The following is a 55734-nucleotide window of genomic DNA, read 5'->3' as shown; positions in this document are numbered from 1 at the left end:
CGGGGTCAGTGGTTGAGGATCTTGGACAGAAAGTCCTTGGCCCGATCGGTCTGCGGATCACCGAAGAACCGGTCGGGGGTGTTGGTCTCCACGATGCGCCCGCCGTCCATGAAGACCACCCGCCGCGCGGCCCGCCGTGCGAAGCCCATCTCGTGGGTCACGACGACCATCGTCGTGCCCTCCTCGGCGAGCTCGAGCATCACGTCGAGGACCTCGGAGATCATCTCCGGGTCGAGCGCCGAGGTCGGCTCGTCGAAGAGCATGACCTTGGGCTCCATCGCCAGGGCCCGCGCGATCGCGGCACGCTGCTGCTGTCCCCCGGACAGCTGCGCCGGCATCTTCGACGCCTGGTTGGCGATGCCGACCCGCTCGAGCAGCTCCATGGCCCGCGCCTCGGCTTCCTGCTTGCCCTTGCCCCGGACCTTGACCGGTCCGATGGTCACGTTCTGCAGGATCGTCTTGTGCGCGAACAGGTTGAACGACTGGAACACCATCCCGACGTCGGCGCGCAGACCGGCGAGGGCCTTGCCCTCGGCCGGCAGCGGCTGTCCGTCGATGAGGATGCGCCCGGAGTCGATCGGCTCGAGACGGTTGATCGTGCGACACAGGGTCGACTTGCCGGAACCCGACGGCCCGATGACCACCACGACCTCGCGGCGGTCCACGGTGAGATCGATGTCCTGCAGCACGTGCAGGTCACCGAACCACTTGTTCACGCCGTCGACGACGACGAGCGGTTCGCTCATCCCGGCTGCCTCCAACGGAGCATCGTTCAACGTCCGAGTGGGCAGACGCTACCACCGCGGTCGTAGGAAACGTCTCATCGGTCGAGCGATCAGCGAAACAACCTCGGCCGAAGGGACGTCACGCGCGCGCGGCGGCGCCCTCAGGTCCCGCGCGCGAGTTCCTCACCACGCAGTTTGGCCGCCTCGATCGCGTCCAGGAACGCCGCTCGGACACGGGCCGTCTCGAGTTGCCGGATCGCGGCGATGGTGGTGCCGCCCGGCGAGGTCACCATCTCGCGTAGCTCGACGGGGTGCATCCCCGTGTCCCGGAGCATCTTCGCGCTGCCGACCATGGTCTGGATGATGAGCTCCGTCGAGACGTCCCGTGGCAGTCCGAGCAGGATGCCGGCGTCGATCATCGCCTCGGCCAGCAGGAAGAAGTAGGCCGGGCCCGAACCCGACAGCGCCGTGACGGAGTCGAGGTGCTCCTCCGACATCCGCACGACCCGGCCGACGTGCGACAGGATCTCCTCGGCCACCTCGAGGTCGCGCTCGCCGGCGTGCGTCCCGGCGCTCACCACGGACATGGCCTCGTCGACCTGCACCGGCGTGTTCGTCATCACCCGCACGAACGGGATGCCGTCGGGCGTCGCGTCCTGCAGCGCCGACGTGGGGGTACCGGCGGCGACGCTGATGACGGTCTGGTCCGGCCGGAACGCGTCGGCGACCTCCGCCACCACCGTGAGGATGGTCTGCGGTTTGAGGGCGAGCAGCACCACGTCGGCGGCCTCGATCGCCGCCCGGTTGTCGGTGGTCGCCTTGACGCCGTGGGTCTCGGCCAGCTCGGCGCAGCGCTCGTCGCGGCGCGCGGTGGCCACCACCTGGGCGGGCTCGACCCACCCCGAGCGGAGCAGGCCGCGCAGCAGGGCCTCGCCGATGCGGCCGGTGCCGATGATCGCCAGCGTGCCGTCCAACGTGCCTCGGATCCTCGTACGGGGACCGTGACAGGCTACGCGCTGGTGGCGTCGCCGGAATCCGCCGGGGACCGGCGCGGTTCACCGACCGGGTTGGGGGGCATGCCGTTCTTCGCCCGCCAGCGCTGTTCGACCTCGAGGTAGCCGGCGAAGCCGGTGCGCAGGACCTGGTTGAAGGTCTCGTCGCTGAGCGCCAGCACCGCGCCGAGCAGTTCGTCGACCCCGCGCTCGTCCAGTGCGACCAGCGGCACCCGCCCGGTCAGGATCAGGTCGCCCTCGTCGTCGAGGGCGAAGTGGACCGGCAGCGGCCGCTGGTTCTTCTGCAGCAGGATCCGGTAGACCTCGGCGTGGCCCTCGTCGGGCACCCCCGCCAGCAGCGAGGTGACCTTGAGGTGGCGTTCCTCGAGGTCGAGCAGCAGCGGGATGGTGCGCTTCCACTCCCCCGACAGCATCGTCAGCCAGCGCTCCTCGCCGACGTGGTCCACGGCCAGTCCCGCCGCGGTCATGGTGTCCAGCAGGGCCTGCCTCGCCCGGTCCCGGGTGGCCGTCGCGGTGTCGCTCGATTCGGTGCCGGACACGTCGTCGCCTCCTCGCCCGTCGCCCCGCCGTGACGTCGCGCCGTCAGACCGCGAGCTCCTCGCGGTCGTCGGCCACCTCACCGTAGACGGTCAGGAGCCGGTCGACGGTGTGCTCCCAGGAGGCCGAACGGGCGGTGTCGGTCCCGGCCGTGGCCGCAGCCGCACGCCGGTCGGCGTCGGCGAGGTAGGCGGTCACGGCCCGGGCGTGGTCGGCCGGCTCGTGGCCGGCGACCAGGGTGCCGCCGGCGCCCACGACCGCTAACAGGCCCGGGACATCGGCCGCCACGACCGGCACCCCACACGCCTGCGCCTCCAGGGCCACCAGCCCGAAGGTCTCCGAGCGCGACGGGACCAGGACGACGTCGGCCGCCCGGTATCGCCGCGCGAGCGTGTCCTGGTCGACCGCGGGTTCGAGATCGACCGCGTCGGCGACGCCGAGGTCCGCGGCGAGGTCGCGCAACTGCTGCGGACCGAGCGCGCCGTGGCCGTTGCCCGAGGTGCCGCCGATGATGCGCAGCCGGGCGGTCGGGAAGGTGCGGCGCACCTCGGCCAGCGTGCGCACCGCCACGTCCGGGCCCTTCAGGGGTTGCAGCCGCCCCACGAACAGCAGCTGCGGTGACCGGGCGCCGGCCGCGGCGAAGTCGGGGAACACCTGCGGATCGGGATCCGGGCGGAACCGGTCGAGATCCACGCCGGCCGGCACCACCGTCAGCCGCGCGCCGGACAGCCCGTAGGTGCGGTGCAGCAGCCGCGCCTCGCCGCAGGTGAGGACCAGTACCCGGTCGGCGTCGCGGGCGACACGTTCCTCGGCGACCAGGCGCAGCGCCGGCTCCGGCCGGTCACCGGGCGCCAGGGTGGCGTTCTTGAGCACCCCGAGCGTGTGGAACATCTGCACGAGCGGGACGTCCCAGCGCTCGGCCAGGCGCCGCCCGACCCACCCCGACAGCCAGTAGTGGGCGTGCAGGACGTCGTGCGTGCCCGCGGTCGGGTGGCGCTGGGCGGCCAGCACGAAGGCGCAGAGGTGGTTGGCCACCTCGTTCTTGTCGACGGGCGCGACCGGTCCGGCCCGCACGTGGTGCACGCGCACACCGTCGGCCAGTTCCACCGTCGGCGGCCGCTCCGGGTCGCACCACCGGGTGAAGACGTCCACCTCGACGCCGCGGCGGGCCAGGCGCAGCGCCTGCTCGCGGACCGTGACGTTGAGGCCGCCGCCGTCGCCCGTGCCGGGCTGGTCCAGCGGCGAGGTGTGGACGCTGAGCATCGCGACGCGGCGCACGGTGACCTCCGGTGCGGCGTCGCGCCCCACCGTCGGCAGCCCCGTGACCGGCGTGGCCATGTCAGCGACGCACGTAGGTCAGCCGCCGCAGCCTGCGGTCCTCGGCGCCGAAGCGGTACTTGTACGGCTCGTCGCCGCGCAGCAGGTCGAAGGTCGTGCAGCCCTCGTCGGCCGCCACCTCCAGGAGCTGCCCGATCAGCACGATCCCGGGTGCGAGGTTGGCCAGCGCGGGGTCGAACGCCGAGTTGTACAGGCCCCACGTGCCCCGGTGGACCAGCGACACGGTGGACGCGCCCGGCATGCCGCCGACCTGCAGCTGGTGCAGGCGGAACACGCCGTCGCCGACGAACTCCTTCGCCAGCGCCTTGAACCACTCGTGCATCTCCGGGCGCGAGAAGAACCCGGCCTTCTCCGGCTGGGCCTCGGCAGCCAGGTCGAGGAAGGCGTCGAGGTTGCCGTCGACCTCCTCGGCGGCGATCTCCACCAGCTCGAGCTCGCCGGCGTCGCGGGCGAGCTTGCGGGTCTTGCGTTGCAGCTCGTGGCGCAGCTTGCCGGGCAGCCGGTCGAGGTAGGCGCCGTAGCCGCCGGTGAGGTCGACCCGCGGGCAGACGTCCTCGAGATCCTCCTCGAACAGCTGCAGGCCGACCTCGTCGGCGGCGGTGCGGATCGCGTCGACCCAGCCGCTGTCCTCGGCGAGGCCGCCAGCGACGAACTCGTCCCAGTCGACGTCCTTGGCGAGGTCGGTCAGGTAGGCCAGGGCGATGTCGCCGCGATCCTCGGGCCGGCTGACGGGGCCGAGGTAGTCGGTGACCTCCGTGCCGCCGAGAAAGCGGCGGACCTCCACCGGGCCGCTGGCGGTGCCGATCCGCTCGTGGCCCTCGGGCACGACACCGATCAACCGACCGTCGCGGTGCAGGGTGCGCACGCGCGCGGTCACCCGGTGCCCGAGCACGTCGTGCCAGGTCTGCAGGTAGCGCGGTCCCTGGAACAGGGTGGCGGCGGGGTCCTCGTCGACGAGCAGCTCCCATTCGGCACGCAACGTGCCCTGGAGCAGCCCGTCATGGGTGCGCAACTCGGTCACCGGCGGAGTCCTTGACGCGAGGGGGAAGAGGTCGGGGGACCGTCTGAATTCGTGGCGGGGGGTCCGGCCGACGGGGGGATGGTAGTGCCTGCAACCAGACCGGCCACCGTCGGGCGGCCCAGACCCGGCCCGGCGCGGTGTCGTCGCCCGGTCCGGAGCGCGGTCAGGCGTCCTCGGGTTCCTCGCGAGGCGCGGCCGCCCGCACGGCGGCGTCGTCGACGCCACCCGTGGTGACCACGTCGAGCAGTCCCCGGCGCCGCTGGCGAGGTTCGGCCTGCAGCTCCGACAGGCGCCGGAAGGACCGGTACATCTCGATCAGTGCCTGCCGCTGCGGGTCGGTCAGGTGCGGATCACGCTGCACGACCGCCTCGACGTCCTCGGCGCCCTCGCGCTCCTCCAGGATGCCGGCCTTGACGTAGAGGGTCTCCGACGAGATTTCCAGGGCCTTGGCGATCGCCTGCAGGATCTCCGCGGACGGCTTGCGCAGCCCACGCTCGATCTGCGACAGGTACGGGTTGGAGACTCCGGCGAGGGTCGCGAGCTTGCGCAGGGACAGGCGCGCCGACTCGCGCTGGTGGCGGATGTAGCCGCCCAGCTCCTCCAGCGGCGAGGCATGAGCACGCGACTCCGCGGCCGTGCGCAGCTCGTCGGCCGTCGACATCGGGCGCTGCGCCTCGTCGCTCACGACCCGATCGTCCTCTCGCTCCCGCCGCCCCGTGCTGCGCCGTTCGAAGGTAGCACCGGGTCAGCGGGAACCCGCGGTCAGGCGGTCGACCGCCGCCGTCGGCCGTACGACGCCGACCGGGTTGCCACCGCCCAGCGGTGGCGGCGGCGACCACACACCGGCGTCGACCACGCCCAACTGCGCCAGCAGGTGGATCGTCAACGCGGCGACGCCGCGGGTGGCCCCGTCGGTCGCCTTCACCGCGAAGCCGCGCGGTCCGCCGTCCGGGCCGGTCCAGCCGACGCCGTAGACACCCTCGGCACCGACCTTGGCGACCACGCCGGCCGCCAGCAGCGCCGACTCCAGCCGTCCCTGGCCGCCGACGAGCTCCGGGTGGGTGAAGCCGGCCTCGCGCACCGCCTCGAACCGGTCGTCGGTGGCCACGCGCCCGAATGCGCGGGCCAGCGCGGACAGCTGCACGGCCACCGCGGGCGCACCGCAGCCGTCGACCGCGACGCCGAGCACCGGCCCGAAGGCGTCGGCGAGGTGCGCCAGCACGATGCGCTGCAGCGGGCCCTCGCGGTCCAACAGTCGGCGGCGGTCGGTGCCCTGCCGGGCGCCCGCCAGCGCGAACAACGCGTGCTTGCCGGAGCAGTTGTGCAGGATACGGGCCGGCGTCGCACCCGGATCGGCCTCCGGGCTGGCCGGCGGACACGTCAGCTGCTCGGGCGCGGTCCCCGAGCGGTGCAGCAGCCGGCGCACCGCGTCGACGTGCTGGGGCTCCCCGCGGTGGGACGCCCAGGCGACCGCCAGCTCCGGTGGGCTGGGCACCTCGGCGTCCCCGAGGATCTCCAGGCACGCGGTGGCCTGGACCGGCTTCGCCGCCGAGCGGACGTAGACCGGCAGGTCGGCCTCGCCCACCGCGGCCAAGACCTCGCCCTCCGGACCGGTGAGCACGGCGTGACCGAGGTGGACCGACTCCACGAGGTGGCGTCCACCGGCCTCGTCGCGTCGTGTCACCTCGGCGAGCGGCTCACCGACCAGCACCCCCGCGGGGGCCGTCGCGCTCATGTGTCGCCGAACAGGTCGCGGACGGCCGCCGAGCCGTCCTTGTAGCGGCGCGCGAGCTCGTCACGGAGCCGGTCGATGCGCTCGAACAGGCGCCGGCGGGCCGTCGACAGCTCGTGCTCGTAGGCGGCCAGCCGCTCGACCGCGTCCGCCACCTCGTCGGTCGACCGCCCGGGCAGGTCGCCGAGGAAGCCCTCGCCGACCAGGGCCTCGATCTCCGCCTCGTAGGCCTCGGCGCCGGCCGGGACGCGCAGGCGGGTGGCGCGGGCGCGGGCCGGGTCGCTGGGCGGCTGGTCGGCCGCGAGGATCGCCGGCAGCCGCGCCAGGACGTCACCGGCCCGGTGGTCGCCGCCGCGGCCGTCGCCGTCGCCGGCGTGCCGTCGCTCGAGCTCGTCGCGCAGGATGTCGAGGCGGCCCTGCGTGAGCCGGCGCGCGTACGAGACGGCTTCCTCCTCGGCCTCGCAGGCGGCGCGGGCGGCGCGGACGTCGGCCGTGGGCCAGGCGTCGAGCCCGTCGAGGTAGTCGTCCGCGAGGACGCGTTGCAGCTGTGGCCGTTCCACGCGCGCCACCTCCCGGGCGTCGGCACCTGACGGCCACGAACCGTAGCCGCCGCGCGGCCGGCCGGCCCCCTCCTCGGGCCGCCGCGCGACGGGGTGGCCCCACTCCTCGGGCCACCGCGGCCGCGGTCAGAGCGGGTAGCGGACCACCTCGGCGGGCCCGGGGAACCGTTCCCGCGCCTCGGCGATCACCTGCAGGGCGGCCTGGCGGTCGCGCCAGCCACGGACGTCGACGAGCTTCTGCTCCAGATCCTTGTAGATCTCGAAGAAGTGGGCGATCTCGTCCAACAGGTGCTGCGGCACGTCCTCCAACTCGCGCAGGTCGCGCCAGCGCGGGTCGTGGTCGGCGACGGCGAGGATCTTCTCGTCCGGGCCCTTGTCGTCGCTCATGTCGAGCATCCCCAGCACCCGGGCGTGGACCGTGCAGCCGGGGAAGGTTGGCTCGCCGAGGATGCAGACCACGTCGAGGTGGTCGCCGTCGAGCGCCAGCGTCTGCGGGATGAAGCCGTAGTCGCCGGGGTAGCGCACCGCCGTGAACAGCATCCGGTCGAGGACGAAGGTCTGGCGGGCGAAGTCCCATTCGTACTTGTTGCGGGACCCCATGGGGACCTCGACGAAGAACTCGATGGTGTCGGCGTCCACGCGGGGCGCTCCTGTTCGCGTCCGGAGGTGCTCGTCGCGACGAACGTAGTCAGGCACACCCGCGGTAGCGTCGGCCTCCCGACCGGGTCGTCACACGGTCCGCCACCGCCCGGCCGGCCCGACCGCAGGTCCCACGCGGACGCGTCGCGTGGACCCGACCGCCCATCGCCACGAGGAGCCCGAAGGCCGATGCTCGAGCCCGGACAGCCCGCCCCCGACTTCACCCTCCCGGACCAGGACGGCAACGAGGTGTCGCTGTCGGACTACCGCGGCAAGCCCGTCGTCGTCTACTTCTACCCGCGTGACAACACCCCTGGCTGCACGACCCAGGCCTGCGACATCCGCGACCAGTGGTCGGAGTTCGAGTCCGCCGGCGCGGCCGTGGTCGGCATCTCGCCCGACTCCGTGGCGTCCCACGCGAAGTTCCAGGGCAAGTACGACCTGCCGCACACGCTGCTGTCCGACCCGGACAAGACGGTCATGGAGCCGTGGGGCGCCTACGGCGAGAAGACCCTGTACGGCAAGGTGACGCGTGGCGTGATCCGCAGCACCGTGCTGGTCGACGCGCAGGGCAACGTCGCCAAGGTCTGGAAGCGCGTGCAGGCGAAGAAGCACGCCGACCAGGTCCTGAAGGCCCTCGCCGACCTCCAGGGCTGACACGCGGACGCCGCGGCACGCCTCCCGGCTGCCCCGGACACGACGAAGCCCGCCGACCCGGTTGCCGGGCGGCGGGCTTCCTCGTGGGGTGCGTGACCTCAACCGATGCCGACGATCAGCGGCACGGCCAGCAGGGCCACCACGTTGACGACCTTGATGACCGGGTTGATGGCCGGACCGGCCGTGTCCTTCAGCGGGTCACCGACGGTGTCACCGGTGACGGCCGCGGCGTGGGCCTCGGAGCCCTTGCCGCCGTGGTTGCCGTCCTCGATGTACTTCTTCGCGTTGTCCCAGGCGCCACCGCCGTTGTTCTGCAGGATGGCCATGCCGATCCCGACCACGATGACGCCGATCAGCAGGCCACCCAGCGCCTGGACGCCCAGGAGGAAGCCGACCAGCAGGGTGACGACGACCGGGATGAGGCCGGGCACGACCATCTCGCGCAGCGCCCGCTTGGTGACGATGTCCACGCAGGTGCCGTACTCGGGCTTCGCGGTGCCGTCCATGATCCCGGGGATCTCGCGGAACTGACGGCGGACCTCCTCGACGACCGCGCCGGACGCGCGGCCGACGGCGCCGTTGGCGAGCGAGGAGAAGATCATCACGACGGCCGCGCCGAGCAGCAGGCCGGCGAGCACGCGCGGGTCGGCCAGCGAGAAGCCGAGGTCGGCGGCGGCGACGCCCTCCTCTTCCAGCGCGTGGGTGTAGTCGGCGAACAGCACGACGGCGGCCAGCGCGGCCGAGCCGATCGCGTAGCCCTTCGTGGTGGCCTTGGTGGTGTTGCCGACGGCGTCGAGGCGGTCGGTGACCTCGCGGACCTCCGGCGGCAGCTCGGCCATCTCCGCGACGCCGCCGGCGTTGTCGGTGACGGGACCGTAGGAGTCCAGCGCGACGATGACGCCCGTCATGGACAGCATCGCGGTGGACGCGATGCCGATGGCGTACAGGCCCTCGTTGCCGCCGCCGACGACGTTGTATGCGCCGAGGATGCCGGCCACGATCGCGAGGATCGGCAGGACCACGGACTCCATGCCGACCGACAGGCCGGTGATGAGGTTGGTGGCGTGCCCGGACTCGGAAGCGGCCGCGATCGAGCGCACCGGCCGGAACTTCGTCGAGGTGTAGTAGTCGGTGAGGTACATGATCGCGACCGTGACGATCACACCGATCAGGGCGGCCCAGAAGTAGCCGGTGTTGTCGACCATCCAGGTCGTGACCGGGAAGAAGCCGATCAGTGCCAGCCCGGCCGCGGTCCAGACGCCGAGGTACAGCGCCCGCATGATCTCGTCGGAGCCGCCGAAGCGGATCACGTACAGGCCGATGATCGAGGCGACGATCGCGACCGCACCCAGCATCAGCGGGTAGACGACGAACTCGAGCCCGTCGAAGAACAGCGTGCCGAGCAGCATCGTGCCGATGATGGTGACGGCGTAGGTCTCGAACAGGTCGGCGGCCATGCCGGCGCAGTCGCCGACGTTGTCGCCCACGTTGTCGGCGATGGTGGCGGGGTTGCGCGGGTCGTCCTCGGGGATGCCGGCCTCGACCTTGCCGACCAGGTCGGCGCCGACATCGGCGGACTTGGTGAAGATGCCGCCGCCGATGCGGGCGAACAGCGCGATGAGGCTGGCGCCGAAGCCGAGCCCGATCAGGACGCGCAGGTCGTCCCGCCCGAAGGCGAGGTAGGTCGCCGTGACACCCAGCAGCGCGAGCCCGACGCAGACCAGGCCCGTCACGGCGCCGGCGCGGACGGCCACGTCCAGGCCCTTGTCGGCGGAGGTGCGACTGGCCTCGGCGACACGGGCGTTGGAGCGCGTGGAGACGAACATTCCGATGAAGCCGCACAGGCCGGAGAACACCGCACCGACGACGAACGCCACGGCGGTCTGCCAGCCCAGCGCGACGGCCAGCACGACCGCGACGACGACGCCGACGATCGTGATGGTCCGGTACTGGCGCGACAGGTAGGCCGTGGCGCCCTCCTGGATGGCGCGCGAGATCTCCTGCATGCGTTCGGTGCCCGCCGGCAGGCGCAGCACCGAGGAGGTCAGCAGCCCGGCGACCGCGACGGCCAGCACGGCCGCCGCGATGGCCACGAGGGGCACGAGCTCGAAGTCCATGGGGTTCTCCTGCGAACGCCGCGCCGAGGCCGCGCGCGGCAGGGCGGCATGACCCGCCGGTCACAAAATGGAGACACGGGTGACGGGGTCGTGCCCGCGCCCGGTCCGAGGAATCGCGCGGAAGCTACCAATTCCTGGGACCTCACCGCACTCCGGGGCCGCCGGTGAGCGCGCAGACCGGCGCGGAGCGTCACCGCGGACGGCCTGCAGGGCGCGGCTCAGCGCTTGTCGCGGCGGCGGGTGACGGCCGGGTCGGCACCGGGCGGATAGGCGGTGTCACCGACGAGGTCGAGCACCTCGACCGCCGCCTCGGACGCGTCCGCCGACGCCGGGAAGACGGCGCCGACCTGCGCGTCGCCGGGCACAAACGCCAAGGCGAGGTCACCGTCGGGCGACACCGAGGTCACGGTGACCTTGTGGCGGCCCTCGCCGGTCTGCCAGCCCGGTTCGACCGGGCCGCGCACGGCGACCTTGGCCAGGCGGCGGCGCGGTCGGCCGAGCATCCACATGCGCGCGACGGCCTCCTGCCCCGGGTAGCAGCCCTTGGCGAGGTGGACGTGCGTGGGTAGCAGGCCCAGTTCCTCGGGCAGGTGCGGGGCCGCCACCTCGACGCTCCAGGCCGGCTGACCGGCCGCGATGCGCCAACGTTCGGCGTCCGTGGCATCGCCCGGCTTCGCGCCGGCGTCGACCAGCGCCTGCACGGCCGCGTCGACCGCCCCGGCCGGGCCGACGACGTCGACGCCACCATCGCGTCCGATCACCAGCACGTCACCGCCGGGGTGGCAGCGGCCCTCGCGGGCATGCAGGCCGGCGGCGCCGGCGACCGCGCCGTCCGGGTCGTCGCGCAGGGCCGCGACGACGTGGTCGGTGGCCGTGAAGCGAGCGTCGAGCAGGAACGTGCGCATGCCCAGTTGCTCGACGACGGTCTGCTCGAGCTCGGCCGGCGCCAGCAGCGCGAGCCGGTCCGGCAGCACGGCCACGTCGAACATCGCGACCGGCGCGCCGTGGACGTCGAGGTACAGCGCGCCGTGCACCGTTCCGGGCTGGGCGGACGCCAGCGCCTGGGACGTGACGTCCTCGAGATAACGCACGCGGTCGTCGCCGGTCACCTCGATGCGTCGCAGGTTCAGCGGGAACACGACTGCCACGTCACGGCCTCGATGCTCGGGTGTGGGGAACGGGGTGGAAGGCCCAACGCCTCCGAGGCTACGCCCCTTCCCGCGCGACCGATCCGTGGAGCGACATGGGGCATGAAACCCCCCGTCCGACTCCACACATCCCGGCCAGAGTCGCCGAGGCGTCAGCCGAGGAGCATGCGGTCGCCGGTGGCGCGCAGGCGCAGCCGAGCACGCACGGCGCCTCCGAGGCGTCAGCCGAGGAGCATCCGACTGATCAGCAGCTCCTGGATCTCGGTGGTGCCGCCGCCGATGGAGGCGAGCTTGGCGTCGCGGAGGGAACGCTCGACGTGGAACTCGTCGACGTAGCCCCAGCCGCCGTGGAGCTGGACGGCGTCCAGGGCGGACTCCACGGCCGCTTCGCCGACGTAGGCCTTGGCCATCGACGCCTCGAGCTGGTGCTCCTCGCCGCGGTCCTTGAGCCAGGCCGCCTGGCGCTGCAGGAAGCGGGCGTTCTCCAGGCGGATACGCATCTGGGCGAGCTTGTGCTGGATGGCGCCGTAGTGGCCGATCGGCTTGCCGAACGCCTCGCGTTCCTTGGCGTAGCGGACGCACTCGTCGAGGTCGCGGTGCATGCCGCCGACGGCGCTGGCGATCATGCAGCAGCGCTCCCAGTCGAAGCACTCGAACCCGACCGCCCACAGCGCGGTGCCGGGCTGGCCGAGGACGGCGGACTCGGGCACCTCGACGTCGGTGAACGACAGCTCGACGGTCGGCGAGGTGCGGTTGCCGAGCTTCCTGAGCTCCTTGGACACCTTGAAGCCGGGCCGGTCGGTCTCCACGAGGAAGGCCGTGAACGCCTGGCCGGCGGGGGCGTCGGGGTCGGTGCGGGCGACCACCGTGACGACGTCGGCCAGCCCCCCGTTGGTGATGAACGTCTTCGTGCCGTTGAGCACGTAGACGTCGCCCTCGCGCCGGGCCGAGGTCTTCATGCTGGCGGTGTCGGCCCCCGCCTCCGGCTCGGTGATCGCGAACGCGCCGATCGACTCGCCGCGGGCCATGCGCGGCAGCCAGTGCTGCTTCTGCTCCTCGGTGCCGTGCAGCGCGATCGGCATGCACCCGATGGTGAGGTGCGCGCCCAAAGAGAGATTGAGGCCGGCGTCGCGGCCCGCGTAGGCGAGCGCCTCGAGCGCGAGCCCGGTGGTGAGCACGTCCGCGCCGGAGCCGCCGTACGCCTCGGGCACGGGCAGGCCGGCCAGGCCGAACCGGGCCACCTCGGCCCAGACGTCGGGGTCCCAGCGGCCTTCGCGGTCGCGCTCGAGCACGCCGGGTTCGACGTGCTCGTGCGCGAAGGCGCGCACGCTGGCGACGAAGGCCTCCTGCTCCTCGCTCAACCGCAGGTCCACGACGCCTCCCGACGCGATCGGCTCCCGCCACGGAGCCTGCCACGCCCCCGACCGGAACGCCAAGACCGGATTCGTTCCACTCGCCGACCCGCCGGGCCCCGTTGCGTGCATGCCGACCCGGTGTCCGTGCGCGCCAGGATGACACGCATGCGCAGCGCACGGCGGACGGTGCTCCGCGTCAGGCGGCCGGCGCCTCGGCCAGCGGGCCGCCGTCGTCGAGGACGCGGCGCAGGTCGTCGGCGTCGGGCACACCGCTGGTGCGGGCCAGCAGCCGCCCCTCGGCGTCCACCACCAGGAGCGTGGGCACGCGCAGGACCCGGTGCGCCTGTGCGAGGTCGAGGTGGTCGGCCGCGTCGGCGTACACCCACGTGAAGTCCTGCCGCTCGGCCTGCAGGTCGCCGAGGACCCGCTTCACGGCCGTGCACGGGGCACAGGTCGGCGAGCCGAGCAGGACGGCACCGGCCGACGCGGCGCGCAGGTCCAGGCCGACGGCGGCGAGGTGCTCGCCGGCGACCGTCACCGCGCCGTCGCCGCCGCGCACCCGGCCGTCCCGGCGCTGCCACCACGCGCCGGCCAGACCGACGACGGCGAGCAGGCCGACCACGAGCAGCAGACGCAGCAGGACGGGCTCCATCAGGCGACGCTCCCGCGCGTGGAGGCGTCGTCGCCGGTGGTCTTGCGCCCCGGCCGCAGGCGCTGCGCCAGCACGTACACCTCGCAACCGACGCAGATGCCGGTCAGGGCCAGCAGCGCCGACAGCGCGAGCACCACGCCGACCGCGACCCAGCCGACCGTCACCGCGCCCACCGCGAACGACACCAGGGCCACGGTCGCGACGGCCAGCCCGCAGGCCTGGGCGAAGCGCGGCGGCCCTTCGGGCTCGGTCGCCGGCGGCGGGCCGAGGTCGAGGCGACGCTTGAGCAACCGGAACAGGTTGCCGTAGGGCGACCAGGCCAGACCGGCGAGCGTCGAGATGGCGAATGCGACCCACTGCCAGGCGACCAGCGCGATGCCGAACCCGCCCTGTACGACCAGCGCGGTCGCCAGCACCAGGGTCGTGATCGCCGCGCCGAAACGGGGTCCGCGAACGTCGATCAGCAGACCACCGTCGGCGTCCCGCGCCAGCTGTCGTGCCATGAAGCGTTTCCTCGTCGTGCTCGGGATGGTCGTCGCGTGGTTTGCAAGCGGTTCAGGGCCAGATCGGTCCGGTGGCCTTGCGCAGCAGCAGGCGCACGGCGGGGCGGCCCTTGACGTCGCGGATACGGGCGACGTCGACCAGCTGGTGGCCCGCGCGGTCGGCCCAGCGGGCGTACGCGGCCGGCGAGCCCTGCCCGTCGGTCAGAACCTCGAGGTGGTCGCCGGGACGCAGCGGCACGATCGCCCGCATGGCCGCCACGACGCCCCGCTGGTAGGTCTGCCCGCGGTTGTCGACGGTGGCGACGGGGCTCGGCTGGGCGCCCAGGCCCGCCTCGTCGAGTTCTGCCTCGACCCGCCCACCCCTGGCGGTCACCCGGGCCGGCGCGCCGGCCGCGGCCAGCGCGCCGCGCAGGAAGCCGGTGGCCAGCGCGTCGCCGACCTGGCCGTCCACCTCGCCGATCAGGCGCAGGCCGACCTCGAGGCCCTGGACGGTGACGCGGTCACCGTCGACCTCGGCCAGTCGCGCCTCCGGGAACGCGGCGCGCAGCGCCTCGATCGCGATGACGGCGGCGGCCTCGAAGTCGCGGGTGTCGGCACGTCCGCCGGTGGCGGCGACGAGCTTGCGCCCCTGTTCCTCGGCCAGCAGCGCGAGCTTGGCGCGGTGCTCGGCGAGGCCGGCGATCAGCTGCACGATGGTGTGGACGGCCAGCTGGCTGCCCGGGGGCACCTGCACGTCGCGGCCGGGCGCGGCCTGTTCGCGGGCGACGTACACCTTGGCCGGGCGCCCGCCGCCGGGGTGCTTGCGGCGGCCGGTGACGACCAGCCCGACGTCGGCGAGGTGGTCGAGGTGGTTGCGCGCCACGTTGGGGTGCAGCCCGAACATGTCGGCCACCTCGCGGGCCGCCAGCGGCTGGCCCTCGGTGCGCAGCCGGCGGTAGATGCCGGCGCGGGTGGGCACGGACAGGGCCCGGGCGATCGCGGCGTCGTCGACCTCCGCCGGCACGGGTTCACCCTCGCCCGAGGGCGACGGAACGGCGGCGAGCGCAGGGGGCAACGGACACGCTTCCAGGCAGAGGGGTGACGGTGAGCGGGACGACACATGGTGGGTCGCGCGACGATCAACAGCGTGCCAAGCCGGGGGAAACCGTGCAAACCATGCCGGCCCCCGGTCTGGCGCGGGTCGACCCACACCGCGGCGACGTCAGTCGCGGGCGACCGGCGCGGCCAGGAACCGCTCGGTGCGCAGGACCTGGTCCAGCGCGACGGTCAGGGCGTCGACGACGTCGTTGGTGAAGCCCTCCTCGGCGTGCCCGAAGCCGGCCGGCTGCTGCCACAGCGTCGCGGGACCGCCCGCGGCCGCGACCAACGCGGTGGCGTCGTCCAGGGGGAAGTAGTCGTCGTCCTCACCATGGACCACCAGCAGCGGCACCCGCACGTCAGCGACCATCTCCGCAGGGTGGCGCGGGTCGCTCCACGCGGCCGGGCCGGCCAGCCGCACGCCAACCAGGGCGCGCAGGCCGGCGCGCTGGACCGGGCTGCCCCACAGCGCATGGAGGCGCTGCAGCGGGGCCGTCCGCGGCGGGTCGTGGAAGTAGCCGGGCGCGGAGACGGTCGCGACCGCGTCCACCTCGACGCCGGACGCCGCGGCGTGCAGCGCGGCGGTCCCACCCATCGAGACCCCCAGCAGGGCGACGCGCCGGTAGCCGTAGCCGCGGAGCCAGCGCACCCCTGCCGCGACGTCGTCCACCTCGCGGTCCCCGAAGGTGCAGTGTCCGGCCGAGCCACCGTGGCCGCGCAGGTCCAGTGCCAGGACGCCGCTCGCGCGCGCCAGGCCGTCGGCCAGACGGGCATAGGCGGGCTTGCGACGGTTGGCGGCGAAGCCGTGCAGGAGCAGCACCGCGCCGGGCGCATCGGGCGGGCCGGGCAGGTGCGTGCCGGCCAGCCGGGTGCCATCGGCCGCCACCAGCCGCGTGTGCACGTGCGGCGTGGCGTGGCGCCCGACGAGGCCGCGGGTCTCCAGGTAGCGCCGCACCGGACCCCGGCGCGGCGCCCGGCCCATGGCGGGACGACCGGCGTGCGGGGCGCGGGCCGGCGGGCGGGAGGGATGGACGGGTGGGTTCACGGTCTGGCATCCTGCCAGGCGAATCGCCCCGGCAACGACGCCGAACCACCGCTGTTCGTCGTGCGCCGGGGCGCACGTGTTTCGCGAGGAGAACGCCGATGCACCTGCTGGTGCTGACCGACCGCCCCGGCGGCGGGAAGTCGCTCCTCCCGGCCCTGGAGTACCTCGACCACACGCTGCAGGACGCCCCGCTGGACAGCTCGTCGCTGTTCGGGCTGACCAGCTGTGAGGTCGTGCTCGTCGACGCCACCCAGGACCTGCGCGGCGCGACCGGCGCCTGCCGGGCCGCCTCGGTCCATGAGCTGCGAAAGCCGGTCGTGGTCGTGATGGGCGAGGGTGGCCTGGCCGCGCTGAAGGTGACGTGGGGGTTCGACGACTGGCTGCTCCCCCACGCCTCGCCGGCGGAGATCGAGACCCGCCTGCGTGTCGCCCGCGAGCGCATGGTCGCCGAGCGGCCCGCCCGCGCCGCCAGCGTCGGCGACCTGGTGGTCGACGAGGACAGCTACCAGGTGCGGCTGCGTGGCGTCCCGCTGGACCTCACCTTCAAGGAGTTCGAACTGCTGAAGGCACTCGCGAGCGCGCCCAACCGCGTGTTCACCCGCGACCTGCTGCTGCAGGACGTGTGGGGCTACGACTACTACGGCGGCTCGCGCACGGTCGACGTCCACGTCCGGCGGCTGCGCGCCAAGCTCGGGCCCGAGTACGAGTCGATGATCGTGACCGTGCGCGGCGTCGGCTACAAGCTCGTCCCGCCCGGCCAGCGCCACGAGGAGCGCGCGGCAGCCGCCGAAGCCGCCCAGCGCTGAGCGCCGGCACGAGCCATCTCCCAGCGGTTTCCCGCGCATGCGACGGAAACCCCGTGCGTCACCGCGCGCAGACGCGTCACCCGGGCCGGTTTCCGTCGCAGACGACGGAAAGCTCGAGCGTCATAGCCCGCGGACACGCCACCCGGGACGGTTTCCGTCGCATATGACGGGAAGTGCCGAGCGTGGTGTCAGCCGCCGAGTGGGCGGCCGAAGGCGATGTCGTCCCAGCGCGTGGTGAAGCCGTACCGCTCGTACAGCCGCACGGCACGCTCGTTGGCGCGGTCGACCCACAGCACGACGTCGAGGCAGCCGACGTCGCGCAGGTGCGCGAGCCCGGCCGTGAGCAGCGCGCCACCCAGGCCGGCGCCCTGGGCGCTGGGTGCGATGGCGAGGTTGTAGACCTCACCCTCGGCGTCAGTGCGGCGCTTGAGCCAGTGCAGGCCGCCGAGGTGGCCGGTGGCGTCCTCCGCGAGCAGCAGGTCCTCGGGACGGAACCAGTCGTAGGCGCGCCGCTCCTGGAACTGCTGCAGCGTCCAGCCGGCCTCGTCGGTCCCTTCGTAGGCGCCGGCGAGGACGGCGACGACCGCCTCGTCGTCGACGTCGGGCCGGTAGGGACGGATGGTCCAGTGCTCGGGCGGTGGCACGACCTCGACGTCGTCCAGGGAGGTGCCGAGCACACCGAGCCGGCGGGCCACCGTGAACCCGGCGGCGTGGGCGGCGTCGATCTCCGGGGCGCCGGCCAGGCGCACCCACATCTGCAGGTGGACGGCGGCCGCCGCCTCGGCGCGCTCGGCCAGCGCCGCCAGCAGGCGCTTCAGGGTCTCCGTTGCGGGATGGGCGGGCGTGCCGGCGAGCACCGCGACGTCGCCCGAGGCCACACCGGCGTCGGTGAGGACGACCGCGGCGTAACCGACGAGGGCCTCGTCCGGTCCCGGCCGCCGGGCGGCCAGGGCCTGCCAGCCCTCGGCCCGCTCCCCCGTGTCGACGAAGCGGCGGAGTCGGACGTGCTCGGCCTCGTCGACCAGTGACGCGCCCCGGGCCGCCTCCTGCGCATCCAGCGCCGCCAGCACCTCGGCGGCGGTGCTGGCACCGGCCTCCTCGACGACCACCGGGGCGTCCGCCGACTGGTGCTCGGGCGGCTCGGAAGGCGGGCGATCCGCCGGGTCGAGAGGCGCGTTGTCGGCCGGGTCGTCGGTCATCGATCACCTCGTGCAGGGTGGCGCCGGTCGGTGTGCGCGCGCACGCTAGGCTCGTTGTTCGCCGGTTGGCACCCGCGCGAGGGCCGGGGTATCGTTCCCGCGCGCTGCACGGTCGCCACCTGCCAGCCGGGGCCGCTAGCTCAACTGGCAGAGCATCGGACTTTTAATCCGCTGGTTGCAGGTTCGAGTCCTGCGCGGCCCACGTGCAACGTCCACAGGGACCTGTGGAGCAGTTAGGAGTGCTCGCCACCCTGTCAAGGTGGAGGTCGCGGGTTCAAATCCCGTCAGGTCCGCTCACGGCCGGTCTCAGGACCGGCCGTGCGTGCATCCGAGGCCGTGCCGAGGATGCGCGGCGTGCCGTCAGGCTCTAGCCTCGTGCGGCACCTGGTCAGGTAGCTCAGTTGGTAGAGCACACGACTGAAAATCGTGGTGTCGGCGGTTCGACCCCGCCCCTGACCACCCCACGAATCGGGCTCCCTGGACACTTCCGGGAGCCCGATTTCGCGTTTTCCGGGTCGACGGCCAGCCAGGCCCGCGCGGCCACGTCGGGGCCTTCGCCACGGCCGCGGTGCGTCCGACCCCGGCGCGTCGCCGCCCTCAGGTCAGCGCCGGGAACCCGGTCTCGAAGCGTGCGAACACCAGGTCGAGGGCGTCCGGCAACGACGTCGTGAAATCGCTCGCGTACCAGTGCTCGATCGCGCCGAGCAGTGCCCCGACCAGCGCGTGCGCGAACACCTGGATCTCGAGGTCGTCGACCTCGCCGCCACGCGCGGCCGCGAGCATGGCGGCGATCTGGTCCCCGAGCTGGTGCGTCTGCAGCACCGAGGCCGCCTTCACCGCGGGCTCGCGCATCGTCAGCCGCACGCGTCGCTGCAGGTGTTCGGCGTCGCGCTCGACCGCCTCGACGACCAGCGTGCGGAACACCTCGCGGATGGCGTCGAGCGGTGGCTCGTCGGCCATGCGCTGCGCCGCCTGTTGCAGCCCCACCGGGTCGTACTCGTCCCAGAGCAGCACGCCCTCCTTCGAACCGAAGTAGCGGTAGACCGACGAGGGCGACACCTCGGCCTGGGCAGCGATGCGCTCGATCGTGACGGCGTCGTAGCCGTCGACCTCGAACAGGTCGATGGCGACCTCCTGGATGCGCCGCATGGCGGCCAGGCGCTTGCGCTCACGCAGGCCGAGACCGGCGACGTGGGGCGGCAGGTCGGCAGCGGCGTCGCTCGGCACGTGGCGTTCCTGATGGTGTCGTGTCGACGGGTTCGGCCAGGGCGCTTCGCCCCTGGCCCGGGCGGGCGGGGCCGTCGAGAGTGAGGGCGAGCGTAGCGGCCATCTGCGAGTGACAACCACTTGACCGCGACTGTCAGTGCGAGTTACCGTCTCTTGACAGTCACTATCAGCACACCGCTCGACGACGACGGGACCGGCATGGATGCCATCACCACCCGAGACCTGGTCAAGACCTTCGGCCCCACCCGTGCCCTCGACGGCGTCGACCTCGACGTGGCGACCGGCGAGGTCCACGGCTTCCTCGGCCCCAACGGCGCCGGCAAGTCCACGACGATCCGCATCCTGCTCGGCCTGCTACGAAAGGACGCGGGCGACGTGACGCTGCTCGGCGGCGACCCATGGCGCGACGCGGTCGCACTGCACCGCCGCCTCGCGTACGTCCCCGGTGACGTGCACCTGTGGCCGAACCTGTCGGGTGGCGAGGCCATCGACCTGCTCGCCGACCTGCGCGGCCACAGCGACCGCCGCCGCCGCGACGAGCTGGTCGAGCGGTTCCAGCTCGACCCGACCAAACGCTGTAGCACCTACTCGAAGGGCAACCGGCAGAAGGTCGCCATCGTGGCCGGGTTCGCCTCCGACGTGGAACTGTTCGTCCTCGACGAGCCGACCTCCGGACTCGACCCGTTGATGGAGTCGGTGTTCCAGGACGTCGTGCGCGAGGTCAAGGCCGAGGGCCGCACCGTGCTGCTGTCGAGCCACATCCTGGCCGAGGCCGAGGCGCTGTGCGACCGCATCTCGATCATTCGCGAGGGCCGCATCGTGGAGTCGGGCACGCTCGCCGAGCTGCGCCACCTGACCCGTACCTCGGTGATCGCGGAGACCGCCCGGCCCGCAGAGGGCCTCGAGCGCATCGCCGGCATCCACGCCCTGGAGCGGCTCGACGAGGTCGGCCGGCACGTGCGCTTCGAGGTGGAGTCCGACGACCTCGACGACGCCGTCGCCCGACTGGCGGCCGCGGGAGTGCAGGCGCTGGTCAGCCACCCGCCGACCCTGGAGGAGCTGTTCCTGCGCCACTACGGCGACGACCTCGATGGCGTGCAGGTCGAGGCAGGTGGTGCGTCGTGAGCACGACCCGTGCCGTCGACCGGCCGGCCACGACGACGTCGCCCGAACGCGGTCGTCGCGGCGGCGCCGGGCGCTGGTCCGCCCTGGTCGGCACACCCCGGCTGTTCCGCCTCGCGCTCCGGCGCGACCGGATCCTGCTGCCGGTCTGGATCGGTGTGCTGGTCGCGCTGCTCGCCGGCATCGCCTCGACCATCACCGCCCTGTACGCCTCCCAGCAGGACCGCATCGCCGCCGCGATGTTCGGCGCCGCCACGCCCGCCACCCGCGTTTTCGACGGGCCGGCGTCGGGCACCTCGCTCGGTGCGATGACCATGGTGGAGTCGTTCGGGATCCTCGCGATCCTGATCGGCCTGATGAGCGGGCAGGCGGTCGTCCGCCACACCCGGCACGACGAGGAGACCGGCCGGGCGGAGCTGCTCGGCTCCGCCGTGGTCGGCCACCACGCCCGGCTCACCGCGGCGCTGTCGGTGGTGCTCCTCGCCAACCTGGTGCTCGCCGCCGGGATGACGGGGGTGCTGCTCGCCTACGACCTGCCGGTGCGCGGGTCGGTGGCCAGCGGGCTCGCGTTCGCCGGCGTCGGGATGACCTTCGCGGCGATCGCGGCGGTGGCGGCGCAGGTCGCCAGCACGCAACGGGCCGCCAACGGCATCGTCGGCGCGGCCATCGGTGCGGCGTTCCTGCTCCGCGCGATCGGCGACCTGTTCGGCGAGGTCGCCGCCAGCGAGGTCGAACTCGTCAGCGCCTGGCCGTCGTGGCTGTCGCCGATCGGCTGGGGCCAACAGGTGCGGCCCTTCCATCAGGACAACCTCGAGGTGTTCGCGCTGTTCGCCGGGCTGACGGTCGTGCTGGTGGCGGTCGCGTTCGTGCTGACCGAGCACCGCGACGTCGGGCACGGGATGCTGCCCGTGCCGACCGGCCCTGCCCGCGCCGACGGCCTCGACAGTCCGATGGCGCTGGCGTGGCGGCTGCACCGCGGGTCGCTGCTGGCGTGGGCGGTCGGGATCGCCGTCGTCGCGGTCGCCTTCGGGTCCGTCGGCGACGCCGCCGACGACATCCTCACCGAGAACGAGCAGCTGCAGGAGGCGCTGGCGTCCCTGACGTCCGACGGGGGGCTGCGCGACGCGTTCTTCGCCTTCATGATGGCGTTCGTCGGGGTCGGCGCCGCCGGGTTCACGGTGCAGACGTTGTTGCGTGCCCGCAACGAGGAGATCGCCGGCCGGCTCGAGCCGTTGCTGGCGACACCCGTGTCCCGCTCGCGCTGGCTCGGTGGGCACGTGGTGTTCGCCGCGGCCGGCACCGTCGCCATCTTCGTGCTGGCGGGACTGTCGGCGGCGGTGACCTACGGATTCGTGACCGGCGACTTCGCCGTGGGCGTCCGCGGGTTGGGCTCCGCCGCCCTCGTCCAGCTGCCGGCGGCGCTGGCGCTCGGCGGCGGGGTGGTGCTGGCGTTCGCGCTGGCACCGCGCTGGGCCGTCACGATCGGCTGGGGGGCGCTCACGCTCAGCCTGGTGCTCGGACAGCTCGGCGCGGTCCTCGACCTGCCGCAGTGGGTGCTCAACGTCTCACCGTTCACGCACGTCCCGCTCGTGCCGGCCGCGCCGATGGCATGGCTGCCGGTGGGCGTGCTGCTCGCGGTGGCGGCGGCGCTGAGCGCAGCCGGGTTCGCGCTGTTCCGCCGCCGGGACCTCGCCATCGGCGCCTGACGAGCGGCGTCCGCCGTCGCGCACGACCGCCGGTCAGGCGCCGACGACGGGTACTCGCTGCATGGCCTCCGCGACCTTGTCCGCCGGATAGTCGAAGTCGCGCAGCTTCCCGGCGAAGTAGGCGTCGTAGGCGGCCATGTCGAAGTGCCCGTGGCCGCACAGTGCGGTCAGGATGACCTTCTCCTCGCCGGTTTCGCGGCACACCTCGGCCTCGCGGATCGCCGCCGCGATCGCATGGGTCGGCTCCGGTGCGGGCACGATGCCCTGGGTACGGGCGAAGGTGACCGCCGCATCGAAGCACGCGATCTGGTCGATCGCGTCTGCCTCGAACATGCCGAGCTCGTACATGTGCGACAGCAGCGGCGACATGCCGTGGTAGCGCAGCCCACCGGCGTGGATCGGGTCGGGCACGAAGTCGTGACCGAGCGTGTGCATCTTCATGAGCGGGGTCATGCCCGCGACGTCACCGAAGTCGTAGCGGTACTCGCCCTTGGTGAACGACGGACAGGCGGCCGGCTCGACCGCGAGGATGCGTGGCTCCATGTTGCCGGCCAGCTTCTCCCGCAGGAACGGGAAGAACAGGCCCGCGAAGTTCGAGCCGCCGCCGGTGCAGCCGACGATCAGGTCCGGCGTCTCGCCGACCTTCGCGAGCTGCAGCAGTGCCTCCTCGCCGATCACGGTCTGGTGCAGCAGCACGTGGTTGAGCACGCTGCCGAGGGCGTACTTGGTGTCCTCGCGCCCGGCCGCCACCTCGACGGCCTCGGAGATCGCGATGCCGAGCGAGCCGGGCGAGTCCGGGTCGCTCGCGAGGATGGCACGTCCCGCCTCGGTGAGCTCCGACGGGGAGCTGTGCACGGTCGCGCCCCAGGTCCGCATCATCGATGCGCGGTAGGGCTTCTGCTGGAACGACGCCGCGACCTGCCAGACCTCGCACTGGAGGCCGAACTGGGCGGTGGCGAAGGCGAGCGCGGAGCCCCACTGGCCGGCACCGGTCTCCGTGGCGAGGCGGGTCACGCCTTCCTGCGCGTTGTAGTAGGCCTGCGGGACGGCGGTGTTGGGCTTGTGCGACCCGGCCGGCGACACGCCCTCGTACTTGAAGTAGATGCGCGCCGGAGTGTCGAGGTGCGCCTCGAGCCGCTTGGCGCGGTACAGCGGCGCGGGTCGCCACAGGGCGTAGACGTCGCGCACCGCCTGCGGGATCGCCACGTACCGCTCGGTCGTCACCTCCTGCTGGATGAGCGCCATCGGGAACAGGGGCGCGAGCGCTTCCGGACCGATCGGCTCGTGGGTACCGGGGTGCAGCGGCGGTGGCGGCGGCTCAGGGAGGTCGGCGACGACGTTGTACCAGTGGGTCGGCAGCTCGCTCTCGTCCAGGAGAATCTTGGTCGGCGCTGCCGTACGGTCGGTCGGGGGCACGGTCACGGTCGGTTCTCCTCGTCGTGCTCCGCGGCGATACCCGATGTTCGCCGGCTGAAGACGCTAGCGACGGGCATGGGCTCGGGGGCCGTGCGCGGCACCGTGGGCGTCGTTCGCGCGGAACCGCGAGCCGTCGTTCGCCCGTAGCGCGAGCCGCCCCGGCCCAGGGGGCGAACCGGGGTCCGGACCGTGACAGAGTCGGCTCAGCCGACGGCCACGCCGAGCAGGTGACCGATCGCGAAGGTCACCGCCATCGCCAGCGCCCCGCCCACCAGCAGGCGGACCACCGCCACACCCTTGGCAGCTCCGCCGAGGTGGGCACTCAGCAGGCCGGTCAGCGCCAACGCCACGATGACCGCGACGAACGCGACGGGGATCCGGACGGCCGCGGGCGGGAGCAGGATCGCCACCAGCGGCAGGACCGCGCCGACGGCGAACGCCGCGGCGGACGACCCGGCGGCGGCCCATGGGTTGGCGAGGTGCTCCTGGTCGATCCCGAGCTCGAAGGTCAGGTGCGCCCCGAGCGCGTCGCTCCGGGTGAGCTCGTCCGCGACCAGCAACGCGGTGCCAGACGACAGTCCGCGTGCCTCGAGCAGCCCGACGAGCTCCGTGAGCTCCTCGTCGGGTAGGGACGACAGCTCGTCCCGCTCCTTGGCGATCAGCGCCCGCTCGGTGTCCCGCTGGCTGCTGACCGAGACGTACTCCCCGAGCGCCATGGACACGGCACCAGCCGTGAGGCCGGCGATGCCGGCGGTGGCGATCGCGCCGGCGTCGGTGGTCGCAGCCGCGACACCGACCACCAGCCCGGCCGTCGAGATGATTCCGTCGTTCGCGCCCAGCACCGCGGCACGCAGCCAGTTGAGACGCGAGGCGACCGACCCCGCGTGCGCCTCGCCGCGGTGCGGCCCACGCTGCTCGTCCGGGATGCGCATGCTCGCCTCCTGTCACGCGACGTGCCGTGACCACGACCCTCCGGATCATCCCACCGGGTCGGACCCCCACCAGAGCCGACGGTCACGTCGAGCGAGGGGCCAAGGGAAGGCACGCGGCTCGCGCGGCTACCCGGACGGGTGTCATCGCCTGGCCGCGACGGTTCGCGCATCCTCGGCAGCAGGCCCGAGGGAGTGGGATGTCCGTCCAGCGCGGTGTCGAGATCGCCGGAGCCGCCGTCGACGCGCTCGGCGTCGCGGTCCTCCACCTCGGGGTCATCGGGGTCCGGGGATCTGGCGGGGGCGTGAGGAGGTGAGGGCCGGCGACACCCCTGGCGAGCCCGGAGCCTGAGCGGCGTCGGCGCGCGGCGGAGCTCAGCCAGCCACGTAGACGGTGTTGGCCGACTCGCCACCCGTGAGCGGGTTGGGGAAGCGCACGACGTGCGCGTCGGCCTGATCGAACACGCTGCGGAGTTCCGCCACGAACGCCTCGTCGACCGGGTCGTCGGACCAGAGCGCGAAGGTCCCGCCGGGATGCAGGTGACGGCGCAGCGACTGCAGGCCAGACGCGCCGTAGAACGGCGCGTGGCTGGGGTGCAGCACGTGCCGCGGTGAGTGGTCGATGTCGAGCAGGATCGCGTGGAACCGGCGACCGGGCACGGCCGGGTCGAGACCGCCCGCGTCGGCAGCCAGCGCGAAGAAGTCCCCGTGGACCAGCCGCACGCGCGGGTCGGTGGCCAGACCCGCGACGTCGGGCAGCAGCTGCCGTTCGTGCCAGTCGATGACCTCGGGCAGGGCCTCGACGACCACCAGCGACCGCACCCGCGCATCGTCGAGCGCGGCCCGGGCGGTGTAGCCGAGCCCCAGGCCACCGACCGCAACCTCGAGGTCGTCCCCGGCCGTGGCGGCCAGCCCGAGGCGGGCGAGCTCGACCTCGGCGACGGTGAAGAGGCTCGACATGAGGTACTCGTGGTCGAGCTTGACCTCGTAGACGTCCACGTCGAGGGTGAGCTCGCGACGGCGCCGCAGCGCGATCGTGCCGATCGGCGTCTCGTTCGACGCCAGCTCCTCGAACAGCGCGCTCACATCGGACCTTCCGTGGCCCCGAGCCTACTGCCGGCGCTCTCTAGGCTGTCACCCCTGTCCCCTGCCACCCCTGGCGCCCTCCGCCGAGGCAATCGAGGTCACGTGCGCCGCGACGTGCAACTGATCACCTACGTGGACCGGCTGGCGGGCGACCTCGCCGGCCTCCGCGACCTGCTGAGCGGTCCCCTGAAGGGCCTGTTCGGCGGCGTGCACCTGCTGCCGTTCTACGACCCGATCGACGGCGCCGACGCGGGCTTCGACCCGGTCGACCACCGCGAGGTGGACCCGCGGCTCGGGAGCTGGGCAGACGTGGAGGCGGTCGGCACGCTCGCGCCGATCATGGCCGACCTGATCGTCAACCACGTGTCCTCGGACTCGCCGCAGTTCCGTGACGTGCTGGCCAACGGCGCCGCCTCGCCGCACGCGTCGATGTTCCTGACGATGGACCGCGTCTTCCCCGACGGGGTCACCGAGGCCGAGCTGCTCCGGCTCTACCGCCCCCGCCCGGGGTTGCCGTTCACGACCGTCACGCTGGCCGACCGCACCAAGCGCCTGTTCTGGACCACGTTCACGTCCGCGCAGATGGACGTGGACGTCTCGGCGCCGACCACGCGGGCCTACCACGACGAGATCCTCGACCGGTTCGCGGCCCACGGCATCACGATGCTGCGACTGGACGCGGTCGGCTACGCGGTCAAGACCCCGGGAACCTCCTCGTTCATGACGCCGGAGACGTTCGCGTTCATCGACGACCTGGCCGCCCGTGCCCGCCAGCGGGGCCTCGAGGTGTTGGTCGAGATCCACTCGTACTGGCGCACACAGGTGCAGATCGCCCAGCACGTCGACTGGGTCTACGACTTCGCGCTGCCGCCCCTGGTGCTGCACGCGCTCTACACCGGCGACGCCGACCGACTGCGCCGCTGGTGCCGCGAGCGGCCCCGCAACGCCGTCACGGTGTTGGACACCCACGACGGCATCGGCGTCATCGACGTCGGCCCGGACCAGCAGGACCCGACCCGGGCAGGGCTACTCACCCCGGCCGAGCTCGACGAACTGGTCGAGGGCATCCACGACCACAGCGGCGGTGCCAGCCGGCAGGCGACCGGCGCGGCGGCCTCCAACGTCGACCTCTACCAGGTGAACTGCACGTTCTACGACGCGCTCGGCCGCGACGACGACGCCTACCTCGTGGCCCGGCTGGTGCAGTTCTTCCTGCCCGGCGTGCCGCAGGTCTACTACGTCGGCCTCCTGGCCGGGCACAACGACCTCGACCTGCTGCACCGCACCGGGGTCGGCCGGGACATCAACCGCCACCACTACACCCGCGACGAGGTCGAGCGGGACCTGCAGCGGCCCGTCGTGGCCGCACTGTGCCAGGCCATCCGTCTGCGCAACTCCCACCCCGCGTTCGGCGGCACGTGGGAGCTGCTCGACGGTGGCGGCGCGGAACTGGCCATGCGGTGGCGTCACGGCGACGACCTCGCCGAACTCACCGTCGACGTCGCGAACCGGACCTTCGCGCTGCGCTGGAGCGACGACAGCGCCACCCGCACGGCCGACACCCTCGCCGAGCTCACGGCGGGCTGAACAGCCCAGCGATCGCTGCGGGCTGGATCGACCCCTGCGGCTGGGCCGGCCGATGCCCGCACTCGCCTCAACGGGTTTCGCGGAACAGGGCCTTGCGCCGCAGCTTCGGGTCGTACTTCCACAGTTCCAGCCGTTCGCGCTGGTTCTGCCGATTCTTCGTGGTCGTGTAGGTGCTGCCCGTGCCCTCGGTCGAGCGCAGGGTGATGACCGGGCGCTTGACGTCTCGCTTCGCCATCAGACGTCCTCCCCGCGGGCCCGGATGCGCGCCACCGCCGCCTCCACACCGATGCGGTCGATCGTCTTTATCGCCTTCGTCGACAGCTGCAGCTTGACGTAGCGCCCCTCGGAGGCGAGCCAGTACCGCTTGGACTGGATGTTCGGGTCGAATCTGCGGGCGGAACGACGGTGGGAGTGAGAGACCTGCTTGCCGAATCGCGGTTGGGCGCCGGTGAGCATGCAACGTCGGGACATACGGCCTCCTGATTTGAGAATGATTCCCAGAAAGGTTACCGTTGGCCGCATGCTGCTTCCAACCGTCACCCTGCTCGCCTCGCTCGATCCGCTGCTGCGGGAGCGCGCCATCGCCGCCGCCCACGCCGGCGACGACACGCTGGTCGTCGTGCGCCACGAGCTGACGACCCTTCACCTCGACGGACGCATGCGTCGACGGAGCGAGCACCGGTCGGGCGCCGAGGAGATCAGTCGGTCGGTCGACGAGCGCTGCTGCCTGTCGTGTCTGCTGCGTGACGACGCCGAGGAGGCGCTGCGCGGTCTCGCGGGACGGCGGGTCCTGCTGGCCCTGCCTCCGCCGGTGGAACCGGCCAACGTGGCCACCGCGCTCGTCGACGCGGGCGCCGCTCACGTCTCGGCGATCGCGGCGGCCCTGGACGTCCGGCTGTTGGAGGCTCGCCTGCACGCGCCGGAGCTGTTGTCGAGCATCGAGGACCTCGGCGACGACCCACGCACCGTCGCCGAGGTCGCCGCTCGCCACCTCGCGCACGCCGACGTGGTGCTCCACGACGGTGCCGACGACCGGGCCCTCGCGCTGGTCGACGCCCTCTCGGGTGGGGTGCCGCAGCGCGCGGTCGACGATCCCATCTGGCCAGGCGTAGCCCGGCACGACCACGCCACCTTCCTGGCCCGGTTGCAGGCGGGCGTGCCCGGCTGCCGCGGATCCGTACGTCGCGACGGGGTCGAACAGCGCTGCTGGCACCGTCGTCGACCACTGCACCCACAGCGGCTGCTCGCCCTGCTCGAGAGCGACGACCTGGACGGCCTGGCCCGGGCGTGCGGGTGGCTGTGGGTCGCGACGAGGCCCGGCACCGTGCTGGAGCTCGACGCCTGCGGCGGCAGCTACGAGCTCGGCGCCGTCGACGCCTGGCTGGACGCCGTCGACGACCACGGCCCCGCCCACCCGGCGCGGCGCGAGGTGGCCGACCGGCGCTGGGACCCCTACTACGGCGACCGCGCGCAGGATCTCGTGCTCACCACGCTCGACCGCGACCTCGACGAAGTCGTCCCGCTGCTCGACGCCTGCCTGTTGACCGACGCCGAGCTTGCCGACGGACCGGACGTGTGGCGGACCTGGTCCGACCCGCTGTCCCCCTGGCTCGGTGACGAGACCGAGCTGCTACGCACCGTCTCGGAGGAACCTTCATGAAGCGAGACATCCACCCCCGCTATGAGCCGGTCGTGTTCCGCGACCGCGGCGCCGACTTCGCCTTCCTGACCCGTTCGACGATGACCAGCGACCAGACGATCGAGTGGGAGGACGGCAACACCTACCCGGTGGTCGACGTCGAGATCTCCTCGGCCAGCCACCCCTTCTACACCGGCAAGCAGCTGATCGTGGACACCGCAGGACGGGTCGAACGCTTCAACCGCCGCTACGACCGTGGCTGAGCTGCCTCCCGGCAGCACACCACCCGGCCGCCTGCCGGTGACCGTGCTGTCCGGGTTCCTGGGCGCGGGCAAGACCTCGCTGCTGACCCACCTGTTGCACAACCGGGCGGGCATGAAGGTCGCCGTGATCGTCAACGACATGAGCGAGCTCAACATCGACGTCGAGCTGGTCCGCGGCGAGGTCCAGTTGGACCGGGTCGACGAGCAGCTCGTCGAGATGTCGAACGGCTGCATCTGCTGCACCCTGCGCGAGGACCTGCTCGTCGAGGTCGCCGAGCTCGCCCGCGAGGGACGCTTCGACTATCTGCTGATCGAGTCGACGGGCATCTCCGAGCCTCTGCCGGTCGCCGTCACCTTCGCGTTCGAGGACGTCGACGGGACCAGCCTCGCGCACCTGGCCGAACTGGACACCATGGTCTCCGTCGTCGACGCCTCGACCTTCCTCGATGAGGTCGGCCAGGAGGACCTGCTCGGCGACCGCGAGCTGGCGGCCGCACCGGGGGACGACCGTGCGCTGTCCAACCTGCTCATCGACCAGGTCGAATTCGCCGACGTGCTGGTCGTCAACAAGACCGACCTGGCCGGCGAGGACCGCACCCGCCAGGTGGAGGCGGCCCTGCGCGTCCTGAACCCGCAGGCACGGCAGCTGCGGGCCGTCCACGGCCGGGTCGATCCCCACGAGGTGGTCGGCACCGGCCGCTTCGACATCGAGGCGGCGGCGCTGCTGCCCGGCTGGTTGCGTGAGCTCGAGGGCTTCGACCACGTGCCCGAAACCGAGGAGTACGGCATCTCGAGCTTCGTCTACCGGGCCCGGCGCCCGTTCCATCCGCAGCGCCTGGCGGCTGCGACGGACGGACTCGACGGTGTCCTGCGCTCCAAGGGTGCCGTGTGGCTGGCCAGCCGCCCGGACGTCTGCGGCACGTGGTCGCAGGCCGGACCGTGGTTGCGGCTGGAGCCGGCCGGCTGGTGGCTGGCCGACACCCCGCGTGACGAGTGGGACCTCGACGCGGACGAGGAACGATCCCTGGCCAGGATCTGGGACGAGACGGTAGGTGACCGCCGCCAGGAACTCGTCTTCATCGGGCAGGATCTCGACCCGCACGCGGTCCACGCCGCCCTGGACCCCGCGCTGCTGGACGACCGGGAGTTCGCCGCCGGGCCCGACGCCTGGCGGCAGCTTCCCGACCCGCTGCCCGCGTGGAACGTCGCGTCCGACGGCTACGTGCATGATCACTCCGGGGACGTCCACGATCATGCCGTGCATGCCTGAGAGCCACCGACCCCCGACCGCGGACGGCTGACCGCCGGGGTCTGGCACGCCTCGGCGGCCGTGGATGCCGCTCGAAGGCCGGCCCGCCCTCGTCGACGTCACCATCGGCTCAGGAGCGATACGCATGTCACCCGACGAACGGACCGAGGCGCTGCGGCAACTGTGGACCGAGGGCGACTACGCGAGCATCGGCGAGCGGTTCGCGCCGGCCGCGCAGCGGTCGTCGACGATGCGGCTCGCCGGCCGACGGGTGCTGGACGCCGGGACGGGCACCGGGAACGCCGCGCTCGCCGCCGCGCGAGCGGGCGCGCAGGTCAGCGCCTTCGACCTGACGCCGGCCCTGCTCGCGCAGGCGCGGCAGCGCGCGAAGGACGCCGGCGTCCGCGTCGAGTTCCGCGAGGCCGATCTCCTCGCCATCCCATGGCCGGATGCGTCCTTCGACGACGTGCTGTCCGTCTTCGCGGCATTCCTCGCCGACGACCCGGCCCGTGCTCTCGCCGAACTCGTGCGGGTGTGCCGACCCGGCGGTCGCGTGGCCACGACCGCGTGGAGCGAGCGGTCGATCTTCTTCCGCATGATGCAGGTGGTGAATGCGCACGACGCCGACGTCGCACCCCTGCGCGATCCCAGTCCGTTCGCCGACCGGGGCCAGCTCACCGCACTCGCCTAGGGCCTCCCGGTCCGGCGCGTCGAGGTTCACGAGCAGCAGCTGCCGCTGGCCTTCCCCTCCGCCGGCCGCCTTCACGTTCTTCGAGGCGACATCGGGCCCCGTCCAACGCCTCGCGCGCGCGTTCGGTGACCGCTGGCCACGTGTCCGCCTCGACGTCGTGGAGGACTGGGCACGCGCCGCAACGATGGACGCGTCCGGGACGCCGCTGCCCGCGACCTATCTCGTCGCCGTCCTCCACTTCGCGTCGCGCGCGGCTTCCGAGCGACATCGTGACATCGGTTTCCGGGCAGGCTCCCGGCATGCTCCTCGGATAGCGTCCGGCGTCGCTCCGCAGCTCTCTCGCCGTGCGCTGTGGTGCTGGCCACCATGCCGCCCCTCGTGGCCTCCATCGCCACAGCGGGGCGTCACGGCCTCCTGCTGCGCGGTGCCGTCGCGGTCGAGGCACTGGCCGGCGTGGACACCGTCGCCCTCGACGAGACGGGCACGCTGACCGCGGGCCCCCCGCGCCGTCGACGACCGGCGGCCGGCGGAGACGCTGCGGCCGGCGGCCGCCGCGGAGGTTCTTGCGAGCGTCGTCGGCGAGACCCCGACCTGGCCCTGGGGCCGCTCAGGGCTCGGCGATGGCTGACAGCTGCGTCGGCTGGCCGAGGTGGACCTGGCGGTCGGCCACGGCTGTCGCCAGCGATGCGTCGTGGGTGACCAGCAGCAGTGCGCAACCGGACCCGTCGATCTGCGACATCAGCGCCCGGACCGTCTGCTGCTGGCTGACCAGGTCGAGGCGCGACGTCGGCTCGTCCGCGAACAGCAGGCGCGGGTCGACGAGCATGGCCCGGATGATGGCCAGCCGCTGCAGTTCACCGCCCGAGACCTGCCCAGGACGGCGCGCGAGCAGTCCTTCGTCCAGGCCCAGCTCCTGAACCAGCTCGCTCAGCCGTGCCGGTCGGAGGCGGTGGCGGCGCAGGACGTCGCCGAGGGAGACGGCGAGCGGGACGCGGGCGGGAAAGGCGAGCGCCGGGTCCTGGTACAGCTTCTGCACGGCCCCGGTCGGCAGGTGCTCGGTGTGGCGGACCGCGCCGTCGTCGGCCGGCAGCAGGCGCAGCAGCACGTTGCCGAGGGTGGTCTTGCCGACGCCGCTCGGGCCGGCGATCGCCACCCGCTGCCCGGCCTGCAGGGTCACCGCGAGATCCTCGAAGAGCGTCCGCGTGCCGTAGGCCTTGGTGATCCCCTCGGCCACGACCAGCGCCTCACCCTCTCGCGGGGCCGACGAGCCGGCACGCATCCACGGCTCGTCCCAGTGGCGCGGCTCCGCTGCCAGCAGCGCGCGTGTGTAGGCATGGTCCGGAGCGGACAGCACCTCCTCGACCGGCCCCCGCTCGACGATCTCGGCCCGACGCATCACGAGCACCTCGCCGCCCAGGGCCCGCGCGAGGTCGAGGTCGTGGGTGATCGTCAGCAGCATCCCACCACGTGTGACGTGCCCACGCAGGAGCGCCGCCAGGTTGACGCGCGCGCGCTCGTCGAGCCCCTTGGACGGTTCGTCCGCCAGGAGCACCGGCGCGCCACCGACCGTCGCGGCGGCGTAGGCGACGCGCTGCGCCATGCCGCCCGAGAGCCGATGCGGATACGTGTCACCGACCGCGGGCAGTCCCACGCCGGCCAGCGCCGTCGCGGCACGTGCACGTGCACCGCCACGGTCACGCCGGAACCCGGGCACGCCCTCGGCGACCTGCCGGCCCACGCGCATGGTGGGGTCCAGCGCCAGCATCGGCTCCTGCGGCAGCAACGCGAGCGTGCGCCCCCACAGCCGCCGACGGCCACGTCCGTCGTCGGCGTCATGACGAACACCCTCGATCTGCAGCGTCCCAGACGGGCGCAGCTCGGGCGGCAACGTGCCCATGAGCGCGTGAGCCAGCAGCGACTTGCCCGACCCGCTCTCGCCGACGATCGTGACGGCGCGACCGGCGTGGAGCCGCACGTCGGCGACGTCGACCAGTCGGTGACGGCCGTGGTCCACCCGCAGTTGGTGCACGTGCAGGGTCATCGAGGGGCTCCGGTCATCGACGGGCTCCGGTGGGTCGCAGGCCGAGCAGACCGAGCACGAGCAGGGCGAGGACGGCGACCGGCGCCGCGGACAACCACGGCGCCTCGTCGTAGAGCGGGAACGCCTCGGTGATCATCAGCCCGAGCTCCGGGGTCGGCGGGCGGACGCCGACGCCGACGAATCCCAGGGTCGACAGCGCCAGGATCGAGGTTCCGAGCCCGAAGGTGGCCATGGTGACCAGCACGGGCCGCAGGTCCGGCCACAGGTGGCGCGCCAGGACGTGGCCGGCCCCGAGACGCAGCAGGTCCGCGGCCTCCACGGCCGGCCCGGCCAGGACGAGCCCCGCGCGCGCACGAACCACCCGGAAGTACTCGACCCACTGGGCCAGCGCCAGCCCGAGGTAGAGGGTCCACAGGCCGCCGTCGGCCATGGCGGCGAAGACGAGGACGAGCAGCAGGGCCGGAAGGGCGACCATGGCCTCGGAGAGCCCGTGCAGCACCCCGTCGACCCAGCCACCGCGCCAGGCGGCCAGCACCCCGGTCAGCCCGCCCACCACCAGTGCCGTCGTCACGCACGCCAGCGCCAGGACGACCGACAACCTGGTGGCGGCGGCGAGGCGGGCGGTCACGCTGCGGCCGAGGTGGTCGTGCCCGAGCGGCTCGGCGAGGCTCGGCGCCTGCAGGAACCTGGACAGGTCCTGGCCGATGGGGTCGCCCCACACGACCGGCCCGAGCAACGCGAACAGGGCCAGCAGGCCGAGCAAGGCGAGTGCCCACCGGGTACGCGGCGCGTCCAGGCCCGGCACGACGGCCTCGCCGTCGGCAACCCGTGCGCGAAGCAGGCGCGCCATCACGCCACCACCTCGCGGGTGCGGGGGCGCGGGTCCAGGGCGAGCGCCGCGAGGTCGACGACGAGATTGATCGCGACCACGACCAGCCCGAGCGCCATCGTGGTGCCCTGGATCATGGGGATGTCCCGCCAGAACACGGCGTGGACCAGCGCGTGCCCGAGACCGGGCCAGGCGAACACCAACTCCACCACCAGCACACCCTCGATCAGGACGAGCGCCTGCGCGCCGAGGTAGGCGACCAGCGTGACGCCGGCGTTTCGCGCGACATGGCGGGACAGGACCGTGCCGTCGGACAGCCCCTTGGTGCGGGCGAAGGCGACGAAGGCTGCGTCCTGCAGTTGCGCCACGGTGTCGCGTGTGACCCGCGCGAACAAGCCGGACAGGCCGACCGCCAGGGTGGCGGCGGGCAATACGACGTTTCGCACCTGGCCGTGGCCGGTCGCGGGCAGCCAGCCGAGCTGCACGGAGAAGACGATGATGAGCAGCAGACCGAGCAGGAACGGCGGCATGGCCCGGCTGAGCGCGATCCACAGCGTGGTCGCTCGATCCAGCAGACCGCCGGACCGCAGTTGCGCGGCCGCCCCCAGCCCGGCGCCGACGACGAACGCGAGCGCGAGCGCCACGGCCGTCAACTGCAGGGTCGCGCCGAGATACAGCGACAGCTCGTCGGTGACGGGGCGGGCGGTCACCAGCGACGAGCCCAGGTCCAGCCGCAGCACGTCGCCCCACCATTGCAGCAGCTGACGCCAGACGGGCTGGTCGAGGCCGAGCTCGGCCCGCAGGGCGTCCGCGGTGGCGGCCGTCACCTGGTCGTAGCCGTAGCGGCCGGCCGCGATCCGGAACGCGATGTCACCGGGCAGGGTCTGCACGATCACGAAGCTCAGCGTGGCGACGAACGCGACCACCGAAACGGCCTGCACCAGCCGCCGTCGCACGATCCGCAGTGCGGCCAGCAGGGTCGGATGGCCAGCCACGTCAGTCGCGCCAGCGCAGCTGCGACAACAACCAGTTGCGCTCCAACGGGTCGAGTTCGAACCCGTCGAGCCGCTGGTCGACGACCGCGCTCTGCCGGTACCAGGCGACCGGGACGACCGGGAGTTCGTCGTGAAGGATCTGCGCAACCTCACCGCGCCGCTGGGGCTGCGAGGCGACGTCGGCGTCGGCCGCCATGGCCGTCAGCGTCTCGGTCAGCTGCTCATCACTCCAGTTCATCGCGCCCCAGTCGGCACCTTCGGGACCGAAGTCGTCGATCAGGGTCACGAGCGGGTCGGGCACCAGCGCGAAATTGCGGGCGTAGAGCCCCAGCTCCAGCGAGCCGTCCTGATGGCCGGCCGGGATGTCGCTCGAGTTGCCGATGCTCACCTCGAGGTCGATCCCGATCTCCGCGAGCGCGGCCTGGATGGCTGTGGCGAGCGGCGGCAGCTCCGGCCGATCGGTGAACGTGCGCAGCGTCAGCTCGAAGCGTTCACCGTCGCGAACCAGCGTGCCGTCCGGCCCGGGCTGCCATCCGAGTTCGGCGAGCAGCTGTCGCGCCCGGGAGGGGTCGTGCTCGAACGCGGCCAGGCCGTCCTGGTGCCACTCCTCCAGCGTCGGTGGGAACAGCTGGGTCGCCGCCATCTCCGGGTCGCGCAGCAGGGCCGTCGCCATGCCCGTCCGGTCCAGGGCGAGGCTGAGCGCCTGCCGTACCTCGACGTCGTCGAGGAAGGGGTGCGCGGCGTCCAGCTTGAACTGGATGGTCCGTGGCAGTGTGACGGAGACCAGCTCCACGTCCGCGTCCTCGCCGATGCGCTGGCGACTGACCGGGTCCATGCCGAACGTGACGTGTGCCTGACCACTCTCGGCCATCAGCGCGCGCCTCTCCGCGCGGCCGACCGCCTCGTAGTGGATCTCCTCGATCGCGGGCGGCGTCCCGGTCCAGATGTCGGAGGCCACCACCTCGATGCGATCGGGCTGCCGGATGGTCGCGACCTCGTAGGGTCCGGTGCCGATGATCGAGGTCACCTCGCCGCCGCTGTCGTAGGACGCAGGAGCGAGGATCTGCGTGCTCGTGTGGGCCAGCACGGCGGGCAGCGGCGCGAACGGCTCTGTCAGCGTGACCACGACGGCATCGTCGTCGGCGGTCACCGCGTCGACCGGCACGGCCGACAGCGGGCTGTCCGGCTTCGCGCGCACGTGGTCGAGCGCCGCTGCGACGGCCGGCGCCTCCACGGCCGTGCCGTCGTGGAAGACCGCGTCCTCCCGGAGCGCGAAGCGCCACGAGAGGCCGTCGCTCTCGACCTCCCACTCGGTGGCCAGGCCCGGCTGTAGTTCCCCCTGGGTGTCCGCCTCGACCAACGTCTCGGCCACTTCCAGGCGGGTGAAGAACCCCCCGGCGGTCGACGGGTCGATGCTGTGCAGTTCGAAGGGCCCGACGACACGCAGCGGGCCGTCCGGTGTGCCGCCTTGCAATGCTGTCGACTCGGCCGTCGCGTCCGAGGGCGTGACCTCGCCGCCGCCGCTGCACCCGAACAGCAGCGCGGTTCCCAACACACCGGCAGTCGCCTCTCGCCAGCCCATCCCGCGTTCCTCCGCTCGTGATCGAGCGGCGGATCCTAATAGGAACTGTTCTCATTCCCAAAAGGCTGTCTCAGCTGGCCATCAGGTTCCAGGCGACGTCCGGGAGATCGCTGCGCGCATCCACGCGTCCGCGTCAACGGTGAGCCCGTCGAACTCCAGGGCGTCACGCCGTCGGACGACGTGGGTGAATCCGCAGCGCTCCAGGACCCGCGCCGTCCCGGGGTTGTCCACCCGTGCGTGCGCCCGCACCTCGACGATCCTCCAGTCCGGCGCGAGCGACAGCACGTCCGTGACGGCCGCCGTCGCGATCCCGCGTCCCTGGTGGTCGTGACCCACGCGGTAGCCGAGCTCCGCCCGTCCCTCGGCGATGTCGACGAGGTTGACCCGCCCCACGACCTCGGCTCCGGCGTACACGAGCAGCAGCCGATCGGTGCCCGCATCCCACCAGCCGCAGGCGTTCACCAGGGACGCCGCCACCGCGTCGAGGTGGAAGTAGGCGTCGCCACGATCGGGCACCCACGTCCGGAAGTGCGTCCGGTTGTCGCGTTCGAAGGCCAGCACGCGGGCCGGATCCGCCTCGTGGGCCGGCCGGAGCGTGAGTCCGAGCCCGGCCAGCCTCGGAGCCTCCAGCGTCGACGAGGCGGCGGCAGGAGGGGTCATGGGACCAGGATGCCGCGGCCGCGCAGGCGTCCGGCATCCAGGTCGGCGATCGCGTCCGCCACGGCATCCAGCGGGTAGGTGCTCGTGTGCAGGGTCACCTTGCCGTCCGCGTTCAGCGCCATGAGTTCGACGAGGTCGTTGTAGGAACCGACGAGGTTGCCCACGACGTTTCTCTCGGTCGAGATGACGTCGATGGCGGGGACCTCGATCGTGCCCCCGTAACCGATCACGAAATCGCTGCCGGCCCGCCGGGTCATCTCCCAGGCGTCCTGCTGCGCCCCCTGCTCGCCGACGAAGTCCAGCACCACCTCGGCGCCGGCGCCGTCGGTCATCTCCAGGACCTTCTCGACGTGGTCGCCGTCGACGAGCACGGTCTCGTCGGCGCCCCAGTCGGGCGTCATGGCCAGCGCCTGCTCGTTGGCGTCCAGCACGACGATCCGGGTGGCCGACATCGCCCGCAGGCACTGCACGCCGATGTGGCCCAGCCCACCGGCGCCGACGACCACGCAGGTGCTGCCGGCGAACAGCAGTGGGGTCGCCTTCTTGACCGCGTGGTAGGCCGTGAGCCCGGCGTCGGCGAGCGCCGCCACGTCGGCCGGTTCCACGCCCGGCGCGAGCTTGACAACCGACCGGGCCGAGGTGACGAGGAACTCGGCCATGCCGCCGTCGACGTCGATGCCCGGGAAGTCGCTGTGCTGGCAGTGGACGTCGTCGCCGGCCCGACAGGCGCGGCAGAAGCCGCAGGTCACCAGCGGGTGGAGGATCACGGCGTCACCCGGCTGCAGGTGCTCGACGGCGGCGCCGACCTCGTGGATCCAGCCGGCGTTCTCGTGCCCGAGGGTGTAGGGCAGCGACACGTTGCTCTTGGCCGCCCACTGGCCCTCGATGATGTGCAGGTCGGTGCGGCACAGCCCTGCCCCGCCGATACGCACCACGACGTCGAAGGGCCTGGTGGCCTTCGGCTCCGGCACGTCCTCGAGGGTCGGCTGCTGCTCGTACTCGTGGAGCCGAACGGCCTTCATGGCATTCCCCCGTCCGTGGCGGCGCCCTCGGCCACCGACCATCGCCGAGCCTAGGGACCCACCGGCGGGCCGGCACGTGCCGACGGTCCCGGGCCGACCGACTGCCACGGGCGGACGTGGAACCTCGACACGGTCTTCGAGAGGACGTGGCTACCTCGAGTGGAAGGCGGGCCGACCAACGCGGTCGGTGTCGGACGGACGACCACCAGCCGGAACGCCGGCGGGAGCCTGCGGGAAGATGGAACACGCCCAAAGGAGCTACGGGATGTCCGATCAGAGTTCGCACGCGCCGGTGAAGACCGGCCTGTACATCGGCGGCCAGGTCCGCGAGACCTCGGACGTGCTGGAGGTCATGGACCCGGCCAAGCCCGACCGCGTCGTCGGCACGGCGGCCGCCGCGTCCGAAGCCGACGTCGCCGAGGCAGTCGCGGCCGCCAAGGCGGCGTACGACGACTGGTCGTCGCTGTCGGCCCAGGAACGCGCCCAGGTGATGAGCGAGGCGATCGCCGGCATCGCCGACGACCGTGACGAGGACGCGGCGATCCTGTCCCAGGAGAACGGCAAGATCCGCATGGAGGCGTGGATCGACGCGCTGGTGTTCGAACTGCGGTGGCAGCTGGCGCTCCAGCACGCCGACGAGGTCGAGGCCACCACGGTGCTCGAGCCCGCCCCCGGTCTGCCGGTGACGACCGAGATCGGCTACCAGCCGCTGGGTGTCGTCACGGTGATCGTGCCCTTCAACTGGCCGATCGCGATTCTCGGCGCCGCGCTGCCGCACGCCCTGCTGGCCGGCAACACCGCCATCGTCAAGCCGCCGCCGTCGACACCGCTGGCGATGTCACGGTTGGTGCAGCGCGTGGCGGAGAAGCTGCCGCCGGGCGTGCTGAACGTGGTCACCGGTCGCGACGAGCAGATGGCCGGACTCATCCAGAACGTCGACGTTGCCAAGGTGTGCTTCACCGGCTCGGTCAACGGCGGCAAGAAGATGATGGAGATGGCGTCGCGCACCATGACCCGCGTGACGCTGGAGCTCGGCGGCAACGATGCCGCCATCTTCTGCGAGGACGCCGTTCTCGACGACACCCACCTCGACCGGCTGTTCGCCGCCATCTACGACACCACCGGCCAGATCTGCATGAACGCCAAGCGGGTCTACGTGCACCGCTCCCGTCTGGAGGAGCTGGTGGACGGTCTGTCGCAGCGGCTCGAGCAGACCGTGCTCGGTTACGGTCTGGACGAGGGCACGACCATGGGGCCCCTGCACCAGCGCGCCCAGAAGGAGTTCGTCACCGAGCTGATCCAGGAGGCCAAGGACTCCGGGGCGCAGGTGCTGGAGTTCGGCGAGCTGCCCGGCGGGGAACTCGAGGGCGGCAACTTCCTCCGGCCCGCCATCGTCGTCGACCCCGACCCGAAGCTGAAGGTGGTCACCGAGGAGCAGTTCGGCCCGGTGGTCCCGATCATGCCGTTCGACACCGAGGACGAGGCGATCGCCGAGGCCAACGACACGTGGGGTGGCCTGTGCGGCTCGGTGTGGACCGCCGACCCGGAGACGGCCTCGCGCATCGCCAAGCAGCTCGTCTGCGGCTACGTGTGGGTGAACGACCACGGTGCCACGCGCCTCGACCTGCGGGCACCGTTCGGCGGGATGAAGCAGTCCGGGTTCGGCCGGGAGCAGGGCATCCACGGCATCCGAGCCTTCCAGGACACGCGTTCCATCGCCAACCTCGACGACGAGGCGCTCGCGCAGATGGCCCACTAGCAGCACCGACCGGCGACGGCTGCGGGGCCGCCACTCGGCGGCCCCCGCTCCTCTCTGCGCCCCTTCCCCCTTGGTGCGTGGATCCCCGCGGGGCCGACCCGGTCTACGCTGCCGGCCGCCGCGACCCCACGACCGCCGTGACGACCTCTCCTCCCGAGCCTCCGCCGTCGCGTGCCGGTCGCCGACCGGCGCGTGACCGCCCGCTCGCGCCCGTGGAGGATCCCCGGCTCGTCCTGGACGTCTTCGCGCGTGACCGCGACGTCCACCCCTACGGCATCGCCGACGTCCAGCAACTGTGGGACGTCTCGCGCTGGTGGGTGGCGGGCGACGCCGTGGCCGGTCGCATCGACCTGCCGGGCTCGCACGTTCCGGTCGTCTACGCCGTCGCCGCCCGCGACCCGGCCGCGACGCTGGATCTGCTCGCCGAGCTGCAGGCGGCGGGCGTGCTGGCCGACCACTACGTCGTCACGGGCCCGCGTGGGCTGACCGCGCGTCTGCGCGGCGTCCGACGGCCGCGCTGGTCCACCGACTACGTCAAGATGGCCCTCCGCCACCTCGACCGGCTCCCGGCGGCCGACGTCGAGGTGGACGTGCTCGGCCGCGACGACCTGCCGGCGCTGCGCACCCTGTACGCCACCGACGCGACGCCCGGCACGTTCTTCCACGACGCGCTGGTGGACACCGGCTGCTACGTCGGCCTGCGCGACGGCGACCGGATCGTCGCCTCGGCCGGCGTGCACGTCGTCGACCGGGTCAACGGCGTCGCCGCCCTGGGCAACGTGTTGACGGCCGCCGGCCACCGTGGCCGCGGGCTCGGACGCCGGGTGACCGCGACGTTGTGCCGGCGCCTGCTCGCCCAGGTCGACACCGTCGGACTCAACGTCGCGGCCGACAACACGGCGGCGCACCGCCTGTACGCGGGTCTCGGCTTCGTCGACGTCCTGCCCTACGAGGAAGCCGAGCTGGTATCCGACTCCGCGTTGGCCTGAGCTGCGGTTGGGCCCATCGTCGGGCACCGCGGCCGGCCCGGCACACGACGTGGGGGCGCCCGGTGCGGACGCCCCCACGCGGTGTGTCGCAGTTGCTCAGCTCATCGCATCGGCGAGGTCACGCAGCGACGCGGACAGGTCGTCGTACCCGCCAGCGTCGTCGAGCTGGTTGGCCAACGCGCGCAGGTTGGCGATCGCCGCCCTGGCCTGGGGCCCGGACTGGAACCGCTCCGCCCGGTCGAGGAACTTGTCGACGTTCGCCAGCAGGTCCGCGTCCATCCCGGCCCGCTCGGCCTGGTCGCGGTACGCCCGGCTGAGCGTGAAGCTCGGCTCGAACGCATAGGCGACCTGGGCCTGGACGTTGGTCTCCGGGAAGGTGACCGACTCCGCGACCGCGATCTCGTTGGCCGACAGGTGCTCGGAGGGCACCAGGCGGAACACGTCGAGGCCGCGGGCGATCTCCGAGCCGTAGATCAGGCCGTTGTACCAGTACGACGACCAGTGCCCGCCGGTGACGAGGTTGGCCGCCACCGGCCCCCGGTCGAAGTAGGCGATCTCGACCGGGTTCGCCGAGTCGGTGAAGTCGAAGATCGACGTCCCGCCCTGGTACCAGGCCTGCACCATGATGTCGCGGCCGGGCACCGGGATCAGCGAGCCGTTGTGCGACACGCAGTTCTCCTGCGAGGTCTGGGGCACCGGCAGCTTGTAGTAGCTACGGAACTCCAGACGCGGACCGTCCTCGGTCTGGACCACGTCGTAGATGCCGTTGGCGCCCCAGATCATCGGGTCGCTGGCGCGGCAGCGCGCACCGGTCCCGCCACCCCACTCGTCCGTGAACACGACCTTCGTGCCGTCGTTGTTCCAGGTCGCCGAGTGCCAGTACGAGAAGTTCGAATCCGCCACCGCGTCCACTCGCGTCGGGTTGGCGGGGTCGGTGATGTCGATCAGCAGGCCACGGCCCTGGCACGCACCCGCCGCCAGACCGATCTCCGGATAGGCGGTGATGTCGTGGCAGTGGTTGACATTGCCGAGCCCGTTGACCGCACCCGAGTTCGGGTCGGTGAACAGCCGCGCCTCGTTGACCACCTCGGCAGCCGCTGGGTTCGCCAGCGGCACCTTGATCACCTCGGTCATCCACCGCGACGGCCGCTCGGTGTCCGCCGGACCGCTGTTGCAGTGCGTGTTGTCACCGCTGTTCTGGCCGCTGCCGGACGTCCCGGAGTTGTAGATGTAGACGTGGTCCGGGTCGTTCAGGTCCTCGACGACGGTGTGGGTGTGCGAACCGCGGCACAGTTGCACACCGCCGACCTGCTTCGGGTCCTCGGGGTCGCTGACGTCCCAGATCTGGATGCCGCGGAACCGCGTCTCGGCGGCCGTCGGACCGCTGTTGCCCTGCGTGCCACAGTCGATGCGGCCGGTGCCCTGCTCGACCGAGCGGAACAGCAGGTTGCCGTAGATCGAGGGGTCGCCCTGCCCGCCGGGACAGACGACGTCGACGATCACCCGGGGGTCCGCCGGGTCCGAGACGTCGAACAGCTGGTAGCCGTAGAAGTTGCCCAGCGCCAGCAGGTCGTCCTGGAACGCGATGTCCGAGATCCAGTACGAGCTGCTGGTCGGCGCGTCCGGGTTGAACAGCCCGCCGTCCGCCTTCGACCAGTTCGCCACCATCTCGAGGTTGCTGATCGCTTGCTCGGCGTCGAACTGACCGCCTCCGAGCCCGATGCGCGGGTCGTCCTGCGCGACCGCGCTGGCCGGCAGCAGGCTCATCACCATCGCTGCCGCCGCGAAGGTTCCGAACCAGCGGCGTCGCCGGCCCGTCGTGCGTGCACGTGCTCCCATGTGCCTCTCCAACGCCGTGCAGGTCCTGGTCCAGGTCCTGCATGCCACGCCGGCGACGGCGGGTCACCGCGCCGGCTCTCCGCAAGGCCGGTCTCCCGATCCGGCCCAGCACGGCGACGCTAGTTGTGAGCCCGTTGAGGGCACCGGAGGACCGTGGCGCCCGCGCACCGCGCGACGCACATCGCCCATTCGGCCCGCGTGACCACGCTGTGTTATCGGGCGAACCGGACGAACCAAACGGCGCGTCGGTGCACGAACCGCCTCCCGCGCGCCCGTTGCCGGCGGATCCGTGCATCCGGACCCGCCGGTGGTGCGCGCCTGGATGCACGCATCGCGGCGGGCGGCACCGGCCCGGCTGCTACCCGACCGTGACGGTGCCCTGCATGGATGGGTGGATCCGGCACGCGTAGGGGAACGCGCCGGCCGCGTCGAAGCTGCGTTCGTAGGTGTCGCCCGCGGCGAGGTCGCCGGAGTCCTCACCGTCCTCGAACGTCACCGTGTGCGTGCGAGAACCCGTGTTCTCCCACGTCACCGCCGTACCTGCCGCGACGTCGAGGTCGGCCGGCTCGAAGGCGTTGTCGACGATCGCGACGTCGCCGTCACCGGCCGCATCCCCGCCAGCCGTCTCACCGCCGGCCGCCTCCCCGCCGGTGGCGTCCCCGGCCGCGCCGCCGCTGGTCTCCTCCTGGCCGGCACCGGTGGCCGCGCCGTCCTCTCCGGTCCCACCGCCGCCGCCACAGCCGGCCAGCAGCACCGTCACCGACAACCCCACCGCGATGCGTCTGCACCACATCCACCATCACCTCCCGGAGCCGACCACGCCGAAGCCGGCCACCGGAGATGGTCACACATGCGACGACGCCCCGGGCCGTGAAGCCCGGGGCGCCGTGGAGGTACCGAAACGCTCAGCGCCTCACTGAGGCGTGACGTCCGAAGCCTGCGGGCCCTTCTGCCCCTGCGTGACCTCGAAGCTGACCCTCTGGCCGTCGTCGAGGGACTTGTAGCCCTGCGAGTTGATCGCCGAGAAGTGGACGAAGAGGTCCTCGCCCCCGTCGTCGGGCTGGATGAACCCGTAGCCCTTGTCGGCGTTGAACCACTTGACAGTGCCCTGCGGCATGCGTTGTTCCGTTCTCAAAGGCCGTGCTGCAACCATTCGTCACAGCTTCAGTGCGGCCCGGTGGTAGTCCGCGGTTGCCCGCGAACCGGTTCTGACGGCGAACACGCTACCGCCTCGCGGCCGATCAGGCGACCGGTACGACCGTCCGTTCGCGCGATCGCCCGGGCTGGCGGTCCGCCTCGGCGCGCGTGATCCCCAGCCGGTGGTGGCGCCGGCAGAGCACCTCGTAGGCCACCGTGGGGACCGTTCCCGTCTCCAGGGAGGCTTGGGGCAGGTCCCCGACGACGACCTGCTGGCCCTGCCGCTGGATCGCCCCGTCGACCGTGCGGGCGTTGAGGGTGCCGCGCTCGCCGCACCAGCAGCGAGCCTCGACCTGCAGCTCCTGGCGCCGGTCGGCCAGCTCGAGCAGGCGCTTCGAGCCGGCGAACAGGTGCGAGGTGAAGTCGGTCAACAGCCCGAACGCCTGTACCTCGACGTCCAGCTCGTCCACGAGCCAGGCCAGCTGTTCGATCTGTTCGGGGGTGTAGAACTGGGTCTCGTCGCAGATCACGACGTCGACCGGGTCCCCGCCGCTGGTCACGGAGCGCACGTGCGCGGCGATGTCGAGCCCGTCGGTCACCACCACCGCGTCCTGTGAGAGACCGATCCGCGACGTGATGCGGCCACCGCCCCGATCGTGCTTGGTGAACAACAGGCAGTGCTTGCCCGCGGTCACGGCGTTGTGGTGGATCTGGAGGGCCAGCGTCGACTTGCCGCAGTTCATGGTGCCGTAGAAGTAGGTCAGCTCAGCCACGTGCGTGTGCCCCCTGCGGCGGGTCGCGACTCGGTGGGGCTGCCTTGTAGCGCACCCGAACGGACAGGTCGCACAACCCCAGCGACCCTGCCCGCACGTGCGGACCGTGACTAGGGTCGGGCGCCGCAAGCGACTGGCCCGGGGGGAGCCGTGGGAGTCGGAATCGCGTCCCTGTTGGCGGGCACCCGCCTGGGGATCACCGGCACGACCGGATTCGTCGGGCAGGCGCTGCTCGCACGTGCGCTGGAGGACCTGCCCGACACCCGGCTGGTGCTGTTCGTGCGCGCCCGCGGCTCCACCAGCGCCCACGACCGCGTGCAGCAGCTCCTCGAGCGGGCCTCCGCGTTCCAGGGCCTGCGCGAGCAGGGTCGCGTCGCCGAAGCACTCGAGCACGTCGAGGTGGTGGACCTCGACCTCGACGCGCCCGCCGGCACGACGTTCGAGCTGCCGCCGCTGGACGTGCTGCTGCACGTCGCCGGCACGGTCGCCTTCGACACCCGCATCGAGGACGCGTTCCGGACCCACACCACCGGGGTCGACCGCCTGTACGCCGCGGCCCGCGCGGCGGGCTGCCGGCAGCTCGTACACGTCTCCACGGCCTACGTCGCGGCGCGGCGGCCCGGCCCGGTCCCCGAGGCGCCGGTGCGCGCTGACGTGGACTGGCGGGTCGAGGCGGCGGCCGCCGACCAGCTCGCCGAGCGTGTCGAGGTGGTGTCGCGCCAGCCGGCCCGGCTCGCCCGCTGGCGGCAGGCGGCCCGGCGCGAGGTGGGCGCCCACGGCGACGAGGCGATCGGGCACGAGACCGAGCGCCTGCGGACCACCTGGGTGCAGGACCAGCTGGTGGCCGCCGGCCGCGAACGTGCCCGCAGCCTCGGGTTCGCCGACGTCTACACCATGACCAAGGCGATGGGCGAGCGGGTCGCGGAGGAGCACTTCGGACAGCACCAGCTGTCCATCGTGCGGCCCACGATCGTGGAGTCGGCGCTGCGCCACCCCCATCCCGGCTGGATCGAGGGGTTCAAGGTCGCCGACCCGCTGATGATCGGCCTCGGCCGGGCCGACATCCCGGAGTTCCCCGGCTTCCCCGACAGCGTGGTCGACCTCGTGCCGGTCGACTTCGTGGCCAACGCCGTGCTCGTGGCGGCCGCCCACCCGCCTCCGGCCGGCGAGCCGGCACGGATCGTGGTCGGCACCGGTGCCCGCAACCCGCTGCCGCTGACCCGCCTGTACGGGCTCGTCCGCGGCTACTTCGACCAGCATCCCCTGCCCGGCGTGCACGGCACCCCGCGGCTGCCGACCTGGCGGTTCCCGGGCGTCGACGCCGTCGAACGGCAGCTGCGGGCCGCCACCGTGGTCACCCGCGGGGCGGCGCGGCTGATGCAGCGCTCGCCCGTCACCGGTGAACGGGTGCGCCGGCTCGGCCGCGAGCTGGACCGCCAGCAGCAGCGGTTCGACAACCTCGGCCGGTTCCTGGAGCTGTACGGCATCTACGCGCAGACCGAGGCCGTCTACCTCGACGACACCGCCCAGGCGCTTCGCGACCGGTTGGACGGCCACGACGCCGCCCACTTCGGCTTCGACCCGGCCGACATCGACTGGCCGCACTACCTCGCCGAGGTGCACCTGCCAGCCGTGGCCGCCTGGTTCCGGATCCGGCGTCCCACCGGGCCACGCCCCCACAGACCGCCGCCGACACCGACGCGCAGCGAGGACGACGCGCCGATCGTGCTGGCGGTGTTCGACCTCGACGGCACCGTCGCCAGCACCAACGTCCTGACCGCCTACCTGCGGGCCCGCTGGCACGACGACCGGGTGGCGGGCCTGCGCGAGGCCGCCGACGTGCTGCGCACGCTGCCGCGCTACCTCGCCCTGGACGCGTCCGGCCGCGACCGGTTCCTGCGCGCCTTCTACCAGCGCTTCGCCGGAGCCGACGTGGCGGCGCTGGACCGGCTGGTGGCCGAGGACCTCGGCCAGCGCATCCTGCACGACCTGGCACCGGCCGCGGTCCGTCGCGTCCGCGAGCACCGCGACCTCGGCCACCGCACCGTGCTGCTGACCGGCGCGCTGCGCAGCTTCTGCGAGCCGCTGCGCAGCCTCTTCGACGAGATCGCCGCCGCCGACCTCGAGGTGGACGCGACCGGCCGCGCCACCGGCCACCTCGCCTCGGCCCCACTGGTCGGCGCGACCCGCGCGGCCTGGCTGCGCGAGTACGCCCGGAAGGTGGGCGCGGACCTGTCCGCGAGCTACGCCTACGCCGACAGCCGGTCGGACACACCGCTGCTGCGGGCGGTGGGTCATCCGGTGGCCGTCGACCCCGATCCGGTGCTCTACCGACTCGCCCGCCGCGAACGGTGGGCGATCGCGGCCTGGCGCGACGGGGACGGGGCGCCCGCCCACGTGCGCGCCGCCCCGCCCGGTCCGCGCGCCGATGCCACCGATGACGGCGCCAGCAACGGCGGGCACGGCCGCGAACGTGCTCGGTCGGGAGCGGGCTGATGGACGTGCTCGCGCTCCAGGTACACCGTTCGCTGCCGCGCTACTTCGCCTCGCGTGCACTCTCGTCCCGGCTGCCCGGCGTGGTGTCCAGCGGCCTGGCGCCCCTGCGCCTGGTGTCGACCAGCGCCCCGTCGCTGCACGGCGAGGGCTGGGCGCGCGTCCGCCCGCGGCTGTCGGGCATCTGCGGCTCGGACCTGTCGATGCTGGCCGGCACCACCTCGCCCTACTTCTCCGCGCTCGTGACGTTCCCGATCACCCCCGGCCACGAGGTCGTCGGCGAACTCCTCGACGACGTCGACGGGCTGCCGGCCGGGACCCGTGTGGTGCTCGACCCGCTGCTCAGCTGCGATCCGCGCGGCCTGCCGCCGTGTGACGCCTGCGCGGCCGGGACCACCAGCCGGTGCAAGCACGTGACCGTGGGCCACCTCGCACCCGGACTGCAGACCGGCTACTGCGCCGACGTCGGCGGCGGTTGGTCCCAGCAACTGGTCGCGCACCGCTCCCAGCTGCACGCCGTCCCCGACGCGCTGCCCGACGCACGGGCGGTGCTGATCGAGCCGCTCGCCTGCGCGATCCACGCGGCGTTGCGGGCCGAGCCCGCCCCGGGCGAGCAGGTGCTGGTCGTCGGCAGCGGCGTCGTCGGCCTGCTGACCATCCTCGCGCTGCGCGCCTTCACCGAGGCTGGCCGGATCGTCGCCACCGCCAAGCACCCACGCCAACAGGCCCTGGCCCGTGAACTCGGCGCCTCTACCGTGACCCCCGTCGACGGCGCCACCGGCACCGTCCGGCGCGACACCGGCGCGTTCCGCCTGCGGCCGGATCTCGGCCGCGACTTCCTGCTCGGCGGTGTCGACGTCGCCATCGACTGCGCCGGCTCGCGCGGGTCACTGGACCTCGCGCTGCGCTCCACCCGCGCCGGCGGCCGGGTCGTGCTGGCCGGCATGCCCCCGCCCGGGGTCGACCTGTCCCCGGCCTGGTTCCGCGAGCTCACGGTCGTCGGCGCCTACGCCAGCGGGCGCGAACCCGTGGCCGGGCACCGGTCGGGTTTCGACCTCGCCACCGATCTGGCGACCACCGCCCCGCTCGACCGTCTCGCGCTGGCGACCTATCCGCTGCAGCAGTGGCGCCAGGCCGTCGACCACGCGCTGGATGCGGGCCGGCTGGGCACGGCCAAGGTCGCCTTCGACCTGACCGGCGCCACGCCGTAGCCGCTCGCACCGGCCCAAGGAGCCGCCATGCCACGCCCCGGAGTCGTCGTCGAGGTCGACGAGCGCACGCCGCCGCTGCTGGTCCACGCCGGCGAGCAGCTGCGGTTCGAACGCTTCCCGCTGGGCACGCGGGCCGTCTACCCGCCCGACGTGCTGCCGGGCCTGCCCGACCCGGACGCCGCCATCGCCCATGCGCTCGAGCACCCGATGGGCCGCCCACCGCTGCGGGAGCTGCTGTTCCCCGGCATGCGGCTGACGATCGCGTTCGACGACCTGTCGCTGCCGTTGCCGAGCATGCGGCGGCCCGACATCCGGCAGCGGGTCATCGAGCAGGTGCTGACCCTGGCGGCCGAGGTCGGCGTGGACGACGTCGAACTGATCGCCGCCAACGCCCTGCACCGGCGCATGACCGCCGACGAGCTGCGCCACATCGTCGGCGACCGGGTGTTCCGCTCGTTCTGGCCCGACCACCTGCGCAACCACGACGCCGAGGACCCCCACGGCATGCGCCATGTCGGCGTGACCGACCACGGCGAGGACGTGGAGATCAACCGGCGCGCGGCCGAGTCGGACCTGCTCGTGTACGTCAACGTCAACCTCGTGACGATGGACGGCGGGCATAAGTCGGTGCCCGTCGGGCTGGCCGGCTACCGCAGCCTGCGGCCGCACCACAACGTGCACACGATGCTGCGCTCCAAGAGCTACATGGACCCGGGCCACAGCGCGCTGCACGGCTCCGCGACCCGGATGGGGCGGCTGCTGGCCGAACACCTGACGATCTTCACCGTGGAGACCACGGTCAACAACGCCGCCTTCCCCGAACAGGCCGCGTTCTTCACCAAGCGCGAGTGGGAGTGGTCGGTCAAGGACCAGGCCGCCGCCTTCACCCTGCAGCGCGCGCTGGACCGGATGCCGGCCAAGGCGCGCCGTCGGGCGATGCACGCCTCACGGGCGCCGTTCCGGCTCACCAGCGTGCAGGCCGGCGAGACCGAGGCGGTGCACCCCGTGACGCTGCAGCACGTGCACCGCCAGCAGCTGGTCGAGGTCGACGGGCAGACCGACGTGCTGGTGACCGGCATCCCCTACGTCGGGCCCTACAACGTCAACTCGATCATGAACCCGATCCTGGCCATGTGCATGGGCCTCGGGTACTTCTTCAACATGTACCGGGGCCGCCCGCTGGTCCGCCACGGCGGCGTGATGATCCTGTTCCACCCGCTGCGGCGCGAGTTCCACCAGGTCCACCACCCGTCCTACATCGACTTCTTCGACCAGGTGCTGGCCGACACCACCGACCCGGCGCTGATCGAGAGCAAGTACGAGCAGGCCTACGCCGCCGACCCGTGGTACGTGCACCTCTACCGCGAGTCGCACGCCTACCACGGCGTGCACCCGTTCTACATGTGGTACTGGGGCGCCCACGGCATGGACCACCTCGGCGACGTGATCTGGGTCGGGGCCGACCCGGCCGTCGCCCGGCGCATGGGCTTCCGTGCCGCCGGCACGCTCACCGACGCGCTGGAGATGGCCAGCGACACGGTCGGTCGCGACCCGTCGATCACCTACCTGCACGCCCCACCGCTGACGCTCGCGGAGGTGCGCTGATGCGACTGCGCGAGGCGGCGCGCGACTGGCGCTGGGGCCGGCGGCCGCTGCCGCCCGGCACGGTCGTGGACACCGTGCAGGCGCCCGGGCCGCGACCGTTCCCGACCGGCTGGTCGCGGACGCGACCGGCCCGCGTGGCCCGCACCGGCCTGCAGGCGGGCGTGCTGGCGCCGCTGCTGGCCTCGCAGCTGGACATCACGGTCGAGGACCGCGAACGGGTCCTGGAGGCGGCCCGGGCACCGGTCGTGCTCGCCCCCAACCACTCCAGCCACCTCGACGCCCCGCTCGTGCTGACCGCGCTGCCGCCCGAGGTCCGTCGCAAGACCGTGACCGTCGCCGCCTCCGACTACTTCTTCGACGCCTGGTGGCGGGCGGCCGCCACCGCGCTGGTGTTCAACGCGGTGCCGATCGACCGCACGCAGCGCAGCCGCAGCGAACTGCCCGACGACCTGCTCGCCGCCGGCAACCACCTGCTGCTGTTCCCCGAGGGCACCCGCTCCAAGGACGGGTGGGCCGGGCGGTTCCGCCACGGCGCCGCCCACCTCGCCAAGACGGCCGGTGTCGCGATCGTACCGGTCGCGATCGAGGGTTCGTGGCGGGCGATGCCGCGTGGCGCGGCCTGGCCCGTCTCCGGCCGGCCCAGGGTCCGGGTGCGGTTCGGCGCGCCGCTGCGGGCCCGCGCCGACGAGCCGGTCACCGCACTCACCGGCCGCCTGGAGGACAGCATCGCCGTGCTGCTCGACGAGCACCGCACCGACTGGTGGACCGCCATGCGCAACCGTCAGAAGGGCGAGACGCCCAGCGCCCGCGGGCCCCAGGTGGCCGACTGGCGGCGGCGCTGGGAGCTGCTGGAACCCGACGACCGCGACGCCCGCCGTCGGGTGTGGCCGGCACGGGGAGGTGGCGCATGAGCCCGGCAGCCGCACGGGAAGAGGACCCTCTCGCCCGGCTGGAGGCCGTCGTCGCCGAGCTGGAGAGCGTCGCCGTCGGCCTGTCCGGCGGCGTCGACTCCAGCCTGCTGTCGGCCGTGTCGCACCGTGTGCTGGGCGCGGGGGCGGTGGCGGTCGTGGCGCGCTCGCCGTCGCTGCCGCGGCGTGAGCTCGACGCGGCGGTGGCGCTGGCGGACGCGCTGGGCATCGACGTCGAGGTGGTCGACACCGACGAGGTCGCCGACGCCCGCTACGCCGCCAACCCGCGCAACCGCTGCCGGTTCTGCAAGGACCACCAGTTCGCGGCCCTGCGGGCGGTGGCGGACCGGCGCGGGCTGCGCACCATCGCCCACGGCGAGGTCGTCGACGACCTCGACGACCACCGGCCCGGCCGCGCCGCCGCCCAGGCCTGGGGCGTGCGGGCGCCGCTGCGCGAGGCCGGCCTCGACAAGGCCGCCGTGCGCGACCTGGCGCACCGTCTCGCACTCCCGGTCTGGGACAAGCCCGCCTTCGCGTGCCTCGCCTCGCGCATCCCCACCGGCGAGGCCGTCACGCCGGAGAAGCTGGCCCGCATCGAACGTGCCGAGCAGCACCTGTTCGACCTGGGCTTCCGCGCCTTCCGCGTGCGCCACCACGACGAGCTCGCCCGCGTCGAGGTGCCCGCCGACGAGCTCCCGCGCGCGGTCGCCCGGCGCGACGCCATCGTCGCCGGGCTGCGCGAGGCCGGCTACGTCTACGTCACGCTCGACCTCGCCGGTCTGCGCGCGGACGCCGCCCCACCACCGCTGCCGGACGTGCGGGCGGCGGGCGGGCCGCGTCCCGGCCTCGCACGGCTGCCGATCGTGGGAGGTGTGTCGTGAGCGCCGACCTGCGTGGCCTGGACGGGCCGACGGTGCGTGCCGACGTCGCACGCGGCGCCCGCACCGGCGAGCCGGAGGTGGTGTACGCGGCCGGCAAGACGCCGGCCCAGACGCTCACGGCGGTGCGGGCGCTGCTCGAAGGCGGCGTCGCGCCGGTGCTGGTGACCCGCGCCGAGGCGGAACACCTCGCGGTCGTGGCCGACGCGTATCCGCAGGCGGCCGTGCACGCCGAGGCAGGGATGCTCGTGCTCGCCCCGCTGGCACCGCTCGACGACCGGCTGGCGGGCCGCGTCGTGGTCGTGACCGCGGGCACCAGCGACCTCACCGTCGCCACGGAATGTGCCGTGACGCTGGAGGCACTGGGGGAACGACCGACCGTGCTGGCCGACGTCGGTGTGGCCGGACTGCACCGCGTGCTGGACGTGCGGGACACGCTCGCGGCGGCCGACGTGGTGGTCGTGGTCGCCGGGATGGAGGCCGCCCTGGGACCGGTCGTCGCCGGGCTGGTGGCCGCCCCGGTGGTGGCGGTGCCGACCAGCGTGGGCTACGGCGCCGCGCAGGACGGCATGACCGCGCTGCACGGGCTGCTGTCGGCCTGTACGCCCGGCATCGCGGTCGTCAACGTCGACAACGGCCTGGGCGCGGCCCTGCTCGCGCGGCGCATCGTCCGTGCCGGGGACCGGCGACACGGCGGGTGGGAATGAGGATCGCCCACCTGCTGTGCGACGACGGCATCACGGCCGAGCTGTGGCTCGGGGCGCTCGTGCACGCCGGCGCGGAGGTGGCGGCGCTCCAGGACGTCGTGGCGCGTGCCGGCGTCGCCGCCCGCATCGTGGCGACCCCCGTCTGTGCCCGCGAGGTCACGGCCGTCGAGGTCGTCGTCGACGACCGCGGGCACGATTCCCGTGACCGGCTCTCCACCGCCGCGGCGATGCACGGTGCCGTCGACGGTGCGAAGCTGCCGCCCCGCGCCGACGAGCGTGCCCACGACCTCGTCGACGCCCTGGTCCATGCCGAGGCCGCCGTGCACGGCGTCCCGGTGGACGACGTGCACCTGCACGAGCTCGGCCGGCCGCGCGCCGTCGCCCGCATCCTCGCCGGCGTGACCGCCCTGGAGGAGCTGGACGTGGAGGACGTCACGACGTCCTTGGTGGCGCTGGGCGGCGGCGTGATCGACATCGCGCACGGCCGCTTCCCGGTGCCGCCACCGGTGGTCCTGCCGCTGCTGCAGGGGTTCCCGGTCCGCGGCGACGACCGCGAGGTGGAACTGACCACGCCGTCCGGAGCGGCCGTGCTGGCCGCCCTGGCCCGGCCGGCCCCGCGGATCCCGGCGATGCTGCTGGAGCGGTACGGCCGCGGGGCGCTGCGGGCGCCGGCCGGCACCGCGGCCGGAACCGCGGCGGGCGGCGCCGCCGGAACGGCGGCCGGGACCGCGGCGGGCGGCGCCGCCGGAACGGCGGCCGGGACGGCGGCAGCCGGTCACCCGGTGGGTGACCGGCTGCTCACCGTGCTCGTCGGGACGCCGACCGATCAGGCGGCTGGGATCGGACAGGACCAGCCGTAGGCCGGGTCCGGCCGCATGCTGGCCGCCCACTCGCGGGCCAGCGCCGCCTGACGCGCGTTCATCTTCGGCGCCAGCACCTCGGCTCGTGCGGCCGACGCCGTCGCGGCGTCCGCGTCCAGCGTGAGCACGTGGATACCAAGGCTGCTGTCGCCGGCGTAGATCACGTCGCCGTGCCAGACCGGCACGAAGCCGCTGCCGCCGTCGGGACGGAAGTACGCCACCTGGATCGGGTCGGTGGGGTCGGTCACGTCGAGGAACCGGAAGCCCTGCGAGTACCAGGCGCCGGCGACGATGCCGTCCTTCATCTTGAAGTAGTGGGCCGAGCAGGTGCCCGCATCGGTCGAACCTTCCTTCTGGTATGGCGACCAGACACCCACCGTCTCCAACTGGTAGGGGTTCTCGTCGGTCGAGCGCCAGGCCTGACCGTCCGTGGAGCCCTTGATCGACGCGATCCAGAACTTGCCGGCGTCCGCGCAGGGCAGGAACGCCTCGTCGGTCACGTAGATCAGTTCGCCCGCCTCGTAGCCGAGCGACAGGTCGGCGCCGTCGTTCGCCCCGGGGCGGAACGGCCGCTCGCTGTCGCGGACACCGACGCCGTTGCGCTGTCCCGGCGGGCCGTCGACGGGCCGCTCGCTGTTGTGGATGGCACCCAACATTGTGTAGGGCGCCTCCATCTCGCCACCGCCGTACGGAATCGGGTCCCAGGCGGTCGCCACGCGGTAGCGCTCCTGGACCGGGTCCCAGTGGCGGCCCTCGGTGCGGTAGCCACGCACGCCGCCGCGGCCCGACACCCAGGCGATGCCCTCGTTGTCGACCTGCACGTCGTGGCTGTAGTCGGTCCGTCCCCGCCAGCGCCCGGTGTCGATCGGGTCGGGATGAGTGAACGGCTTCTTCGGGTTGCGGACGTCGGTCACGAAGATCGGACGACCGATCCAGTCGGCGGGCTGGTCGACGCGAGGCGCCGGCCCACCGCTCCACAGGTACTGGCAGTCGTTGATGCACGTGGTCGTGTGGCCCGCCGGGACCTCGTGGAAGGTGATCAGCGCGGGCGCCGCCGGATCCCTGATGTCGATGATGTACACGCCCGCGATGCCCTGGTTCTGCGGCTGGTTGAACGCGCGCGGGTCACGAGACAGGAATGCGAGCTTGCGCTTCTGGTCGAAGTTGGTCGACTCGCTCTGCCAGAAGGTCCCCGCCACGTCGCCGGGCAACTTCAGGGCGTCGGACTCGAGCCGGCCGAGTTCCTGCGGCGCCTTCGGGTTGCTGATGTCGTACGAGCGCAGCCCGAAGCGGCCGACGGCGAACAGCACGTCCCGGTTGCCGTACTGCACCACGTTCATCGAGGTCAGGCCCGACAGCTCCACCGTCCCCCAGTAGTCGACGCCGTGGGCGTCGCCGGGCGGCATCGGCAGTCCGTCCTGGGCGGGTGTCGCCCCCAACGTGAGCACCAGCGCGGGCACGAGCACCGCGTTGGCCCACCTCCTGCGTCTTGTCATGGACTCCCTCTCCGGACCCGTCGTCTCCCTCGGGCGACGAGTCGGTGGGCATCCTTGTGAGCTAGTTCGGGCTTGTCCAGGGCGGACCGCGGCGGTGGCCGCAGGGCGCAACACCTGCGCCGATCGGCCGCCGACGAGGGGCCCGGGGAGACACACCGACGGCCGGGCACCCGCCCGGCCGTCGCGTGCGCCCGAGCGGCGGGCTATCCCTCGAACTGGGCGTCGACGGTGATCTCCGCCGAGCCGCCCGCGAACAGCTTGCTGACGGGGCAGCCGTCCTTGGCGGCCTCGGCCTTGGCACGGAAGCCGTCCGCGTCCAGGCCCGGGACCTTGCCGACGGTGGTCAGCTCCACCTTCGTGATCGCGGGCTTGCCGTCGACGGTGTCCAGCGTCACGACGGCGTCGGTGCGGACCGAGTCCGGGGGCGTGCCGTCCTGCGCCAGCATGTTGGACAGCGCCATGGAGAAGCAGGCCGCGTGTGCGGCGGCGAGCAGTTCCTCGGGGTTGGTGCCACCCTCACCCGACTCGAAGCGGGACACGAACGTGTAGGGCCCCGTGTAGCGGCCGCTGCCCAGGGACAGCTCACCGCCGCCGCTCTTCAGGTCGCCGCGCCATTCGGCGTTCGAGGTACGGGTCGTCGCCATTGCCGGTCTCCTTGGTCGCTGTCGACGCGGACCGACGTTAGGTGCGCCCGCGCCGGCGCGCCCGGCATCGGTCAGGCCGTGGGGACACCCTGCGGGGCGGCCAGCTCGTCGACCGCGTCCGGCGGGGTCGGCAGGTGGGTGACCCCGGCCGCCTCGAGACGACCCAGCAGGTCGCGGTAGCGGCGGTCGACCCGGTCGCGCTCGGCGGCGTCGACCTGGTTGCGCCACCGGCCGACGTTGCCGCGGGTCGCGTTGATGTGCTTCTCG

54 protein-coding genes and 3 tRNA genes (1 of these 57 cut by a window edge) are annotated in these 55734 nt (G+C 72.9%); 21 read left to right on the top strand and 36 right to left on the bottom strand.

Annotated features, from left to right (window positions below):
- Positions 1-5: 5 nt before the first annotated feature.
- The 9 genes from ACERM0_RS19270 to ACERM0_RS19230 form a co-directional block, all read right to left on the bottom strand.
- Entirely contained in the window at positions 6-746 is a 741-nt protein-coding gene (locus ACERM0_RS19270; RefSeq protein WP_373680259.1) for an amino acid ABC transporter ATP-binding protein, read from the bottom strand.
- Positions 747-886: 140 nt separating this feature from the next.
- A complete protein-coding gene (gene proC / locus ACERM0_RS19265) occupies positions 887-1699 on the bottom strand; it encodes a pyrroline-5-carboxylate reductase (RefSeq protein WP_373680258.1) in 813 nt (270 codons plus the stop codon).
- A 35-nt stretch (positions 1700-1734) separates the two neighbouring features.
- Positions 1735-2277 (bottom strand): YbjN domain-containing protein, encoded by a 543-nt coding sequence (locus ACERM0_RS19260; RefSeq protein ID WP_373680257.1) that lies wholly within the window; start codon positions 2275-2277, stop codon positions 1735-1737.
- A 43-nt stretch (positions 2278-2320) separates the two neighbouring features.
- Positions 2321-3613: a glycosyltransferase gene (locus ACERM0_RS19255; RefSeq protein ID WP_373680256.1), complete on the bottom strand. Its 1293-nt coding sequence runs from the start codon at positions 3611-3613 to the stop codon at positions 2321-2323.
- Between the two features lies 1 nt (position 3614).
- Positions 3615-4634, bottom strand: coding sequence for a GNAT family N-acetyltransferase (locus ACERM0_RS19250; RefSeq protein ID WP_373680255.1), 1020 nt, complete (start codon positions 4632-4634; stop codon positions 3615-3617).
- Positions 4635-4797: 163 nt separating this feature from the next.
- Complete coding sequence (locus ACERM0_RS19245; RefSeq protein ID WP_373680254.1) at positions 4798-5319, bottom strand: helix-turn-helix domain-containing protein; 522 nt, start codon at positions 5317-5319, stop codon at positions 4798-4800.
- Positions 5320-5379: 60 nt separating this feature from the next.
- Positions 5380-6369, bottom strand: a complete 990-nt coding sequence (locus tag ACERM0_RS19240) for an asparaginase (RefSeq protein WP_373680253.1) — start codon at positions 6367-6369, stop codon at positions 5380-5382.
- A complete protein-coding gene (locus ACERM0_RS19235; protein WP_373680252.1) occupies positions 6366-6926 on the bottom strand; it encodes an AmfC protein in 561 nt (186 codons plus the stop codon). Before ACERM0_RS19235 ends, ACERM0_RS19240 begins: the two co-directional genes overlap by 4 nt.
- A 126-nt stretch (positions 6927-7052) precedes the next feature.
- A complete protein-coding gene (locus ACERM0_RS19230; RefSeq protein ID WP_373680251.1) occupies positions 7053-7565 on the bottom strand; it encodes an inorganic diphosphatase in 513 nt (170 codons plus the stop codon).
- Positions 7566-7754: 189 nt separating this feature from the next.
- Here ACERM0_RS19230 and bcp point away from each other — a divergent pair, with 189 nt between their 5' ends.
- Entirely contained in the window at positions 7755-8222 is a 468-nt protein-coding gene (gene bcp, locus ACERM0_RS19225) for a thioredoxin-dependent thiol peroxidase (RefSeq protein ID WP_373680250.1), read from the top strand.
- Positions 8223-8320: 98 nt separating this feature from the next.
- On the opposite strand, the gene ACERM0_RS19220 is transcribed toward bcp, so the two are convergent.
- The 7 genes from ACERM0_RS19220 to ACERM0_RS19190 form a co-directional block, all read right to left on the bottom strand.
- On the bottom strand, positions 8321-10339 hold the full coding sequence (locus tag ACERM0_RS19220) for a sodium-translocating pyrophosphatase (protein WP_373680249.1): 2019 nt from the start codon (positions 10337-10339) through the stop codon (positions 8321-8323).
- Positions 10340-10557: 218 nt separating this feature from the next.
- Entirely contained in the window at positions 10558-11487 is a 930-nt protein-coding gene (locus ACERM0_RS19215) for a folate-binding protein YgfZ (protein WP_373680248.1), read from the bottom strand.
- Between the two features lie 221 nt (positions 11488-11708).
- A complete protein-coding gene (locus tag ACERM0_RS19210) occupies positions 11709-12860 on the bottom strand; it encodes an acyl-CoA dehydrogenase family protein (protein ID WP_373680247.1) in 1152 nt (383 codons plus the stop codon).
- A gap of 178 nt (positions 12861-13038) precedes the next feature.
- Entirely contained in the window at positions 13039-13494 is a 456-nt protein-coding gene (locus ACERM0_RS19205; RefSeq protein ID WP_373680246.1) for a thioredoxin family protein, read from the bottom strand.
- Complete coding sequence (locus tag ACERM0_RS19200; RefSeq protein ID WP_373680245.1) at positions 13494-13997, bottom strand: DUF4395 domain-containing protein; 504 nt, start codon at positions 13995-13997, stop codon at positions 13494-13496. The genes ACERM0_RS19205 and ACERM0_RS19200 overlap by 1 nt, the downstream gene beginning before the upstream one ends.
- A 52-nt stretch (positions 13998-14049) precedes the next feature.
- Positions 14050-15000 (bottom strand): helix-turn-helix domain-containing protein, encoded by a 951-nt coding sequence (locus ACERM0_RS19195; protein WP_373680244.1) that lies wholly within the window; start codon positions 14998-15000, stop codon positions 14050-14052.
- Between the two features lie 198 nt (positions 15001-15198).
- Entirely contained in the window at positions 15199-16119 is a 921-nt protein-coding gene (locus tag ACERM0_RS19190; RefSeq protein ID WP_373680243.1) for an alpha/beta hydrolase, read from the bottom strand.
- A 98-nt stretch (positions 16120-16217) separates the two neighbouring features.
- Here ACERM0_RS19190 and ACERM0_RS19185 point away from each other — a divergent pair, with 98 nt between their 5' ends.
- Positions 16218-16925: a winged helix-turn-helix domain-containing protein gene (locus ACERM0_RS19185; protein ID WP_373680242.1), complete on the top strand. Its 708-nt coding sequence runs from the start codon at positions 16218-16220 to the stop codon at positions 16923-16925.
- A 188-nt stretch (positions 16926-17113) separates the two neighbouring features.
- Here ACERM0_RS19185 and ACERM0_RS19180 read toward each other — a convergent pair whose 3' ends face one another.
- Positions 17114-18124, bottom strand: coding sequence for a GNAT family N-acetyltransferase (locus ACERM0_RS19180; RefSeq protein ID WP_373680241.1), 1011 nt, complete (start codon positions 18122-18124; stop codon positions 17114-17116).
- A gap of 129 nt (positions 18125-18253) precedes the next feature.
- Between ACERM0_RS19180 and ACERM0_RS19175 the strand changes: the two genes are divergently transcribed.
- The 3 genes from ACERM0_RS19175 to ACERM0_RS19165 all read left to right on the top strand — a co-directional run bounded on the left by ACERM0_RS19175 (position 18254) and on the right by ACERM0_RS19165 (position 18583).
- Positions 18254-18326 (top strand) — tRNA-Lys (locus tag ACERM0_RS19175).
- Between the two features lie 16 nt (positions 18327-18342).
- Positions 18343-18417: transfer RNA gene (locus ACERM0_RS19170), tRNA-Asp, on the top strand.
- Positions 18418-18510: 93 nt separating this feature from the next.
- Positions 18511-18583: transfer RNA gene (locus ACERM0_RS19165), tRNA-Phe, on the top strand.
- A gap of 138 nt (positions 18584-18721) precedes the next feature.
- Here ACERM0_RS19165 and ACERM0_RS19160 read toward each other — a convergent pair.
- On the bottom strand, positions 18722-19351 hold the full coding sequence (locus tag ACERM0_RS19160; protein ID WP_373680240.1) for a TetR family transcriptional regulator: 630 nt from the start codon (positions 19349-19351) through the stop codon (positions 18722-18724).
- Positions 19352-19549: 198 nt separating this feature from the next.
- Here ACERM0_RS19160 and ACERM0_RS19155 point away from each other — a divergent pair, with 198 nt between their 5' ends.
- On the top strand, positions 19550-20476 hold the full coding sequence (locus tag ACERM0_RS19155; RefSeq protein ID WP_373680239.1) for an ATP-binding cassette domain-containing protein: 927 nt from the start codon (positions 19550-19552) through the stop codon (positions 20474-20476).
- Positions 20473-22179, top strand: coding sequence for an ABC transporter permease (locus ACERM0_RS19150; protein ID WP_373680238.1), 1707 nt, complete (start codon positions 20473-20475; stop codon positions 22177-22179). Before ACERM0_RS19155 ends, ACERM0_RS19150 begins: the two co-directional genes overlap by 4 nt.
- 33 nt (positions 22180-22212) lie before the next feature.
- Here ACERM0_RS19150 and ACERM0_RS19145 read toward each other — a convergent pair whose 3' ends face one another.
- From ACERM0_RS19145 to ACERM0_RS19135, 3 genes are all read right to left on the bottom strand, one after another.
- Positions 22213-23601 (bottom strand): TrpB-like pyridoxal phosphate-dependent enzyme, encoded by a 1389-nt coding sequence (locus ACERM0_RS19145; protein ID WP_373680237.1) that lies wholly within the window; start codon positions 23599-23601, stop codon positions 22213-22215.
- A 197-nt stretch (positions 23602-23798) separates the two neighbouring features.
- Positions 23799-24527, bottom strand: coding sequence for a VIT family protein (locus tag ACERM0_RS19140; protein WP_373680236.1), 729 nt, complete (start codon positions 24525-24527; stop codon positions 23799-23801).
- Between the two features lie 372 nt (positions 24528-24899).
- Positions 24900-25610, bottom strand: coding sequence for a spermidine synthase (locus ACERM0_RS19135; protein ID WP_373680235.1), 711 nt, complete (start codon positions 25608-25610; stop codon positions 24900-24902).
- 102 nt (positions 25611-25712) lie between these two features.
- Between ACERM0_RS19135 and gtfA the strand changes: the two genes are divergently transcribed.
- Positions 25713-27197 carry a sucrose phosphorylase gene (gene gtfA / locus ACERM0_RS19130; protein ID WP_373680234.1) on the top strand — a complete coding sequence of 495 codons (1485 nt, stop codon included), beginning with the start codon at positions 25713-25715 and terminating at the stop codon, positions 27195-27197.
- Positions 27198-27264: 67 nt separating this feature from the next.
- Here the strand turns inward: gtfA and rpmG are convergent, their stop codons facing one another.
- A complete protein-coding gene (gene rpmG / locus ACERM0_RS19125; RefSeq protein WP_373680233.1) occupies positions 27265-27432 on the bottom strand; it encodes a 50S ribosomal protein L33 in 168 nt (55 codons plus the stop codon).
- Positions 27432-27668, bottom strand: coding sequence for a 50S ribosomal protein L28 (gene rpmB / locus ACERM0_RS19120; protein WP_373680232.1), 237 nt, complete (start codon positions 27666-27668; stop codon positions 27432-27434). Before rpmB ends, rpmG begins: the two co-directional genes overlap by 1 nt.
- A gap of 49 nt (positions 27669-27717) precedes the next feature.
- On the opposite strand from rpmB, the gene ACERM0_RS19115 reads away from it, so the two are divergent.
- The 4 genes from ACERM0_RS19115 to ACERM0_RS19100 all read left to right on the top strand — a co-directional run bounded on the left by ACERM0_RS19115 (position 27718) and on the right by ACERM0_RS19100 (position 31039).
- A complete protein-coding gene (locus ACERM0_RS19115) occupies positions 27718-28857 on the top strand; it encodes a GTP-binding protein (RefSeq protein WP_373680231.1) in 1140 nt (379 codons plus the stop codon).
- Complete coding sequence (locus ACERM0_RS19110; protein ID WP_373680230.1) at positions 28854-29099, top strand: type B 50S ribosomal protein L31; 246 nt, start codon at positions 28854-28856, stop codon at positions 29097-29099. Before ACERM0_RS19115 ends, ACERM0_RS19110 begins: the two co-directional genes overlap by 4 nt.
- Positions 29092-30369, top strand: coding sequence for a GTP-binding protein (locus ACERM0_RS19105; protein WP_373680229.1), 1278 nt, complete (start codon positions 29092-29094; stop codon positions 30367-30369). Before ACERM0_RS19110 ends, ACERM0_RS19105 begins: the two co-directional genes overlap by 8 nt.
- A 124-nt stretch (positions 30370-30493) precedes the next feature.
- Positions 30494-31039 carry a class I SAM-dependent methyltransferase gene (locus tag ACERM0_RS19100; protein ID WP_373680228.1) on the top strand — a complete coding sequence of 182 codons (546 nt, stop codon included), beginning with the start codon at positions 30494-30496 and terminating at the stop codon, positions 31037-31039.
- A gap of 607 nt (positions 31040-31646) precedes the next feature.
- On the opposite strand, the gene ACERM0_RS19095 is transcribed toward ACERM0_RS19100, so the two are convergent.
- From ACERM0_RS19095 to ACERM0_RS19070, 6 genes are all read right to left on the bottom strand, one after another.
- On the bottom strand, positions 31647-33080 hold the full coding sequence (locus ACERM0_RS19095) for an ABC transporter ATP-binding protein (RefSeq protein WP_373680227.1): 1434 nt from the start codon (positions 33078-33080) through the stop codon (positions 31647-31649).
- A 13-nt stretch (positions 33081-33093) separates the two neighbouring features.
- The gene (locus ACERM0_RS19090) at positions 33094-33930 is read right to left on the bottom strand and encodes an ABC transporter permease (RefSeq protein ID WP_373680226.1); all 837 of its coding nucleotides are present in this window, start codon (positions 33928-33930) and stop codon (positions 33094-33096) included.
- A complete protein-coding gene (locus ACERM0_RS19085) occupies positions 33930-34904 on the bottom strand; it encodes an ABC transporter permease (protein ID WP_373680225.1) in 975 nt (324 codons plus the stop codon). Before ACERM0_RS19085 ends, ACERM0_RS19090 begins: the two co-directional genes overlap by 1 nt.
- A gap of 1 nt (position 34905) precedes the next feature.
- Positions 34906-36486 carry an ABC transporter substrate-binding protein gene (locus tag ACERM0_RS19080; RefSeq protein WP_373680224.1) on the bottom strand — a complete coding sequence of 527 codons (1581 nt, stop codon included), beginning with the start codon at positions 36484-36486 and terminating at the stop codon, positions 34906-34908.
- An 81-nt stretch (positions 36487-36567) separates the two neighbouring features.
- Positions 36568-37146 (bottom strand): GNAT family N-acetyltransferase, encoded by a 579-nt coding sequence (locus ACERM0_RS19075; RefSeq protein ID WP_373680223.1) that lies wholly within the window; start codon positions 37144-37146, stop codon positions 36568-36570.
- Positions 37143-38168: an NAD(P)-dependent alcohol dehydrogenase gene (locus tag ACERM0_RS19070; protein WP_373680222.1), complete on the bottom strand. Its 1026-nt coding sequence runs from the start codon at positions 38166-38168 to the stop codon at positions 37143-37145. The genes ACERM0_RS19075 and ACERM0_RS19070 overlap by 4 nt, the downstream gene beginning before the upstream one ends.
- Positions 38169-38433: 265 nt before the next feature.
- On the opposite strand from ACERM0_RS19070, the gene ACERM0_RS19065 reads away from it, so the two are divergent.
- The gene (locus tag ACERM0_RS19065; RefSeq protein ID WP_373680221.1) at positions 38434-39927 is read left to right on the top strand and encodes an aldehyde dehydrogenase family protein; all 1494 of its coding nucleotides are present in this window, start codon (positions 38434-38436) and stop codon (positions 39925-39927) included.
- A gap of 212 nt (positions 39928-40139) precedes the next feature.
- Positions 40140-40916, top strand: coding sequence for a GNAT family N-acetyltransferase (locus ACERM0_RS19060; protein ID WP_373680220.1), 777 nt, complete (start codon positions 40140-40142; stop codon positions 40914-40916).
- Between the two features lie 96 nt (positions 40917-41012).
- Here the strand turns inward: ACERM0_RS19060 and ACERM0_RS19055 are convergent, their stop codons facing one another.
- The 4 genes from ACERM0_RS19055 to ACERM0_RS19040 all read right to left on the bottom strand — a co-directional run bounded on the left by ACERM0_RS19055 (position 41013) and on the right by ACERM0_RS19040 (position 44665).
- Entirely contained in the window at positions 41013-42755 is a 1743-nt protein-coding gene (locus ACERM0_RS19055; protein ID WP_373680219.1) for an LVIVD repeat-containing protein, read from the bottom strand.
- Between the two features lie 358 nt (positions 42756-43113).
- Positions 43114-43548: a cupredoxin domain-containing protein gene (locus tag ACERM0_RS19050; protein ID WP_373680218.1), complete on the bottom strand. Its 435-nt coding sequence runs from the start codon at positions 43546-43548 to the stop codon at positions 43114-43116.
- Positions 43549-43668: 120 nt separating this feature from the next.
- Positions 43669-43872, bottom strand: a complete 204-nt coding sequence (locus ACERM0_RS19045) for a cold-shock protein (RefSeq protein WP_373680217.1) — start codon at positions 43870-43872, stop codon at positions 43669-43671.
- A 124-nt stretch (positions 43873-43996) separates the two neighbouring features.
- Complete coding sequence (locus tag ACERM0_RS19040; RefSeq protein WP_373680216.1) at positions 43997-44665, bottom strand: thymidine kinase; 669 nt, start codon at positions 44663-44665, stop codon at positions 43997-43999.
- Between the two features lie 150 nt (positions 44666-44815).
- Between ACERM0_RS19040 and ACERM0_RS19035 the strand changes: the two genes are divergently transcribed.
- Genes ACERM0_RS19035 through larC form a run of 7 tightly spaced genes read left to right on the top strand, consistent with a single transcriptional unit; the run spans position 44816 to position 53327 of the window.
- A complete protein-coding gene (locus ACERM0_RS19035; protein WP_373680215.1) occupies positions 44816-47161 on the top strand; it encodes an HAD-IB family phosphatase in 2346 nt (781 codons plus the stop codon).
- Positions 47161-48369, top strand: a complete 1209-nt coding sequence (locus ACERM0_RS19030; RefSeq protein ID WP_373680214.1) for a zinc-binding dehydrogenase — start codon at positions 47161-47163, stop codon at positions 48367-48369. Before ACERM0_RS19035 ends, ACERM0_RS19030 begins: the two co-directional genes overlap by 1 nt.
- Positions 48370-48396: 27 nt before the next feature.
- Positions 48397-49974 carry a lactate racemase domain-containing protein gene (locus ACERM0_RS19025; RefSeq protein WP_373680213.1) on the top strand — a complete coding sequence of 526 codons (1578 nt, stop codon included), beginning with the start codon at positions 48397-48399 and terminating at the stop codon, positions 49972-49974.
- Positions 49974-50885, top strand: coding sequence for a lysophospholipid acyltransferase family protein (locus ACERM0_RS19020; protein ID WP_373680212.1), 912 nt, complete (start codon positions 49974-49976; stop codon positions 50883-50885). The genes ACERM0_RS19025 and ACERM0_RS19020 overlap by 1 nt, the downstream gene beginning before the upstream one ends.
- Positions 50882-51763: an ATP-dependent sacrificial sulfur transferase LarE gene (larE, locus tag ACERM0_RS19015; protein ID WP_373680211.1), complete on the top strand. Its 882-nt coding sequence runs from the start codon at positions 50882-50884 to the stop codon at positions 51761-51763. The genes ACERM0_RS19020 and larE overlap by 4 nt, the downstream gene beginning before the upstream one ends.
- Entirely contained in the window at positions 51760-52467 is a 708-nt protein-coding gene (gene larB / locus ACERM0_RS19010; protein WP_373680210.1) for a nickel pincer cofactor biosynthesis protein LarB, read from the top strand. The genes larE and larB overlap by 4 nt, the downstream gene beginning before the upstream one ends.
- Entirely contained in the window at positions 52464-53327 is an 864-nt protein-coding gene (gene larC, locus ACERM0_RS19005) for a nickel insertion protein (protein WP_373680209.1), read from the top strand. Before larB ends, larC begins: the two co-directional genes overlap by 4 nt.
- Here the strand turns inward: larC and ACERM0_RS19000 are convergent.
- From ACERM0_RS19000 to ACERM0_RS18990, 3 genes are all read right to left on the bottom strand, one after another.
- Positions 53294-54823 (bottom strand): LVIVD repeat-containing protein, encoded by a 1530-nt coding sequence (locus ACERM0_RS19000; protein WP_373680208.1) that lies wholly within the window; start codon positions 54821-54823, stop codon positions 53294-53296. The two genes, larC and ACERM0_RS19000, sit on opposite strands and share 34 nt — an antisense overlap.
- A gap of 203 nt (positions 54824-55026) precedes the next feature.
- Entirely contained in the window at positions 55027-55467 is a 441-nt protein-coding gene (locus ACERM0_RS18995) for an OsmC family peroxiredoxin (protein WP_373680207.1), read from the bottom strand.
- A 71-nt stretch (positions 55468-55538) separates the two neighbouring features.
- A protein-coding gene (locus ACERM0_RS18990; RefSeq protein ID WP_373680206.1) for a sulfotransferase crosses the window boundary here: on the bottom strand, positions 55539-55734 show its final stretch. The gene runs 1163 nt beyond the window's last position; 196 of the gene's 1359 nt are visible here — the last part of the coding sequence; its start codon lies beyond the right edge, outside the window; the stop codon is at positions 55539-55541.

The organism is Egicoccus sp. AB-alg2 (assembly GCF_041821065.1).
GTDB lineage: Bacteria > Actinomycetota > Nitriliruptoria > Nitriliruptorales > Nitriliruptoraceae > Egicoccus.
The sequence above is the reverse complement of the archived record's forward strand: the minus strand, read 5'-3'. Positions and strand labels throughout refer to the sequence as shown.

Excerpts from the sequence above, each read along its gene's own strand:
- ACERM0_RS19100 (WP_373680228.1), top strand. The coding sequence starts at position 30,494 with ATGTCACCCGACGAACGGACCGAGGCGCTGCGGCAACTGTGGACCGAG.
- rpmB (WP_373680232.1), bottom strand. The coding sequence starts at position 27,668 with ATGTCCCGACGTTGCATGCTCACCGGCGCCCAACCGCGATTCGGCAAG.
- ACERM0_RS19270 (WP_373680259.1), bottom strand. The coding sequence starts at position 746 with ATGAGCGAACCGCTCGTCGTCGTCGACGGCGTGAACAAGTGGTTCGGT.
- ACERM0_RS19025 (WP_373680213.1), top strand. The coding sequence starts at position 48,397 with ATGCCACGCCCCGGAGTCGTCGTCGAGGTCGACGAGCGCACGCCGCCG.
- bcp (WP_373680250.1), top strand. The coding sequence starts at position 7,755 with ATGCTCGAGCCCGGACAGCCCGCCCCCGACTTCACCCTCCCGGACCAG.
- ACERM0_RS19075 (WP_373680223.1), bottom strand. The coding sequence starts at position 37,146 with ATGACCCCTCCTGCCGCCGCCTCGTCGACGCTGGAGGCTCCGAGGCTG.
- ACERM0_RS19255 (WP_373680256.1), bottom strand. The coding sequence starts at position 3,613 with ATGGCCACGCCGGTCACGGGGCTGCCGACGGTGGGGCGCGACGCCGCA.
- ACERM0_RS19050 (WP_373680218.1), bottom strand. The coding sequence starts at position 43,548 with ATGTGGTGCAGACGCATCGCGGTGGGGTTGTCGGTGACGGTGCTGCTG.
- ACERM0_RS19000 (WP_373680208.1), bottom strand. The coding sequence starts at position 54,823 with ATGACAAGACGCAGGAGGTGGGCCAACGCGGTGCTCGTGCCCGCGCTG.
- ACERM0_RS19200 (WP_373680245.1), bottom strand. The coding sequence starts at position 13,997 with ATGGCACGACAGCTGGCGCGGGACGCCGACGGTGGTCTGCTGATCGAC.
- rpmG (WP_373680233.1), bottom strand. The coding sequence starts at position 27,432 with ATGGCGAAGCGAGACGTCAAGCGCCCGGTCATCACCCTGCGCTCGACC.
- ACERM0_RS19140 (WP_373680236.1), bottom strand. The coding sequence starts at position 24,527 with ATGCGCATCCCGGACGAGCAGCGTGGGCCGCACCGCGGCGAGGCGCAC.
- ACERM0_RS19030 (WP_373680214.1), top strand. The coding sequence starts at position 47,161 with ATGGACGTGCTCGCGCTCCAGGTACACCGTTCGCTGCCGCGCTACTTC.
- ACERM0_RS19020 (WP_373680212.1), top strand. The coding sequence starts at position 49,974 with ATGCGACTGCGCGAGGCGGCGCGCGACTGGCGCTGGGGCCGGCGGCCG.
- ACERM0_RS19045 (WP_373680217.1), bottom strand. The coding sequence starts at position 43,872 with ATGCCGCAGGGCACTGTCAAGTGGTTCAACGCCGACAAGGGCTACGGG.
- ACERM0_RS19240 (WP_373680253.1), bottom strand. The coding sequence starts at position 6,369 with ATGAGCGCGACGGCCCCCGCGGGGGTGCTGGTCGGTGAGCCGCTCGCC.
- ACERM0_RS19065 (WP_373680221.1), top strand. The coding sequence starts at position 38,434 with ATGTCCGATCAGAGTTCGCACGCGCCGGTGAAGACCGGCCTGTACATC.
- ACERM0_RS18995 (WP_373680207.1), bottom strand. The coding sequence starts at position 55,467 with ATGGCGACGACCCGTACCTCGAACGCCGAATGGCGCGGCGACCTGAAG.
- ACERM0_RS19205 (WP_373680246.1), bottom strand. The coding sequence starts at position 13,494 with ATGGAGCCCGTCCTGCTGCGTCTGCTGCTCGTGGTCGGCCTGCTCGCC.
- ACERM0_RS19095 (WP_373680227.1), bottom strand. The coding sequence starts at position 33,080 with ATGACCCTGCACGTGCACCAACTGCGGGTGGACCACGGCCGTCACCGA.
- ACERM0_RS19115 (WP_373680231.1), top strand. The coding sequence starts at position 27,718 with ATGCTGCTTCCAACCGTCACCCTGCTCGCCTCGCTCGATCCGCTGCTG.
- ACERM0_RS19055 (WP_373680219.1), bottom strand. The coding sequence starts at position 42,755 with ATGGGAGCACGTGCACGCACGACGGGCCGGCGACGCCGCTGGTTCGGA.
- larE (WP_373680211.1), top strand. The coding sequence starts at position 50,882 with ATGAGCCCGGCAGCCGCACGGGAAGAGGACCCTCTCGCCCGGCTGGAG.
- ACERM0_RS19180 (WP_373680241.1), bottom strand. The coding sequence starts at position 18,124 with ATGACCGACGACCCGGCCGACAACGCGCCTCTCGACCCGGCGGATCGC.
- ACERM0_RS19090 (WP_373680226.1), bottom strand. The coding sequence starts at position 33,930 with ATGGCGCGCCTGCTTCGCGCACGGGTTGCCGACGGCGAGGCCGTCGTG.
- larC (WP_373680209.1), top strand. The coding sequence starts at position 52,464 with ATGAGGATCGCCCACCTGCTGTGCGACGACGGCATCACGGCCGAGCTG.
- ACERM0_RS19110 (WP_373680230.1), top strand. The coding sequence starts at position 28,854 with ATGAAGCGAGACATCCACCCCCGCTATGAGCCGGTCGTGTTCCGCGAC.
- ACERM0_RS19185 (WP_373680242.1), top strand. The coding sequence starts at position 16,218 with ATGCACCTGCTGGTGCTGACCGACCGCCCCGGCGGCGGGAAGTCGCTC.
- ACERM0_RS19080 (WP_373680224.1), bottom strand. The coding sequence starts at position 36,486 with ATGGGCTGGCGAGAGGCGACTGCCGGTGTGTTGGGAACCGCGCTGCTG.
- ACERM0_RS19220 (WP_373680249.1), bottom strand. The coding sequence starts at position 10,339 with ATGGACTTCGAGCTCGTGCCCCTCGTGGCCATCGCGGCGGCCGTGCTG.
- ACERM0_RS19070 (WP_373680222.1), bottom strand. The coding sequence starts at position 38,168 with ATGAAGGCCGTTCGGCTCCACGAGTACGAGCAGCAGCCGACCCTCGAG.
- ACERM0_RS19155 (WP_373680239.1), top strand. The coding sequence starts at position 19,550 with ATGGATGCCATCACCACCCGAGACCTGGTCAAGACCTTCGGCCCCACC.